Source organism: Mycobacterium sp. E3247, assembly GCF_001667785.1.
Lineage (GTDB): Bacteria > Actinomycetota > Actinomycetes > Mycobacteriales > Mycobacteriaceae > Mycobacterium.
The window spans coordinates 1-42,774 of record NZ_LZJG01000113.1 but is presented as its reverse complement, the minus strand read 5'-3'; the positions used below and the strand labels follow the sequence as shown (position 1 = coordinate 42,774).

General features: G+C 69.8%; 31 protein-coding genes and 1 pseudogene. 15 read left to right on the top strand and 17 right to left on the bottom strand.

Annotation, left to right across the window (positions count from 1 at the left end):
- Window positions 1–1,943 (top strand): AAA family ATPase (locus A9X04_RS05755; protein ID WP_067918571.1); only part of this gene is annotated, 1,943 nt, incomplete at its 5' end.
- 217 nt (window positions 1,944–2,160) lie between these two features.
- On the opposite strand, the gene A9X04_RS30255 is transcribed toward A9X04_RS05755, so the two are convergent.
- Window positions 2,161–2,379 (bottom strand): hypothetical protein, encoded by a 219-nt coding sequence (locus tag A9X04_RS30255; RefSeq protein WP_142393498.1) that lies wholly within the window; start codon window positions 2,377–2,379, stop codon window positions 2,161–2,163.
- Between the two features lie 255 nt (window positions 2,380–2,634).
- Between A9X04_RS30255 and A9X04_RS32215 the strand changes: the two genes are divergently transcribed.
- Window positions 2,635–3,048 carry a DUF4189 domain-containing protein gene (locus A9X04_RS32215; protein WP_082972773.1) on the top strand — a complete coding sequence of 138 codons (414 nt, stop codon included), beginning with the start codon at window positions 2,635–2,637 and terminating at the stop codon, window positions 3,046–3,048.
- Between the two features lie 398 nt (window positions 3,049–3,446).
- Here the strand turns inward: A9X04_RS32215 and dapE are convergent, their stop codons facing one another.
- The gene (dapE, locus tag A9X04_RS05750) at window positions 3,447–4,511 is read right to left on the bottom strand and encodes a succinyl-diaminopimelate desuccinylase (protein WP_067918569.1); all 1,065 of its coding nucleotides are present in this window, start codon (window positions 4,509–4,511) and stop codon (window positions 3,447–3,449) included.
- Window positions 4,512–4,547: 36 nt separating this feature from the next.
- Between dapE and dapD the strand changes: the two genes are divergently transcribed.
- Window positions 4,548–5,501: a 2,3,4,5-tetrahydropyridine-2,6-dicarboxylate N-succinyltransferase gene (dapD, locus tag A9X04_RS05745; protein ID WP_102420148.1), complete on the top strand. Its 954-nt coding sequence runs from the start codon at window positions 4,548–4,550 to the stop codon at window positions 5,499–5,501.
- A gap of 1 nt (window position 5,502) precedes the next feature.
- On the opposite strand, the gene A9X04_RS05740 is transcribed toward dapD, so the two are convergent.
- From A9X04_RS05740 to A9X04_RS05720, 5 genes are all read right to left on the bottom strand, one after another.
- Window positions 5,503–6,786: an MFS transporter gene (locus A9X04_RS05740; protein ID WP_067918584.1), complete on the bottom strand. Its 1,284-nt coding sequence runs from the start codon at window positions 6,784–6,786 to the stop codon at window positions 5,503–5,505.
- Between the two features lie 121 nt (window positions 6,787–6,907).
- Entirely contained in the window at window positions 6,908–8,326 is a 1,419-nt protein-coding gene (locus A9X04_RS05735) for an acyl-CoA synthetase (protein WP_067918565.1), read from the bottom strand.
- Between the two features lie 28 nt (window positions 8,327–8,354).
- Complete coding sequence (locus A9X04_RS05730; protein ID WP_067918563.1) at window positions 8,355–9,263, bottom strand: alpha/beta fold hydrolase; 909 nt, start codon at window positions 9,261–9,263, stop codon at window positions 8,355–8,357.
- A gap of 46 nt (window positions 9,264–9,309) precedes the next feature.
- Window positions 9,310–11,616: a CaiB/BaiF CoA-transferase family protein gene (locus A9X04_RS05725; RefSeq protein WP_067918561.1), complete on the bottom strand. Its 2,307-nt coding sequence runs from the start codon at window positions 11,614–11,616 to the stop codon at window positions 9,310–9,312.
- Window positions 11,613–13,082 (bottom strand): aldehyde dehydrogenase family protein, encoded by a 1,470-nt coding sequence (locus tag A9X04_RS05720; RefSeq protein ID WP_067918582.1) that lies wholly within the window; start codon window positions 13,080–13,082, stop codon window positions 11,613–11,615. Before A9X04_RS05720 ends, A9X04_RS05725 begins: the two co-directional genes overlap by 4 nt.
- A gap of 200 nt (window positions 13,083–13,282) precedes the next feature.
- Here A9X04_RS05720 and A9X04_RS05715 point away from each other — a divergent pair, with 200 nt between their 5' ends.
- From A9X04_RS05715 to A9X04_RS05670, 10 genes are read left to right on the top strand one after another with little or no spacing between them, the layout of a single operon-like run.
- Complete coding sequence (locus A9X04_RS05715; protein WP_067918580.1) at window positions 13,283–14,467, top strand: cytochrome P450; 1,185 nt, start codon at window positions 13,283–13,285, stop codon at window positions 14,465–14,467.
- 4 nt (window positions 14,468–14,471) lie between these two features.
- Complete coding sequence (locus A9X04_RS05710; protein ID WP_067918559.1) at window positions 14,472–15,659, top strand: acyl-CoA dehydrogenase family protein; 1,188 nt, start codon at window positions 14,472–14,474, stop codon at window positions 15,657–15,659.
- 14 nt (window positions 15,660–15,673) lie between these two features.
- A complete protein-coding gene (locus tag A9X04_RS05705; RefSeq protein ID WP_067918557.1) occupies window positions 15,674–16,219 on the top strand; it encodes a MaoC family dehydratase N-terminal domain-containing protein in 546 nt (181 codons plus the stop codon).
- On the top strand, window positions 16,219–16,617 hold the full coding sequence (locus A9X04_RS05700) for a Zn-ribbon domain-containing OB-fold protein (RefSeq protein ID WP_067918555.1): 399 nt from the start codon (window positions 16,219–16,221) through the stop codon (window positions 16,615–16,617). The genes A9X04_RS05705 and A9X04_RS05700 overlap by 1 nt, the downstream gene beginning before the upstream one ends.
- A gap of 9 nt (window positions 16,618–16,626) precedes the next feature.
- Entirely contained in the window at window positions 16,627–17,760 is a 1,134-nt protein-coding gene (locus tag A9X04_RS05695) for an acyl-CoA dehydrogenase family protein (RefSeq protein ID WP_067918553.1), read from the top strand.
- A complete protein-coding gene (locus A9X04_RS05690; protein WP_067918551.1) occupies window positions 17,757–18,224 on the top strand; it encodes a MaoC family dehydratase in 468 nt (155 codons plus the stop codon). The genes A9X04_RS05695 and A9X04_RS05690 overlap by 4 nt, the downstream gene beginning before the upstream one ends.
- A complete protein-coding gene (locus A9X04_RS05685) occupies window positions 18,221–19,390 on the top strand; it encodes a lipid-transfer protein (protein WP_067918549.1) in 1,170 nt (389 codons plus the stop codon). Before A9X04_RS05690 ends, A9X04_RS05685 begins: the two co-directional genes overlap by 4 nt.
- Before the next feature lie 11 nt (window positions 19,391–19,401).
- Window positions 19,402–20,472, top strand: coding sequence for a zinc-binding dehydrogenase (locus A9X04_RS05680; protein WP_067918547.1), 1,071 nt, complete (start codon window positions 19,402–19,404; stop codon window positions 20,470–20,472).
- Window positions 20,472–21,083, top strand: coding sequence for a TetR/AcrR family transcriptional regulator (locus A9X04_RS05675; RefSeq protein ID WP_067918545.1), 612 nt, complete (start codon window positions 20,472–20,474; stop codon window positions 21,081–21,083). Before A9X04_RS05680 ends, A9X04_RS05675 begins: the two co-directional genes overlap by 1 nt.
- 59 nt (window positions 21,084–21,142) lie before the next feature.
- Window positions 21,143–22,177 (top strand): alpha/beta hydrolase, encoded by a 1,035-nt coding sequence (locus A9X04_RS05670; RefSeq protein ID WP_102419834.1) that lies wholly within the window; start codon window positions 21,143–21,145, stop codon window positions 22,175–22,177.
- A gap of 87 nt (window positions 22,178–22,264) precedes the next feature.
- Here the strand turns inward: A9X04_RS05670 and A9X04_RS05665 are convergent, their stop codons facing one another.
- From A9X04_RS05665 to pruA, 3 genes are all read right to left on the bottom strand, one after another.
- On the bottom strand, window positions 22,265–23,509 hold the full coding sequence (locus A9X04_RS05665; RefSeq protein WP_067918543.1) for an HNH endonuclease signature motif containing protein: 1,245 nt from the start codon (window positions 23,507–23,509) through the stop codon (window positions 22,265–22,267).
- Between the two features lie 220 nt (window positions 23,510–23,729).
- A complete protein-coding gene (locus A9X04_RS05660; protein ID WP_067918541.1) occupies window positions 23,730–24,692 on the bottom strand; it encodes a proline dehydrogenase family protein in 963 nt (320 codons plus the stop codon).
- Window positions 24,692–26,323, bottom strand: a complete 1,632-nt coding sequence (gene pruA / locus A9X04_RS05655; protein ID WP_067918539.1) for an L-glutamate gamma-semialdehyde dehydrogenase — start codon at window positions 26,321–26,323, stop codon at window positions 24,692–24,694. Before pruA ends, A9X04_RS05660 begins: the two co-directional genes overlap by 1 nt.
- Window positions 26,324–26,404: 81 nt before the next feature.
- On the opposite strand from pruA, the gene A9X04_RS05650 reads away from it, so the two are divergent.
- Entirely contained in the window at window positions 26,405–28,018 is a 1,614-nt protein-coding gene (locus tag A9X04_RS05650) for a CdaR family transcriptional regulator (RefSeq protein WP_067918538.1), read from the top strand.
- Window positions 28,019–28,023: 5 nt separating this feature from the next.
- A complete protein-coding gene (fadD21, locus tag A9X04_RS05645) occupies window positions 28,024–29,763 on the top strand; it encodes a fatty-acid--AMP ligase FAAL21/FadD21 (RefSeq protein ID WP_067918537.1) in 1,740 nt (579 codons plus the stop codon).
- A gap of 14 nt (window positions 29,764–29,777) precedes the next feature.
- Here fadD21 and A9X04_RS05640 read toward each other — a convergent pair whose 3' ends face one another.
- The 7 genes and pseudogenes from A9X04_RS05640 to A9X04_RS05610 all read right to left on the bottom strand — a co-directional run.
- Window positions 29,778–30,095, bottom strand: coding sequence for a hypothetical protein (locus tag A9X04_RS05640; RefSeq protein ID WP_067918536.1), 318 nt, complete (start codon window positions 30,093–30,095; stop codon window positions 29,778–29,780).
- On the bottom strand, window positions 30,092–31,357 hold the full coding sequence (gene sat / locus A9X04_RS05635) for a sulfate adenylyltransferase (RefSeq protein ID WP_067918535.1): 1,266 nt from the start codon (window positions 31,355–31,357) through the stop codon (window positions 30,092–30,094). The genes A9X04_RS05640 and sat overlap by 4 nt, the downstream gene beginning before the upstream one ends.
- Before the next feature lie 71 nt (window positions 31,358–31,428).
- Window positions 31,429–32,112, bottom strand: coding sequence for an adenylyl-sulfate kinase (cysC, locus tag A9X04_RS05630; protein ID WP_067918575.1), 684 nt, complete (start codon window positions 32,110–32,112; stop codon window positions 31,429–31,431).
- A gap of 289 nt (window positions 32,113–32,401) precedes the next feature.
- Window positions 32,402–38,722, bottom strand: coding sequence for a type I polyketide synthase (gene pks2, locus A9X04_RS05625; RefSeq protein ID WP_067918534.1), 6,321 nt, complete (start codon window positions 38,720–38,722; stop codon window positions 32,402–32,404).
- Window positions 38,723–39,013: 291 nt separating this feature from the next.
- Window positions 39,014–41,371 (bottom strand): APC family permease, encoded by a 2,358-nt coding sequence (locus tag A9X04_RS05620; protein ID WP_067918573.1) that lies wholly within the window; start codon window positions 41,369–41,371, stop codon window positions 39,014–39,016.
- 88 nt (window positions 41,372–41,459) lie between these two features.
- Window positions 41,460–42,572, bottom strand: coding sequence for a succinyldiaminopimelate transaminase (dapC, locus tag A9X04_RS05615; protein ID WP_067918532.1), 1,113 nt, complete (start codon window positions 42,570–42,572; stop codon window positions 41,460–41,462).
- 26 nt (window positions 42,573–42,598) lie between these two features.
- A pseudogene (locus A9X04_RS05610) lies at window positions 42,599–42,774 on the bottom strand (ferredoxin); the annotation flags it as partial.

Below are 42,774 nucleotides of genomic sequence, written 5' to 3'. Positions count from 1 at the left end.
GCACCCCGACCGAGCGCGCCGTTTCGTTCGGCGCCTTCAGCCACCTGGTCGAGATCGCCGACATCGGCAAGCCGGCCGCGCTGTTGCGCGCCGCCCGGGCGTCGCTGGACGGTGACGACCTGCTGCTGGTGGTCGACGACGCCCACGAGCTGGACATCCTGTCCGCCACGCTGGTGTACCAGTTGGCGCTGGCCGGCGTGGCCAGGATGGTCGTCACCGGCCGCGCCGACTCGGCTCCGGAGGCCGTCGCAGCGCTGTGGACCGACGGCCTGCTCACCCGAATCGACATCGAAGCGCCCGGCGGGGCGACCACGCCGGCAGAGGTCGACGCGTTTCTCGGCGAGATGCCCGCCGAGGCCCGGGCGGTGCTGGACTATCTGGCCGTGGCGGAGCCGCTGTCGCTGGCGGATCTGACCGTCCTCGCCGGCGCCGAGGCGGTCGGCGAGGCGGTCGATTGCGGGGCGGTGGAGACTCGGGTGCGCGGCGACGCCTCGGACGACCCGGTGGTGTACACGGCCCACCCGCTGTTCGCCGAGCGGGTGCGCGCAGTGCTGGGCGGCGACGGCGCGCGGCGTCGCCGCACCGACGTGGTGCGGCAGCTGTCGCAGCATCCGCCGGAACACCTCAGCGACCGGCTGCGGCTGGCGTCGGTGGCCCTCGACAGCGACGCCCCCCAGCCGGTGGCCGAGCTGGTCGCCGCCGCGCAGCAGGCGCTGAGATTGGGCGATCTCGCCCTGGGCGAACGGCTGGCCTCCTCGGCCCTGGAGCGGTCCGGCGGGCTGGCGGCGCGGCTGGCGCTGGCGCACGCCCTGGGATGGCAGGGCCGCGGCCGCGAGGCCGACGCGGTGCTGGCCGGCCTGGACCCCAGCGCGTTGACCGAAACCGCACTGATGGACTGGGCGCTGCTGCGCGCGGCCAACCAATTCTGGATGCTCAGCGAACCCGAGCGGGCCACCGCGTTCCTGCGCACCATCCGCGGTCACGTCTCGGATGCGGGCGCGCGCACCACCCTCGACGCGCTGAGCGCCACGTTCGCGATGAACGCCGGCAACGTCGGGCACGCCGTGAAGGTCGCCGACGCGGTGCTGGCCGCCCCGCACGCCGGCGACCAGGCGGTGGCCTGGGCGGCCAGCACGGCGGCGCTGTGCGCGGCCCGGCAGGGGCGTTTCGGCGACGTCGAGCCGCTGGCCCAGCGCGCCCTGGCCGCCGAACACCCGGGGCTGCTGCGCTTCACGATCGGGTTGGGGCAGACCACTTCGCTGTTGATGGCGGGCCGGCTCGACGCGGCCCGCGAACTCGCCCAGCAGTTCACCGATTTCGCCGAGCTGCAGCAGCCTGGCCGTGCGATCGGCGAGGTGCTGCTGGCGCACGTGCTGCTCGCCGACGGCGAATTCGCCGGAGCCGCATCGCTACTCGGCCCGGCCGCCGCCACGTTGGAACGCACCGGGTATTCGTGGGGCCCGCTGTCGTTGACGCTGCTGGCCACCGCGCTGGCGCAGCAGGGCGACATCGCCGCCGCGGGAAAGACATTGGGCCGGGCCGAATCCCGGCACGGGACCAAGTCGGCGCTGTTCGCGCCGGAGCTCGGCGTCGCCCGGGCGTGGCGGCTGGCCTCGATGCGCGACTCGCACGGTGCGGTCACCGCCGCTCGGGATGCCGCCCGGATGGCCGAACGCGGCGGCCAGCGGGCCGTGGCGGTGCGGGTCTGGCACGAGGCGGTGCGGCTCGGCGACACCCGCGCGGCCGATCCGCTGGCCCGCCTTTGCGACGAAATCGACTGCACCGCCGGTAAACTCGCGCTCGCACATGCGCAGGCACTGGCAGCCGGCGACGCCGCGGCGCTGCTGGTGGCGGCCGACGACCTGGCGGCGGTGGGGATGCGCGCGGCGGCGGCCGACGCCGCCGCGCAGGCGCGGCGATGCGGCGGCGGCGAAAGACCCTGACCCACTGAGAGTCACATCAGCGGCGGGGTCCGGTTGTGCGACGGGCGGAGTCGATCCCACCGTGGACCTTGGGCATTGCGATGGTCTGGATCAGCACCAAAAAAGTAGACGCCCCCGGCTCGCGCCGGGGGCGTCTACCTCAGCGATCACACCGAGGGGCATTGCTCTATCGGCCAGCCTCGGTGACCAGTCGGCCGTTTTCGGGCGTCGAGGACGCTCAAGGAAGGGCTGGGTTGTGATCACTTCCCGTATTGGCGGACTCTTTCGTGCCCAGCATGGGGTGCTGCTTCGCCGGGGCCGGCGCTGATGGACCCGACTGCGAAATTTGAACGCCGGGATTTGGCTGCGGTGCAGGATCGGCAGTAGCAGCAGGTGCCAATGCCAGTCCAGCCGCGACTACGAGAGTGCTGGTCACGATGGTCTTCTTGAAACTCATGCGCTCAGTGTACATTGCTGGCCCGGCCAACAACCCGACAATAAGCTTGACAGCGCAATCTACGGCCACCGCACGCCGCCCTCGTCCCCATTTTGTCTGCCAAATGCAATTGGATCGGCACCACTTTGCCCAGCAAAACCGGTGTGAACCATCCGGCGATTCTGGAATCTTTCTATTTAAGCCCTCAGTTATCGGCTGTTTTGTTGCGTTGCCGCCACGGCAAAGGACTTTGGTCCCTATCCGCCGCACACGTGAATGTGGTCGGCTCGAATGAGAGGAGGGGTTATGAACATCAAATTCGTCGCCACCACAGGTCTTATCGCCACGACGGCGTTTGCTCAGTCAGTCCTGGCTGCACCATCGGCGATCGCCGACCAATGCACCGAACCCAACTGTTACGCAGCCATAGCTGCCACGGGCGACCTTGGGTGGGCCTGGTGGGCGCGGAACTACCCGACGCAGGACGCGGCGAACGCGGTGGCGATAAATGGGTGCAATTCAAAAGGCCCCGGTTGTCACATAGTGATTACGACCGGCGGACCCGGCGCCCCCCTCTGCATCGCGCTCGCGAGTGACGGCACCACCGGAGTGGGACCGACAGCAGACGCCGCGAACCAGGACGCGATGAGGGCGGGCGGACTGAAATGGGAATCAGCCTGCAATACGTAAACGGAATCTAGTTAGCCGGCTCCGTACACCCGCGCGACAGTTTCCAACATTGACTATCGCTTAGGAGCAGGCGGGTCGTCATGATTTTCCAAACACCGTATCGGAGGATCAGAAACGAACGCCACGCGAATTCTCGCCTAGCCGTCGCCCTCGGCGCCGCGGCCGTCGCCGCCCCATCGCCCGCGTCCGCTTCCGAAATGAGCGGTCACTACGCCCTGACGCGTACTCCTACGCCGGTCTCGGCAAATTAGCCACAAGGCGCGTAACAGATTTGGGCTAGTCGCGCCGACGCGCAACCAGTACTTGCCGTCATGCCAGAAGTCGATCGACCAGCCCAGACGGGCGCTGAGCTGACGGTGATCCATCGCTCGGCCACGAATCACCTTTGCTGCATCGGACTAACCGGCGAGGTAGCCGCGCAGCATGGCCACCGCGGCGGTGATGTTGGCGACCGGGACGCTCTCGTCGCGCTTGTGTGCCAGGTTCGGGTCGCCCGGCCCGAAGTTGACCGCCGGGATGCCCAGCGCCGCGAACCGCGCGACATCGGTCCACCCGTACTTCGCCCGCACCTGCCCCCCGGCGGCCTCGACCAGGGCCTTGGCCGCGGGCTGGGACAGCCCGGGCATGGCGCCCGCGGCGGCGTCGGTCTGCTCGATGCGCACGTCGAGCCCTTCGAACACCTCGTGCACGTGCTGCAGCGCGGCCGTCACCGAGCGGTCCGGGGCGAAGCGGAAGTTGATGGTGACCCCCGCCGCGTCGGGGATCACGTTGCCCGCGACGCCGCCGTCGATGCGCACCGCGGACAGGCCCTCGCGATATACGCACCCGTCGATGTCCACGCTGCGCGCGGAGTAGGCGGCCAGCCGGTCCAGGACGGCGCCCAGCTTGTGAATCGCGTTGTCGCCCAGCCATGCTCGCGCCGAGTGGGCGCGGGTGCCGGCGGCCGAGATCACGACGCGCAGCGTGCCCTGGCAGCCGGCCTCGATGTAGCCGCCGGTGGGTTCGCCCAGGATGGCCACGTCGGCGGACAGCCAGTCCGGCAGCTCGCGCTCGATGCGGCCCAAACCGTTTGCCGCGGCGTCGATTTCCTCGCAGTCGTAGAACACCAGCGTCAGGTCGTGCACGGGTTCGGCCACGGTGGCGGCCAGATGCAGGAAGACCGCGTCGCCCGATTTCATGTCCGCGGCCCCGCATCCGTACAGGTCGCCGCCCTCGCGGCGGCTGGGCAGGTTGCCGGCGGCCGGGACGGTGTCCAGGTGTCCGGCCAGCAGCACCCGTGACGGCCGCTGGCGGCGGGTGCGCGCCAGGACGGCGTTGCCGTTGCGCACGATCTCGAAGCCGGACGTCTGGGCGCGCAGCGCGGCCTCCACCTCGTCGGCCAGGCGCGCCTCGTCGCGCGATTCGCTGGGGATGTCGACCAACGCCGCGGCCAGCTCGATCGGATCCCCGCGCAAGTCCAGCACGGGTCCCAGGTTATCCGCTGCCGAGCGGCAAGTAACCTGACCGCCGTGACTGGAGCTGTAGGCATCGGGCTGGCGACGCTGGCCGCCGACGGATCGATCCTCGACACGTGGTTTCCCGCACCGGAACTGACCGAATCGGGCACCGGCGGCACGTCACGCCTGGCCCCGTCGGATGCGCCCCCGGAGCTGGCCGCGCTCGTCGGCCGGGACGACGACCGCGGCACCGAGAGCGTCGCCGTGCGCACGGTCATCGGCTCGCTCGACGACGTGGCCGCCGACGCCTACGACGCCTACCTGCGGCTGCATCTGCTGTCGCATCGTTTGGTGGCGCCGCATGGGCTGAACGCCGGCGGCCTGTTCGGAGTATTGACCAATGTCGTGTGGACCAACCGCGGGCCGTGCGCGATCGACGGGTTCGAGGCGGTGCGGGCGCGGCTGCGCCGGCACGGCCCGGTGACCGTCTACGGCATCGACAAGTTCCCGCGCATGGTCGACTACGTCGTGCCCACCGGCGTGCGCATCGCCGACGCCGACCGGGTGCGGCTGGGCGCGCACCTGGCGCCGGGGACGACGGTGATGCACGAGGGCTTCGTCAACTACAACGCCGGCACGCTGGGCGCGTCGATGGTCGAGGGCCGCATCTCCGCCGGCGTGGTGGTGGGCGACGGGTCGGACATCGGCGGCGGCGCGTCCATCATGGGCACGCTGTCCGGCGGGGGCACCGAGGTCATATCGATCGGCAAGCGGTGCCTGCTCGGCGCCAACGCGGGGCTGGGCATCTCCCTGGGCGACGACTGCGTCGTCGAAGCCGGCCTGTACGTGACCGCGGGCACCAAGGTCGCCACGCCCGACGGTCAGGTGCTCAAGGCGTCCGAGCTGTCCGGCGGCAACAACCTGCTGTTCCGCCGCAATTCGGTCACCGGAGCCGTCGAGGTCGTGGCCCGCGGCGGTCAGGGCATCGCCCTCAACGAGGACCTGCACGCCAACTGAGCTACCGGGGCACCTCTTCGAAGCGCGACCCGAGCGTCGTGCCGTTGGTTTCCGGCAGCAGGTAGGTGCAGACCAGCCCGACCGACGTCAGCGCGGCCAGCATCGCGCCAATCGCCCAGCTGCCATACGTCGCCAGGAGCGTCCCGGCGAGCAGCGGCGGCAGAGCCCCGCCGACGACTCCGGCGAGGTTGAGGGCCAGCGCCGATCCGCTGTAGCGGTAACGGGTGGCGAACAGCTCCGGAATGAAGGCGGCGGTGGGTCCGGAGCCGATCGCCCCACCGACCGCCATGCCGACGACGGCAACCACGTACAGCGCCGGGTTGCGGGTGTTCAGCAGCGGCATCACCACGAACGCCCAGAGCAACAGGAGCGACCAGCCCAGCAGCATCAGGCGGCGGCGTCCGACCAGGTCGGACAGCGTGGCCGAGGCCGCGACCGTCGCGATGCTGACCAGCCCGGTCAGCGCGCCCACCGACCAGATGAAGCCCCGCGTGTACCCGAGGTGCGAATTGGCGTAGATGAGCAGATAGGTGTGACCCAGGTAGCCGAAACCGAATCCGCCCAGCAGGCTGCCGCCGGCCAGCACGATCTCGCGGCGCTGCAGGCGCCACACCTCCCCAAGCGGCGCCTTGGGGACCAGGTCGCGCGCCTTTTCCTCGGCGAACACCGGGGTCTCGTCGATGTTGACCCGCACGTACAGCGCGATCCCGATCAGCGCCGCGCTGAACAGGAACGGCAGCCGCCATCCCCACTGCATGAACGCGGCGCTGTTTTCCCCGATGCTGAAGTTGACGCCCAAGAAGGTCACGCTGGCGAGCACGGAGGCGGTGCCGGCGCCGAGCAGGGTGAACATGCCGTAGCGGCCCCGCTTGCCGGCGGGCGCGTATTCGGCGCTCAGCAGCGCCGACCCCGCCCATTCGCCGCCGACGGCGAACCCCTGCAGCAGCCGCAACACGATCAGGATCAAGGGGGCGGCCCCACCGATGGCGGCCGTGCTGGGCACCAGCCCGACGCTGACGGTCGAGACCGCCATGATCAGCAGCGTGGCGATCAGCGTCTTCTTGCGGCCCAGCCGGTCGCCGAAGTATCCGAACACGGCGGCACCCAGCGGCCGGGACAGGAACGCCGTCGCGAACGTCGCCATCGAAGCGACGATGCCCAGCGTCGAACCGAGTCGCGGAAAGAACACCGTCGGGAACACCAGCGCCGCCGCGGTGCCGTAGATGAGGAAGTCGTAGTACTCGATCGCCGAGCCGACCAGGCAGGCGGCCGCGACCCGCCGCATGGGCGTGCGGCCGGGTCCGGCCACAACCGTCGGCAGTTCCGTCACGACTACGACGGTAGGTGAAGGTTCGCCGTCACGCTCGACGGAAAAGCTGGCAAAACGCTGCGTGTCGCCTAAGCGCTCAGCCCTCGGTCAACAGCTGCTTCTTGAGCACCTTGCCCATCGCGTTGCGGGGCAGCGCCTCGACGAGGCGGACCTCGCGCGGCCGCTTGTGCACCGACAGCTCGTTGGCGACGAAGTCGATCAGGTCGTCGGGATTCAGGTCGGCCGCACCGACGACGAACGCGACGATGCGCTGGCCCAGGTCCGCGTCCGGCATCCCCACGACGGCCGCCTCCCGCACGCCGGGGTGTCCGAGCAACGCCGTTTCGATCTCGCCGGCGCCGATCCGGTAGCCACCGGACTTGATCAGGTCGACCGACTCGCGGCCCACGATGCGATGCATGCCCCCGCCGTCGATGACCGCGACGTCGCCGGTGCGATACCAGCCGCCGGCATCGAACGACTCGGCGGTGGCGTCGGGTCGGTTGAGGTAACCGTCGAACATCATCGGGCCCCGAACCTCAAGCTTGCCAACGGTTTCCCCGTCGTGGGGCACCTCCGCGCCGGTGTCGTCGAGCAGCCTGGTCTGCACGCCGGTCAGCGGGAGGCCCACCCATCCGGGGCGTCGCTCGCCGTCCGCGCGGGTCGACAGGGTGATCAGCGATTCGGAGGCGCCGTACCGTTCGACCGGCTCGTGGCCGGTGAGCTCGACCAGCCGCCGGAACACCGGCACCGGCAGCGGCGCGCTGCCCGAGACCAGCAGCCGCGCCGGGCGCAGCGCCGTCGCGGCCGCCTCGTCGGCCGCCACCCGCGACCACACCGTGGGGACGCCGAAGAACAGCGTGCCGCCGGCCTCGGCCGCCTGGGCGTAGCCCGCGGGCGTCGGTTTGCCGGTGTGCACGAAGCGATTTCCCACCCGCAGCGACCCGAGCAATCCCAGCACCAGCCCGTGCACGTGAAACAGCGGCAGCCCGTGCACCAGCACGTCGTCAGCCGTCCATTGCCAGGCCTCCGCCAGGGCGTCGAGGTCGGCCGCGATCGCGCGGCGGCTCAGCACCACACCCTTGGGCAGGCCGGTGGTGCCGGAGGTGTAGATGATCATCGCGGTGGCGTCGGGCGACGGCTCGGGGTAGCGGTGCCAGGACCGGGCGTGTAAACGCACCGGGATGTGCGGCAGGCCCTCCGACTCGTCCGGCACGGGACCGAGCCAGGCCTGCGCCGCCGAATCGGTCAGCATGTGCCGGCGTTCGCCGACTCCGACGTCGGCGGGCACCGGAACGAACGGGACGCCGGCGATCAGGCACCCGGTCACCGCGAGCACCGTCGCCGCGGTGGGCGTGGCCAAGATCGCGACCCGGTCCGCGCCGCCCACCCGCTCGGCGACCGACGTGACGGCGCCCACGAGGTCGCTGCGACTGAGCACGACGCCGTCGATGCGTACCGCGTCGGCGATGTCGGTGGCGGTGACCGCCGCGGGATTCAGGGACGCCAGCAGCACGTCAGCAGGCTACCCGGCGCCGGGAACGTCAGTCCTGCTCGTCCCAGATCTTCGTCAGCGTGGACAGGATCTCCTCGCCGCGGCCCAGCCCGCCGAGGTGGCTCTCGCCGTGCAACACGAACAACTCGGCGTCGGGCAGCAACGACACGACGTGCTCACCGTGGGCGAACGGGACGATGTGGTCGCTGTCGCCGTGCCACCACCGGACGGGGACCTTGACCTCGTCGAGCCGAAATCCCCAGTCCTGGGTGAACAGGATGATGTCGTTGAACGGGGCCGCCAGTTGCTTGCGGCTGCCGTTGAGCAGGTCGTCGAGGAACATGGCGCCGAACTCGGGCCGCGTCAGCAGGCGCCGGTCGCCCTCGGGCGATATCGCGGCGTACAGATACAGCGCGGGATTCGCGACCGGACGGACCATCCGGACCACCAGGCTCGCGCCGATCCGCAGCGGGTCGCCGCCCAGCCGCAGCAGCGGCGCCACCCGCTTGCCCAGGTTCATCAGCCCGCTGGTGATCCCCTCTTCGCCGAGGAACGGCGCGACGCCGCCGAGGACGCCGAGAGCGACCACCCGGTCGGGCAGCACCGCGGCGGACGCGAGCGCGTACGGGCCGCCGCCGGACAGGCCGATGACGGCCATCTTGTCGATGCCCAGCGTGTCCGCGATCGTCCGCAGGTCTTCGCCGAATGCCCGGATGTTCTCGTACCGGTGCGGAGTCGACGAGCCGATGCCGGGCCGGTCCAGGCCGATCAGGCGGATATTGTGCTGCTCGGCGTAGACCCGGGCCTCGATCGGGATCTGGCGGCGGGCGCCGGGGGTGCCGTGTAGCCAGAACATCGCACGCCCCTGCGGGTCACCGAATTCGGCGAAGCCGATCTGGCGGTCCGCGCCGACGGCGACGTTTCCTTCGAGCTTGGGGCGGGCGATCTCGATGGCCATGTCAGCAGCCTTGCATGTGACGGGCCGTTTACCAAAGGCTCACGGGTCAGGCGCCCAGCGGCCGCTCCCCGATGACCCGCTCGCTTCGCAGGCTCGCGACCTCGCCCGCCGACAGGCCCAGACCGTGCAGGACTTCGTCGTTGTGCTGGCCCAGCGTCGGCGGGGCGGCGCGGTGGTGGCGGACCGGCCCCGGTGTGATGCGAAACGGCCAGCCGGGATAGCGGTGCGCCCCGGTGATCGGATGCGTGAACTCCTCGTAGTAGCCGCGCGCGTCGAGCTGGCCGCCGATCAGGCCGCGGTCGTACATCCGGTCACCGGTGATCACTTGTTCGGCCGGGATACCCTGTGTTTGAAGGGTTTTCACGACCGCCTCAGCGGCCTGAGTGCGGGTCCACGCGGAGACCAGCTCGTCGAACGCGTCGTGGTCGAGCCGACCGTCGTCGGGCAGTGACAGCGCGACCCAGACGCCGTCGTCGGCGGTCGGGTACACGCCTTGCAGGTGGCCGCGCCGCCGGTTGCCCTCCCGCGGGCGCACGGCGCCGGTCATCGAGTACTCGATCACCGGTTCGGCGGCCAGGCAGGCGGCGACCTCGATCTGCGCGACCTCGATCAGCTGGCCCTCCCCCGTGCGGAGTCGATGCTCGAGGGCCGCCAGCAGCCCCGCCGCCGCGTGCACGCCGACGATCGGATCGGCGGGGCCCTGCGGGTTGCACGGCGGACCGTCGGGGTAGCCGGTGACCGCCGACATTCCCGAGGTCTGCTCGAAGTTCAGCGCCCAGCCGACGTAGTCGCGCCACGGTCCCTGCAGGCCGTATCCGGGCATCCGCACGGCGATCACGTCGGGGTTCAGGGACACCAGCGCGTCGTAGTCCAGGCCGAACTGCTCGACCACCCGCGGTGAGAAGTTCTCCACCACCACGTCGGCCTCCGCGGCCAGCCGCCGGGCGATGTCGAGGCCCCGCGGCGACGTCAGGTCGAGGGTGAGGTCCCGCTTGTTGAGGTTGGTGCCCTGCCAGATGGGGCTGCGTTCGTACCAGTCGTCGCCCTCGTAGGCGAAGGCGCCGGAGTAGCGGTGCCCGTCCGGCCGCTGGATCGACTCGACCTTGACGATGTCGGCGCCGAACGCGCCCAGGTAGCAGGTCAGGTAGGCCCCGGCCCAGAACGTGGTCAGGTCGAGGACGTGCAAGCCGGAGAACGGCAGCGGCCCTTCGGTTGTGGACAGCGGCCGGGCATCGGCTGCCCACGGCCCGGGGCGCGTGCCCAGCCGGGGCGGTGTGCCCGGTTGCGCCACAGGCGTTTTCGAGAGGCGAAACGCCGGGCCGGGCCGCTGGAACGACCATCCCGGCCCGACGGATTGCTCAAAAAACCCGCGCTCGGTGTACTGCGGACATTCCAACACGGTGGCCCCGTCGTTGACCGGTGCTGCGGGGATGCGCAGCGCCTGGGCGAGTTCCACGATGTCGGCGACAGTCTGCTGGGCGAGCAGCGGCTCGGCCTTGCCGAAGAACTCGTCGCGCTCCGGGCCGCCCAGCATGATCGCGATCTGCTGCTCGCCGTACTCGGGCAGCCCGAGCATCGCGCACACGTCCAGCCAGTGCTGGCCCGTCAGGCAGTTGATGCCCACCCAGCCGTCGGCGGCGCGGACGACGCCCAGCATGGGGGCCGAGCGCAGGTCCGCCGGCAGGCCAAGGCCTTTCATGCGCTGTGCCATCAGCATCGGGTAGGGCAGCGTCGACAGCAGCGCCTCCGCCTGGGAGACGTCGACCTGCCGGACTAGGCCGGCCGGTGGCAGTCGCAGCGCGGTCAGCGCGCCCAGCGCGCCGTAGCCGCCCGCGACGTACTCGCAGATGCGCGCGCCGACCTGTACGGGCGGCCGGCCCAGGTCCCGGACGCTGACCCAGCCCGACGCCGCCTGCACGGTCAGGGGCGTGGCCGGCCGATGCCGCCAGGGCCCGCATTGACCGAACCCGGAGATGCGCAGCAGCACCAGGTTCGGGTTCAGCCGGCCCAAGTCGCCCGGGCCCATCCCCCAGCGTTCCAGCGTTCCGGCCGCGAAGTCCTCGATGAGCACGTGCGCCCCCGCGACCAGCTCGCGGGCGGCCGCCAGGTCGCGCGGCCGTTCCAAATCCAGTGTGGCGCCGCGCTTCCCGGCGTTGAGGTAGTGGAACAGGCCGGAACGCTCGGGGTCGGCGACCGCGCCGGGAAGCGGGCCCCACCGGCGCAGCGGATCCCCGGCGGGCGGTTCGACCTTGGTGACCTCGGCGCCGAGGTCTGCCAAAAGCTTTGCGGCGTAAGGGCCTGAGATCTCGCTGGCGAGTTCGACGACGTGGAGCCCGGCAAGGGGTCCCGTCATGCCGGGATCCCGATGGCCTTCACCTCCATGTACTGGTGCAGCCCGCTGACTCCGCCGCTCTCCCGCCCGAACCCACTCAGCTTGAACCCGCCGAACGGCGCATCGCCCGGACCGATCCCGTTGACGGCGACCTGGCCCGTGCGCATGCGCCGGGCGATCGCGAGGGCCCGGTCCACGTCGGTGCCCCAGACGGCGCCGGAGAGCCCGTAGCACGAGTTGTTGGCGATCGCGACGGCGTCGTCGTCGTCGCGGTAGCGCAACACCGAGAGCACCGGCCCGAACACTTCCTCCTGCGCGATCGTCGAATCCGGTTGCACGCCGGTGAGAATCGTCGGTTCGACGTAGTAACCGACGTCCAGCCCGGCGGGGCGACCGCCACCGGTGGCCAGCTTCGCCCCGTCGCGGACCGCGCCGTCGACGTGCGCCTGCACCCGCTCGCGTTGCGCCGCGCTGATGAGCGGGCCCATCTGCACCGTCGGGTCGGTGGGGTCGCCGACCTTGACGTCGCGGGCCAGTGCGACGAGCCGGTCGACGACGTCGTCGTGCAACGAATCGGGCAGCAGCAGCCGGCTGTGCAGGATGCAGGCCTGCCCGGCGTGCAGCGAGCAGCAATCGAACAGCATCTGCCGCAGCATCTCGTCGGTCAGCTGCGTGTCGTCGAGGACGATGCTCGCCGACTTGCCGCCGCACTCCAGCAACAGCCGCTTCATGGCATCGCCCGCGGCCCGCATGACCTCGCAGCCCACGGCGGAGCTGCCGGTGAAGCTGATCATGTCGATGCGCGGATCAGTCGTGAGCAGCTTGGCGGCCTCGAGGCCCGACGGCGTGACGACGTTGACGACACCCGGCGGGATGTCGGTCTCCTCGTCGATGATGCGCGCGAGCGCGAGCCCGGCCAGCGGCGTCAGCGGTGAGGGCTTGAGCACGACGGTGTTGCCGGCGGCCAGCGCGTTGTTCACCTTCATGACGTTGAGGCAGTGCGGGAAGTTCCAGGGCGTCAGGATCGATACGACACCGAGCGGCTCGCGGCGCAGCAACGTCGTTCCCGCGCCGATCCCGGTGACCGGCTCGTCGACCAGCTGCGTGGCGAGCTGGGCGGCGTGCATGGACATGTAGCCGGCGCCGTCGATCTGCATCATCCGCTCGTTGGTCACGCAGCCCCATTCGAGCTGGGACAGCGCGAAGATCTCGTCGGCGTGCCTGAGCAGGGCCTCGCCCAGCTGGTTGAGGCAGCCGGCCCGCTCGTCGGGGCCCATGCGCCCCCAGGGCCCGGCATCGAAGGCCCGGCGCGCGGCGCCGATCGCCGCGCCGACCTGGGTGACGCTCGCATCGGGCGCGGTGCCGATGGACTCTTCGGTGGCCGGGTTGACGTCGTCGTAGCGACCGTCCTCCGGCTCAACCCATCTGCCGTCGATGTAGAGCTGATAGGTGTCGACAAGAGCTCCCGGAGTGTGCAGCTCGGTCATGCGCTTCCTCACCCGAACGTCGGTCATCTAACCACTTGGTGTACACCCATGCCCCCGTACCGTCAATCACCAATCACGCGAATTGCGCGGTATTTTGCCGTTTCACAGCGGTATTGACACGGGTGGGCGGCACGGGGTAGACACAAGGCCGCAAGACACATCGCGTCAATGTGTCGGATCGCCTGATCAGGGAGGCCGCCGTGCGGACCACTTTTCCCGCTGCTCTATTGCACTCCCCCGACTTCTACGCCGGCGATCCGTACCCGGCGTACCGCGAGCTGCGAGCGACGGCGCCGGTCTGCTGGAACGACGTCACCAACTTCTGGGCCCTGCTCAAGTACGAGGACATCCGCTTCGTGTCGACCAACCCGGCCACGTTCACCTCGACCCGTGGCATCACCATCCCGGATCCGCAGATGGGCAACGCGGTGCAGGAGGGCAACCTCATCTTCACCGACCCGCCGCGGCACCGACAGTTGCGCAAGCTGATCAACTCCGGGTTCACCCGGCGGCGGGTGGCCGTGCTGGAGCCCAAGATCCGCGAGATCGTGCGGGGCATCCTCGATGGCGTCCAACCGGATTCCGTCCACGAGTTCGCCGATGAAATCGCCGCCCCGCTGCCCACCCGGATGATCGCCGAGCTGATCGGCGCCCCGCCCGATGACTGGGAGCAGTTCCGGGCGTGGTCGGACGCGGCCACCGGGACGGCCGACCCGGAGATCGAGTTGGACCCGTTGGTCGCCATGGGTCAGTTGTACGAGTACTTCCAGAAGTTGATCGCCGCCCGGCGCGTGGACGCGCGCGACGACCTGCTGTCGGTGCTGGCCGGCGCGGAGATCGACGGTGTCCGGCTGACCGACGAGGACCTGCTCAATTTCGCCTACCTGCTGCTGGTGGCCGGCAACGAGACCACCCGCAACCTGATCGCGCTGGGCACGCTGGCGCTGATCGCCCACCCCGACCAATGCCGCCTGCTGGTCGACGATCCGGCGCTGATCCCCGGCGCCGTCGAGGAGATGCTGCGGTGGACCAGCCCCGTCGTGCACATGGCGCGCACCGCGACCGCCGACGTCGAGATCCGCGGCCAGCGGATCGCCGAGGGCGACGTGGTGGTGATGCTCTACGGGTCCGCCAACCGGGACGAGGACATCTTCGGCGCCGACTCCGAGGAGTTCAAGGTGACCCGGCATCCGAATCCGCACATCGCGTTCGGGTGTGGCGAACATTCCTGTGTCGGTGCGCAATTGGCCAGGCTGGAGGCGTGCGTGATGTTCGACGAGCTGCTGCGCCGCTTCCCGAAGCTCGAGCTGGTGGGCCCGGTGGACCGGATGCGCGCCACCATGGTGCCCGGGGTCAAGCGCATGCCGGTGCGGCTGGGGGCCTGAGCCGATGGATCTGGAGTACTCCCCCGAGCAGCAGCGGCTGCGCGCCGAGATCCGCGCCGCGCTGGAACGCGTCATGACGCCCGAACGCAGCCTTGCCCTCAGCGCACGCATGGAGGGCGGCCCCGAAGTGCGGGAATGTATCCGCGCCCTGGCCGCGGCCGACCTGCTCGGCGTCGGGTGGCCCAAAGAGTATGGCGGACGCGGGTTCTCGGCGATCGAGCAGTTCATCTTCTCCGAGGAGGCACAGCGGGTGAACGCCCCGATCCCGCTGGTGACGCTCAACACGGTGGGGCCGACGCTCATGCAGTGCGGCACCGAGGAACAGAAGCAGCGGTTCCTGCCCGCGATCCTGGACGGCAGTGTCGAGTTCGCGATCGGCTACTCCGAGCCGGGAGCCGGAAGCGACCTGGCATCGTTGCGCACCACCGCGGTCCGGGACGGCGACGAGTACGTCATCAACGGGCAGAAGATGTTCACCAGCGGCGCGGCGTATGCCGACTACATCTGGCTGGCCGCCCGCACCGATCCGAATGCCAAGAAACACAAGGGCATTTCCATCCTGATCGTGCCCACCTCGTCGCCCGGGTTCTCCTGGCAGCCGCTGCACACCATGCCGGGCATCTCCACCTTCTACACGTTCTACGACGACGTGCGGGTCCCGGCCAGCGCGCTGGTGGGTGGCGAGAACCAGGGCTGGCAGCTGATCACCACCCAGTTGAACTTCGAGCGGGCGGCCCTGGGCAACCTCGGGGCGCTCGAGCCGCTGTTCGAGAAGACCCTGGAGTGGGCCGCCGCCACCGAGCTCGATGGTGGGCGCGTCATCGACCAGCCGTGGGTGCAACTCGCCCTGGCGCGGGTTGAGGCCCAGGTCGCCGCCTACAAACTGGTCAACCTGAGGGTCAATGCCGCGATGACCAAAGGCGTGCTCAGCATGGGGGAAGCCTCCGCGGTCAAGGTGTTCGGCACCGAGCTGACCCAGCAGGTCGCCCGCCAGCTGCTGGAGGTGCTCGACCACAACGGGGTACGCCGGGGCACCGATGCACCGCTACGCGGCGCGCTGGAAACCGCCTACCGATGGGCCGTCATCAATACCTTCGGCGGCGGCGCCAACGAGATTCAGCGTGACATCATCGCCATGGCGGGATTGGGCATGCCACGCGCTCCCCGAGACCTTCGCGCCACCGCACAATAGGAGGACACCCGTAAGTGACCGACTCAGAAACCGTCAGCGCCAAGGTGAAAGCCCTCGTCGGCCGGCCGACCGGCGGCACCGGAAAGCCCTCACTGGCCCCGGACCCGGTCAACCAGCCCATGATCCGGCACTGGGCGTACGCGATGGCCGACATGAACCCCGTCTACCTCGACCCGGAGTTCGCCGAGAAATCGCGGTTCGGCGGCATCGTGTCGCCGCCGGTGATGCTGCAGACCTGGACCATGCCCTCGCCGATCCTGGAGGGCATCGGCGAGCGCGGTGGCGCGCCGGTCGTCATCGAAAGCAACCCAACGGCGTTCCTCGACGAGGCCGGCTACACCAGCACGGTGGCGACCAACTCCGAATTCGAGATCGAACGCTACCCGCGCCTCGGCGACGTCATCAGCGCGACGACCGTGTACGAATCGGTCTCCGAGGAGAAGAAGACGGCGCTGGGCACCGGCTTCTTTTTGACCTGGCTGACCACCTACACCGACCAGAACGGCGAAGTTCTGGGGCGGCAACGATTCCGCGTGCTGCGATTCTCACCGGAGCGCTGATGACCACCCGACTGGCGCCCGCCATCACCAAGGACACCGAGTTCTTCTGGAACGGGTTGCGGGACAACACGCTTCTGATCCAGCGCTGCGGCGGATGCGGACGGCTGCGCCACCCACCCCGCCCGATGTGCCCGCACTGCCGTTCCCTGGACTGGGACACCGTCGAGTCGTCGGGCCGCGGCACCGTCTACAGCTATGTGATGCCGCACGAACCGAAGTTTCCGTTCTTCGAGTATCCCTACGTCGTCGCGCTGGTGGAACTCGAGGAGGGCGTAAGGCTGGTGTCCAACCTGACCGGCATCGACCCGGCGGACGTGAGAACGGGGATGCCGGTCGAGGTGTACTACCAGGGTTTCGATAACGACCTGGTGCTGCACCAGTTTCGGCCGGCGGACTAGGCGGGGGCCATGGACTTCACGTTCACCGAAGAGCAGGAGGCCATCTCCAAGCTCGCCCGCGCCCTCTTCGAACGCCGGGCGGCACCCGGGCGCCTGGCCGAGTTGGAAGCCGGTGACGTCCGCTTCGACGACGGCCTGTGGAGGGAGCTGGCGGCCGCCGACCTGCTGGGCACCGCGCTGCCGGAGTCGGTCGGCGGTAACGGCGGCGGCTTCGTCGAGCTCGGGGTGCTGCTGGCCGAGGTGGGCTGGGCGGTGGCTCCGGTGCCCGCGTACGCGACGCTGGTGCTGGGCGCCGACCCGATCGCTCGGCACGGCAATTCCGAACAGCGGCAACGCTTCCTGCCGGGCGTCGTCGCCGGGCACCGCATCCTGACCGCGGGGCTGGCCGAGCCGGGCCGCTCCGACGCGGCGGCACCCGCCACCACCGCGCGGCGCGATGGCGGCGACTGGCGGCTCGACGGCGCCAAGGAGCTGGTTCCGGCCGCCCAGTTCGCCGACACGGTGCTGATCCCGGCGTCGATGGAGGACGGGCAGGTCGGGCTGTTCCTGGTGGCGGCCGACGGCCGCGGCGTCGAGATCCGGCCGGTGGAGACCACCAACCACGAACCGCACGCCGACGTATACCTCGACGGCGCAACGGTGTCCGACGCCGACCGGCTGGCCGGGGCGGACCTGATCGAGTCGCTGTACGCCCGCGCGCTGGTCGCCCTCTGCGCGGTCCAGCTGGGCGTCGCGGAGCGGGCCCTGCGGATCGCGGCCGAATACACCACGGGCCGGGAGCAATTCGGCCGGCCCATCGGCAGCTTCCAGGCCGTGCAGCAGCGGATGGCCGACGCGTTCATCGATGTCGAGGCGATCCGGTGGACCACGTGGCACGCGGCGTGGCTGATCGTGCACGGCCGGACCTTGAAAGAGACCCGCCGCGCCGCCCGCATCGCCAAGTTCTGGGCCGCGGAGGCCGGCGCCCGCGTCGCCGCCACCGCCCAGCACGTCCACGGCGGCATCGGGATCGACATCACCTATCCCCTGCACCGCTACTTCCTGTGGGCCAAGCACAACGAGCTGACGCTCGGCCCCGCCGCGGCGCAGCTGGCCCACTTGGGCGCAACGTTGGGCGCCACGTATTCGGAAGGACTCTCATGACGACCACCGCGAGCCGCACCACCACCCTGCGCTGGGCGGACATCTCCGTCGGCGACGAGGTGACTCCGCTCGAAGTCCCCATCACCACAACGATGATCGTCGCCGGGGCGATCGCCACCCGCGACTTCATGCCCGTGCACCACGACCGCGACTACGCGAACAAGCAGGGTTCGCCCAACCTGTTCATGAACATCCTCACCACCAACGGCTATTGCGTGCGGTTCCTCACCGACTGGGCCGGGCCCGAAGCGATGGTCAAGAACCTGTCGATCCGCCTCGGCGTGCCGTGCTTTCCCGACGACCCGCTGCGCTTCACCGGCAGCGTCACCGGAAAGACCGAGGGCAGCGGGGATGAGAACTTCGTCGAGGTGACGTTCAAGGGCTCCAACAGCTTGGGCGACCACGTCGCGGGTACGGCGGTCCTCAGCCTGCTCGACGGGGCGTGCGAAACGAGTCAAGCGTGAGCTCCTCGCTGCCCGGCAGCTGCGCCATCGTCGGCATCGGCCAGACCGAGTTCTCCAAGGAGTCGGGGCGCAGCGAGCTCCAATTGGCCTGTGAGGCAGTCAGTGCCGCGCTCGACGACGCCGGCCTGACACCCGGAGACGTCGACGGCATGGTCACCTTCACGATGGATTCCAGCGACGAGATCGAGATCGCCCGCAACGTGGGCATCGGCGACCTGAGCTTCTTTTCCCGCGTGCACCACGGCGGCGGGGCCGCCGCCGGCACCGTCGTGCACGCCGCCATGGCCGTCGTGACGGGCGTCGCCGACGTGGTGGTGTGCTGGCGTGCCTTCAACGAACGCTCCGGCATGCGGTTCGGCGGCAGCGGGCGCACCGACCTGGGGACCCCGCTGTTCATGGCGCACTACGCGCCGTTCGGACTGCTCACCCCCGCGGCGTGGGTCGCGATGCACGCCCAGCGCTACATGTCGACGTATGGCGTCACCAACGAAGACTTCGGCCGCATCGCGGTCGTGGACCGCGCGCACGCGGCCCGCAACCCCGATGCCTGGTTCTACCAGCGTCCGATCACGCTGGAAGATCACCAGAAATCGCGGTGGATCGTCGAACCGGTACTGCGGCTGCTGGATTGCTGCCAGGAGAGCGACGGCGGGGTCGCGCTCGTGGTCACCAGCGCCGAACGCGCGCGCGACCTCCGGCAGCCGCCGGCGATCATCACGGCGGCCGCCCAGGGCGCGGCCGCCGACGGCGAGATGATGACCAGCTACTACCGCGACGACATCACCGGGCTGCCCGAGATGGGCGTGGTCGCCAAGAGGCTGTGGCGCGACTCGGGCCTCAAGCCGCAGGACATCCAAACCGCCTTCATCTACGACCATTTCACGCCGTTCGTGTTAGCCCAGCTCGAGGAGCTCGGGTTCTGCGGACGCGGCGAGGCGAAGGACTTCGCCACCGTCGAGCGGCTCTCACTGGGTGGGGAGTTCCCGATCAACACCAACGGCGGGCTGCTCGGCGAGGCCTACATCCACGGCATGAACGGCATCACCGAGGGAGTGCGCCAGGTCCGCGGGACGTCCTACAACCAGGTCGACAACGTCGAGCACGTGCTCGTCACGTCGGGAACCGGCGTGCCCACCAGCGGGCTGATCCTGGCGCCCGCCAACTGAGGGGGATCATCATGCCGAAGCTCGCGCTGCTGACCGCCCACGGCGGTCCCATCGAGCTGGCCGAGTTTCCGTTGACCACACCGGCGCCCGGCACCGCGGCGCTGCGGCTGCGGATGGCCGGCATCTGCGGATCTGACCTGCACATCTTCCGCGGCGAACTGCCGTTGCCGTGCCCGTTCGCCATGGGCCACGAAATGGTGGGCGAGATCGCCGAACTGGGCGACGGCCTGACCACCGATGCGACCGGGAAGCCGCTGGCGGTTGGGGATCGCGTGGTCACGCCGTATTTCTGGTTCTGCGGCCAGTGCCACGCCTGCGCGCGGGGCCGCTCCCACGCGTGCCAGAACCTGATGGCCGGCGAATACCGGACGCACGATCAGGCGCCGCACTTCGTCGCCGCCTACGGCGAGTACTACTACACCAGCCGGCGACAGCCGCTGTACAGGGTGCCCGAGGGCCTGCCGGACGAAGCCGTCGCCCCGCTGAACTGCGCGCTGGCACAGGTGCTGTTCGCGCTGCGCGAGGTGCGCCTCGGCGACACGGTGGTCATCCAGGGTGCGGGCGGGCTGGGCATCAACGCCGCGGCCGTGGCCCGCACCGCCGGTGCCGCGGAGGTCATCGTCATCGACAAGATCCCCGAACGGCTCGACGTCGCCGCCGATTTCGGTGCCACACATTGCATCGACGCGAGCGCCCTGTCGGCCGCGGAGGTCGCCCAACAGGTCCGCGCGCGCACCGGCGGCGTCGGCGCCGACTGGGTGCTCGAGGTCGTCGGCGTGCCGGGCGTCATTCCCGAGGGGATCGGCTTCCTGAACAACGGGGGAACGCTCCTCGAGGTCGGCAACGTCGGCATGGGACGAACCTTCGAGCTGGATCCGAGCGTGCTGGTCTACGGCAACAAGTCGGTGCGCGGCGTCATGTTCTACGAACCCGTCACGCTGGCGATCGGCCTGAACTTCCTGCAGCACACCAGGTTCCCGTTCGACCGGTTGATGCCCGAACCGTTCCACCTGACCGACGTCAACGCCGCTTTTGCGTCGGCCGACGCCGGGTTGGTTCCGCGGGGTGCGTTGGTGCCGTGATGACCCAAGCGGCCGCCCAGGCCATCGACACCCGCGAGTTGATCGTGGAATCCGCATACGCCTGCTTCCGCAAGCAGGGGTTGCAGAAGGCGACGATCGTCGACATCGCCAGGACGGCCGGGGTGTCGCGCAGCACCATCTACGAGTACTTCGGCGACAAGGGCGCCATCATCGAAGCCTGCGCCGAACACGCTTCCGAGCGGTTCTACCGCGAGATGTCCAAAGCCATGGCGCGCGGCGCTTCCCTTGAGGAAAAGCTCAGCGAGGCAGCCGTTTTCGTAACCCAGGCCCGGCGATCCATCGCATCCGAGAAGTATTTCGACGAGGACGCCATCAGCCTGCTGCTGACCAAGGACGCCGCCGTGCTGCTGCGCGAGTGCGTCGACTTCGTCGCGCCCTACCTGTCGGCCGCCAGGCTCACCGGGGAGGTGCGCAAGGACCTCGACGTCCAGACCGCCGGCGAATGGTTCGCGCGCATCCTGTTCTCGCTCTTCAGCACGCCGTCCTCGACGCTGGACATGGACGATCCCGAGGCGGTGGCCGAGTTCGTGCGCGCCTACGCGGTGCGCGGGTTCGCCGGCGAACGCGCACGGCCCAGACGCGCCCCCTGAGTCGCTCGAATCGGCCGATCGCGGCCGGTGCGACGGTTAGCATCCAGGGTGTGCGACGCATGCTGGCGCTCACCGCGATCGTGGTGGCCACGACGTCGATGCTGCTGGGGTGCGGCCGGTCCGACCAGAAGCGCGCGGCGTCGCAGGCGGTCGTCATCGTCTCCGGCGGGGATGCGACGAGCCCGTTCACCACACCCGACCAGGCGTGCTCGACCGGGCTGGCGGCGGGCAACACCGACACCGCGATCCGCGAATACCTGCTCAAGCAGGGCTACAAGGTGTTCACGTCACCGGCGATGGCCGGCCGGGGGCAGGTGGTGGACCAGACCGGCTTCGGCCCGTTCGGGGTCTGCCCAATCACGCTGCCGGAGAACATGACCGTGAACTCCACCGGGAGCATCGACACCGCCGGCGAACACCTGGCGCGGTTTTTGACCTACCTGCACACCGACAAGGGCATAAACGAGGTCGACCTGGTCGGCCACTCGATGGGCGGCCTGTACTCGCGGGCGGCGATCCGGGTACTGACCACCACGAACTCGGCGGTGCACGTCCGCTCGCTGACCACGATCGGCACGCCGTGGCAGGGCTCGTACCTGTCGGATTACGCCAACGACGTCCTCCCGCTGACCGACTGCGCGGGCGACCAGTTCTGCGAGAACGCGATGAAGGGTTTCAAGACCGAAGTGCTGCGGCTGGTGTCGGGTTCCGGCCGCGAGGTGAATCAGGCTTACCTGATGGGCAAGGACGGCTGGAACCAGTTCCAGGCCGGGGTGTTGGACAAGATCCCCGTGGTGCTGATCGGGGGCAAGAAGTTCACCAAGGCCGGGCAGGTCAACCCCATGGTGTGGCCCAACGACGGCATCGTGGCGTTGCGTAGCGCGCTGGCGGTCGACCTGCCCGATTCCGTGCTGCCGCACCGGCGCTGCTACGCGTTCGACGACACGCACAGCATTTTCGTCTCCAACCAGGCCGGGCTGGACTGGAAGACGGCGCTGACGTGGGACCCGCAGGTCTTCGAGTCGCTGCACTCCGCCCTCGAGGGCGCGCCGAAGGCGCTTGACACCGCGAACCGTGAGGGCTGCCCCGGATGACTCGGGTAGCCGATGTAACAGTTGAGGATCCAGCGCGAAACCCGTGACGCCGAGATCGGGAATCTCGTCGACGACCGCGCTGCCGGCCTAGTTGGAGGGCGGTGGTTGCGGCTGGAAGGGGTCGTACCACCACCAGTCGGCGCGTTCGCCGGTGGGTCCGGGGCACGGCGCGACGGCGGGTGGGGCCAGGGTGGGTGGGCGCGCGAGTGATGCTGCGCTGAGCGGGCGGCCGGAGCTGTCGGTGACGGTCAGGTCGGCGGCGGGTCCGGTGAGGGTGATCAGGCCGCGGTGGTGCAGCCGGTGGTGATAGGGGCAGACCAGTACCAGGTTGGCCAATTCGGTGGGGCCGCCGTCTTCCCAGTGCCGGAGGTGATGCGCGTGCAGCCCACGGGTGGCGCCACAGCCGGGCACCGCGCACATGCGGTGGCGATGCTCCAGCGCCCGGCGCAGCCGCCGGCTGATCGTGCGCGTCGTTCGGCCGGCGCCGATGACCTCGCCGGCACGTTCGAACCACACCTCGCAGGTGGCATCACAGGTCAGGTAGCGGCGGTCATCCTCGGTGAGCAGCGGACCCAGATGCAGCGCGGCGGCGGGCTGCTCGACGTCGAGATGCACCACCACCGTGGTGTGCTGCCCGTGCGGCCGGCGGGCCGCCTCGGCATCCCACCCGGCTTCGACCAGGCGCATGAACGCCTCGAGCGTGCCCGGCAGTGGCGGTGCGATCTCCGCTGGGATGTCGCCGTTGCCGCGGTCGTGTTTCCACTCGGCGATCAGCGCATCACGATGAGAGGCCAAGGCGGCGTCGAACTTCGCCGCGTCCACGTGCGGCAGCCTGATGCGCCAGCAGGTGAACTCCTCATCGGCGGTCTTGGTGATCGCCGGCTGCGATCGCGGCCGAGTCTGAGGTTCGGGTCGCGGTTCCAGCTTGACCGCGGTACGCAGCTGGTTGACCGTAGCGACCCGCGCCAACTCGGCGTAATGCTCATCAGACCCCTCACCCGCTTGCGCGGCGATGACCCCGACCTGATCCAGCGACAGCCGACCCTCCCGCAGGCCCTGGGCACACCGCGGAAACTCCTGCAGCCGGTGTGCCACGGTGCTAATCGTGTGGGCATTCGCCGACGACAAGCCCAGCTTCCAGGCCACCAACGCCGCCACCGACCGCGCACCCGTGACACCGCACAGCTCGTCGCGATCCAACTCAGCGACGATCTCCACGATCCGCCCATCAATCGCATTACGCTGACCCGCCAACTCCGCCAACTCCTCAAACAACCCATCCAGGCGCTCGGCAGGGGTAACTGCAGCCGGAGGCGAGGCGGTCAAAGACATAACCACATCATCGCAGCGGCCACCGACAAGTTTCGGCTGTCTCCGGGGCGACGGTCGTCAGCCACCAAGCCAGGCAGCCTGATTGGCCACCAGACGCCCCACCGTCGCTATGGCTCAACGCCCGCGCCTCGAGTGTGCGCCAGGGCTTTGACTGTGGGACAGGGCGGTGATCGTCGGCGTGTCGCCGCCCTGACGGCACACGCAAGCCGTGAGCTCCCACTCAGTGCCCGCGCTGCGCCAGCGCCCGCAGGAAGAACGTCAGGTTCGCGGGCCGCTCGGCCAGGCGGCGCATGAAGTAGCCGTACCACTGGGTGCCGAACGGCACGTAAACGCGGACCCGGTTGCCGGAGTCGGCGAGCCGTCGCTGCTCCCCATCGCGGATGCCGTACAGCATCTGATACTCGAAATCCGTTGTATCCCGACCCACTTCGCGGGCCAGCGCGGGCACCTCCTCGATGATCGCCGAGTCGTGGGAAGCCACCATGGGGTAGCCCGAACCGGCCATCAACACCCGCAGGCAACGCAGGTAGGAATCGGTCACCGCGGCGGGGTCGCGATAGGCTACCGCCGCCGGTTCGTCGTAGGCCCCCTTGCACAACCGGATTCGCGCCCCGGCGTCGGCGAATTCCCGGCAATCGCCCAACGTGCGCCGCAGGTAGGCCTGCAACGCCACGCCCAGCCAAGAGAAGTCGTTCCGCAGATCGCGCACGATCGCCAGCGTGGAGTCCGTCGTCGTGTGGTCCTCGGCGTCCACCGTCACCCACACGCCGGCGCGCTGCGCCGCTTCGCAGATCGCGAAGGCGTTCTCCCGGGCGATCTTCTCGCCGTCGCGACCCAGCGCCTGCCCCAGGGCCGACAGCTTCAGCGACACCTCGAGCGGCCGGTCGGCCGCGTCATCGCCGAACCTGGCCAGCCGGTCGATCAGGTCCCGATACACCGCCACCGCCGAGTTGGCGGCGCCGGCGTCGGTCACGTCTTCACCGAGGTAGTCGAGGCTGACGCACCGGCCCGAACCGCGAAGCGCCGCAACGCTGCCCAGCGCGCTGTCGATGGTCTCGCCGGGAACGAAGCGGTGCACCACCCGACGGGCGATGGGCAGCCCTTCGGCGGCCCGGCGCAATCCCGGTCGCCGGCTGGCGGCCATGATCGCCGGGCGCAGCGTGCTGGCGAACACGCCGGTCATCACTCGGCCGCCATGTGCGGGTAGGTATGGTGGGTCGCCGGGACGAACGTCTCCTTGATGGTGCGGGCCGACGTCCAGCGCAACAGGTTCAGCACCGAGCCCGCCTTGTCGTTGGTGCCCGAGCCACGCGAACCACCGAACGGCTGGCGCCCGACGACCGCGCCCGTGGGTTTGTCGTTGACGTAGAAGTTCCCGGCGGCGAAGCGCAGGCGCTCCTGCGCGGCCAGCACCGCCCCGCGATCATCGGCGATGACCGCGCCCGTCAGCGCGTACCGCGAGCCACCGTCGATCACGCCGAGGATGCGTTGGTAGTCGTCGTCGGGGTACACGTGCACCGAAAGCAGCGGACCGAAATACTCGGTGGCGAACGACTCGTCGGCCGGGTCGTCGGACAGCAGCACCGTGGGACGTACGAAATAGCCGACGCTGTCGTCGTATTCGCCGCCCACCGCGATGGTGACGTGGGCGGCGCTCTTCGCCCGCTCGATCGCCTCGACGTTCTTGGCGAACGCCCGCTCGTCGATCAGCGCCCCGCCGTAGTTGGTCAGGTCGGTGACGTCGCCGTAGCGCAGCGCGGCGGTCTGGCCCAGGAAGTCGTCGCCGATGCGCCGCCACACCGAGTGCGGGATGAACGCCCGCGACGCCGCCGAGCATTTCTGGCCCTGGTAGTCGAACGCACCGCGAATCAGCGCGGTGCGCAGCACATCCGGCCGCGCCGAACGGTGCGCCACCACGAAGTCCTTGCCGCCGGTCTCGCCGACCAGCCGCGGATAGCTGTGGTAGCGACCGATATTGGCGCCCACCTGCTGCCACAGGCGCTGGAAGGTGCCGGTGGACCCGGTGAAGTGGATGCCGGCCAGCCGCGGGTCGGCCAGCGCAACGTCGGACACCGCGAACCCGTCGCCGGTGACGAGGTTGATGACGCCGGGCGGCAGCCCCGCGGCCTCCAGCAGCCGCATGGTCAGGTAGGCCGACAGGGTCTGCGTGATCGACGGCTTCCACACGACGGTGTTGCCCATCAGCGCCGGCGCGGTCGGCAGGTTGGCCGCTATGGAGGTGAAGTTGAACGGCGTGATGGCGTAGACGAATCCGTCGAGCGGACGATAGTCACTGCGATTCCATTCGCCGGGCCCGCTGATCGGCTGCTGCGCCAGGATCTGGCGCGCGAACTCCACGTTGAAGCGCCAGAAGTCGACCTGCTCGCAGGGCGAGTCGATCTCGGCCTGGTAGACGGATTTCGATTGGCCCAGCATGGTCGCGGCGGCGATCTTCTCCCGCCAGGGCCCGGCCAGCAGGTCCGCGGCCCGCAGGAACACCGTCGCACGCTCGTCGAAAGGCATTGCCGCCCAGGCGGGTTTCGCTGCCATGGCGGCGTCGATCGCCGCCGCCGCGTCGGCGTGCACGGCGTTGGTCAGGGTGCCCAGCGTGGCGGCGTGCCGGTGCGGTTGGACGACCTCGATGCGATCACCGTCGCCCATCCGGTGTCTGCCGCCGATGACGTGCGGGAGGTCGATCGGGTGGTCGGCCAGCGCGGCCAGCTCGGCACGCAGCCGGTCGCGTTCCGGGGATTGCGGCGCGTAGTCGTGGACCGGCTCGTTGGCCGGCAGCGGCACCTGGGTTATCGCGTCCATGCCGCCAGGATCCTCGCCACGGCGCCCCACGGAATTAGCCGATCGGACAGCATGGGCGCCCTTTGATAGTACGATCGGACAATGGCTGGTGTGGGGCTGGGTCAGCTGTTGTTGGCGCTGGACGCGACGCTGGTCAGCCTGGTCGAAGCGCCGCGGGGCCTGGATCTTCCGGTGACTTCCGCCGCGCTGATCGACGGCGACGACGTGCGGCTCGGACTCGCGGCGGCCGTGGGGTCGTCCGACGCGTTCTTCCTGCTGGGGGTCGCCGACGACGAGGCGCTGCGCTGGGTGAGCAAGCAGGCCCGCGAGCGGGTGCCGGTGGCGCTCTTCGCCAAGGAACCCTCGAACGCCTTGGTGAATGCGGCGGTGGGGGCCGGCTCGGCGGTGGTCGCCGTCGAGCCGCGGGCCCGCTGGGAACGGCTCTACCAGTTGGTCAGTCACGTGCTCGAGCATCACGGCGACCGCGCCGACGAGACCGAGGACTCGGGCACCGACCTGTTCGGCTTGGCGCAGTCGCTGGCCGACCGCATCCACGGCATGGTCAGCATCGAGAATGCCCAGTCGCACGTGTTGGCGTATTCGGCCTCCAACGACGAAGCCGACGAGCTGCGCCGCCTGTCCATCCTGGGCCGGGCGGGGCCGCCCGCGCATCTCGAATGGATCGGCCAGTGGGGCATTTTCGATGCGCTGCGGGCCGGCGATCAGGTGGTGCGCGTGGCCGAACGTCCCGAGTTGGGCCTGCGGCCGCGCCTGGCCGTCGGGATCCACCAGCCCGCGTTGGACGCGCGGCGACCGCCGACGTTCGCCGGCACCATCTGGGTGCAGCAGGGCTCGCAGCCGTTGGCCGATGACGCCGAGCAGATGCTGCGCGGTGCGGCGGTGCTCGCCGCGCGGATCATGGCGCGGTTGGCGGCGCGGCCGTCCACGCACGCGCGGCGGGTGCAGCAGCTGCTGGGCCTGATCGACGGCGAACCCGACCCGGTCGCCGTCGCGCGCGAACTCGGCGTCACCCCCGACGGCGACGCGGCGCTGATCGGCTGGGACACCGCCGACGCCGCGGCCGACGGCACGCCCCGCCAGGCGCGGTTGGCCGACGTGATGGCGTTGAGCGCCAGCGCCTTTCGGAGCGATGCCCAGGTGGCCTCGCGCGGATCGCGGATCTATGTGCTGCTGCCCCAGACGCAGACCCGTTCGGTCAACTCGTGGGTGCGCGGCACCGTCGCGGCGATGCGCGCCGAGCTCGGGGTGCAGTTGCGGGCCGCGGTCGCCGCTCCCGTCACCGGCCTGGCCGGGATCGCCGCGGCGCGCGCCGAACTGGACCGCGTGCTGGACAGCGCTGCGCGCCATCCGGTTTCGATGCCACAGGTGACGTCGCTGGCCGAGGCGCGCACCACCGTCCTGCTCGACGAGATCCTGGCCCTGGTCGGCCGCGAAGACCGGCTGGTCGATCCGCGCATCGCCGAGCTGCGCGCCCGGGAACCGGTGCTGGCCGAGACCCTGCGGGTGTATCTGGACGACTTCGGCGACGTCGCGGCCGCCGCGCGGTCGCTGCACGTGCATCCCAACACCGTCCGCTACCGCGTGCGCCGCATCGAGAGGTTGTTGTCGACGTCGTTGGCCGATCCCGAGGTGCGGCTGCTGTTTTCGGTGGGCTTGCGACTGCCGGGTGGGCCCCGGGGCGAGGCGGTAACCTAACGCGCATGCAGAACGCGTCCGTGGTCGCCCTGCTGCGTGAACGCGCCGGGCTGCAGCCCGACGACGTGGCGTTCCGCTACACCGACTACGAGCAGGATTGGGCGGGCGTCACCGAGGCGTTGACGTGGGCGCAGCTGTACCGGCGGACGCTGAACGTCGCGCACGCGGTCAGGCGGCATGGGGCCGTGGGCGACCGCGCCGTGATCCTCGCTCCCCAAGGGCTGGCCTACATCGTGGCGTTCCTGGGCGCGATGCAGGCCGGGCTGATCGCGGTCCCGCTGTCGGTACCCGCGGCCGGCTCGCACGACGAACGGGTGAGCGCCGTCCTGGCCGACACCACACCCACCGTCGTCCTCACCACGTCCGCGGCCGCCGGAGCCGTCTCCGACCACCTCCGGCAACCGGGCTCGACGGCCACGCCGGCCGTCGTCGAGGTCGACGCGCTCGATTTGGACGATGCGGGCGCTCCGAGCATCCGGGTGAGCGGCGCCCCAGGCACGGCGTACCTGCAGTACACCTCCGGCTCCACTCGGCTGCCCGCCGGGGTGGTGATCTCGCACCGCAACCTTCAGGTGAACTTCCAGCAGCTGATGGCCGACTATTTCGTCGAGGCCAACGGCGTCCCGCCGCGCGACACGACCGTGGTGTCGTGGCTGCCCTTCTATCACGACATGGGTTTCGTGCTCGGCGTGATCGCGCCGATCCTGGGTGGCTACCGCGGTGACCTGACGAGCCCGGTGGCCTTCCTGCAGCGCCCGGCGCGGTGGATCCACGCGATGGCCAACGGCGCACCGGTGATGTCGGCGGCGCCCAACTTCGCCTTCGAGCTGGCCACCCGCAAGACGTCGGATGCCGACCTGGACGGCGTCGACCTGGGCAACGTGCTGGGCATCATCAGCGGCGCCGAGCGCATCCATCCCGCCACGCTGGACCGATTCTGTAAACGGTTCGCCCCGTACAACTTCCGCGATCACATGATGCGCCCCTCCTACGGCCTCGCGGAGGCGACCGTCTACGTCGCCAGCCGCACCCGGGGCGGCGCCCCGGAGGTCGTTCACTTCGAATCCGAGCGGTTGTCGGAGGGGGCGGCGCAACGGTGTTCGGCGCAAACCGGCTCACCGCTACTCAGCTATGGCACGCCGAGGTCGCCGGCGGTGCGGATCGTCGACCCGGACACCGGCAGGGAACGCCCGCCGGGGGCGGTCGGCGAAATCTGGGTGCACGGCGAGAACGTGGCCGGCGGCTATTGGCGGAAGCCGGAGGAAACCGAGCGCACCTTCGGCGGCACCGTGACCGACCCGTCACCGGGCACGCCCGCGGGACCGTGGCTGCGCACCGGTGATCTCGGCTTCGTCTCCGAGGGCGAGATGTTCATCGTGGGCCGGATGAAGGATCTACTGATCGTGTACGGGCGCAACCACTATCCCGAGGACATCGAGTCGACGGTCCAACAGATCACCGGGGGCCGGGTCGCGGCGATCTCCGTCGCGGTGGACGAGTCCGAAAAGCTGGTGACCATCATCGAATGGAAGAAGCGCGGCGATTCCGCCGAGGACGCGTTGCGCCGGCTCGACACCGTCAAAAACGATGTCACCGCGGCGATTTCGAGCTCGCACGGCCTCAATGTCGCCGATCTCGTGCTGGTGCCCCCGGGTTCCATCCCCACCACGACGAGCGGCAAGATCCGGCGCGCCGCCTGCGTCGAGCAGTACCGCCGCCAGCAGTTCACCCGGTTGGACGCCTGAGCGGACGCGCCCCGCTAGGGTTGCGATTCGGCAAGGAAGCTGTCCATCACGTCAGGGCCCGTGGAGTGCAGCGCGATGGACAACTGCAACAGCCTGTCCTTGACCTTCTTGGGTAGCAACTCGATGGACTTGGTGGTGGCGGAGTCGTATTTTGCCCCCGGAAAGCGTTGCAGGACAACGTCTTTCTGCTCTTCGGTGGTGTGGATCTCCAGAAGCTTCATGCCTGCGAACGCTTCCTTCGCCGAGTCGGCCATTCCGGCCTTCGCCAGCGCCTCGAGCCGCTCCTCGTTGATCCACACGTTGACCTTGATCTTGTTCTCCTCGCCGCTCACGAGTCGGCCCCCTTCAACTGGTTCAGGGTGAACACGGGCAGCCGGTCCCTCAGGTACTCCTCGGTGACGAACGGCGAGCCCTGGCCGTACTCGGCGGCGGCCTGAAGCACCACCTCGAACACCTCGTGCCGCATGACCTGCTGCGTCGGCTTCACCTCGTCGGTGAGGATGCTTCGGATCAGGCTTCCGCTGAAGCTCTGCGCCTTGGCGTCGTGGCCGCACAGCGCCGAGTTGGTCACTTCGCGGCATTCAGGGCAGTACCAATTCTCCCGCAGGAACACCGGTTTGATGTCCAGCTCCGAGCGGTGGTCCTGAAGGAGGTTCTGCGAGTCGTAGGGATGGTAGAAGTCGCCGACGCCGGCGTGGTCGCGCCCGAACATGTGGTGCGTGCAGCCGAGGTTGGTCCGCAGGATGGCGTGGAAGATCGCCTCCCTCGGTCCGGCGTAGCGCATGTCCCACAACGTGAAGGTCACCTTGTGGACGTCTTCCCGGAAGTAGCCGCTGGTCCTCAGCGCGTCCTGGGTCAACAGGATCGCCTCGTCGATGTAGTCGCCCACCCGCTTCTGCCCGATGATGGCGTTGACGAGCACTCCGGTGTTCAATTCGTCGACGGGCTGGTCCTCATTGGCGGCCAGCCACGCCTGCTTCATCAGCGCCTCGTGGCCGGTGTGTGGGACGTTGCGGGTCTGATGGGCCACGACGTGGTTCCAATTCTTCTCCGCGAGCGCGTCGTGGTGCTGCTTGGGCGTGAGCCAAAAGCTCTTGAAGGGCTCGTTGAACACCGGCTCGTTGATGAGCGTGATGTCTCCGGCCACGAACCGGTTCTCGTACGCCAGCGTCTTCTTCACGCCCGGGTGCCGTGGGTCCGTTGTGCCGTAAGTCTTCTCGGCCAGGCGCTGCAGGTCGTACTCGTAGATCTCGGTGACGTCGAGGATGGCGAGGGGGACGTCGAGGTATTCCAGCACCACGCCGGAGCCCTCGTCGACGCCCAGCCTCTCGATGTCGTCCGCCGACAGGTCGAAGACGATCGGGATGCTCCACAGCGTGCCGTCGGGCAGCGCCAACTTGTCCAGCGTGGTATCGACCTCTTGCCGCCCCATGAACCCGGTGAGCGGCGTGAAGAACCCGTAGGACAGGCTGATGACCTCGTGCGCGGTCGCCTTCGATATGGGCACTCGCGCCAGGCCCTGGATCCGGCCGGCCGCGTTTTCGGTGGATACCCGCTCCACGATCGGCTTGCCGTTGTGACCCGTGTAGCTCATCTGATGCCCCTCGTTTCGCCGCCCAACACTTTCTTCGAACAGTCCGGCGCCTGTTCCGATTCCTAGACCCGCTAGACCTCGAGGGCACCGTCGCGGCTGCGCGCGAGGGCCGGGACGACGCCGACCTTCTCGAGGTGGGCAATCACCTCCTCGGCCAGTGTGTCCGCGTCCTTCTGACCGCCCGCGAGTCGCAGTTCCGGTTGCACCGGGGCCTCGTAGGGATCGTCGATCCCGGTGAATCCCTTGATCTCCCCCGCCCGGGCCTTCTTGTACAGCCCCTTGGGGTCGCGCCTTTCGCAGATCTCGAGCGGGGTATCGATGAAGATCTCCTGGAAGTCGCCTTCGACGAGCGTTTCCCGCACCGCGTCGCGATCGCGCCGGTAGGGACTGATGAAAGCCGTCAAAGCGATGACACCGGCCTCACAGAACAGCTTCGAGACGGCCCCGATGCGGCGAATGTTCTCTTCGCGATCTTCCGCGGAGAAGCCCAGCCCGAACCTCTTGGCGAACTCGACCCCATGCCGTGGTTCGAGGGTGTCCGGTCCGGCGTTGAGCCCATAACGGACGTTGTCCCCGTCGAGGAGATAGCTTCGGACACCCCGCTCGTAGAGCTTCTGCTCGACGGTGTTGGCCACCGTGCTCTTACCGCTGCCGCTGAGACCGGTGAACCACAGGACGCAACCCCGATGCCCGTTGAGTTTCTCGCGGCTGCTGCGACTGATGTGGTGTTCATGCCAGGTGATGTTGTTCGACATGCTCAGCTCCACGCTCTCGGGAAACTCTCCTGACGACCCTCACCGGGTCGCCCGCCGGTCAAACCGGGCTGTCGCCGGTCTTCTACCTAAGATGGCCAATTTACAGGAGATTTCCACTGCACCGCCACCGCGCCGCCGTCCCGGTCGGCCTCCACGACCTGCCGGTGGCCGTCGCCTCAGGTGCCGGCCTGCCTTGCCCATCGGGGCCGGTTGTAACCACGATGAGTTGAATGCCGCCGTCGTGACCGTTGGGCTCACGCGCTTCCTCCGCAGAGGCCGGCCGCTTGGGTCAGGGCGCCGACGACGCGGTCTCGGCAGCGGCCAACTCGTCGCACAAGTGCTCGGCCAAGTCACGCACCGTCGTGATCTTGGTGGGGCTGACGCGCACACCCGTTTCGGTTTCGATCCGGGTTCGCAGCTCCAGGTTGCCGAGCGAGTCCAGGCCGTAATCGGACAGCGGGCGGTCGGGATCGATCGTGCGCCGCAGCAACAGGCTGATCTGGCCGGAGACCAGTCGGCGGAGGGCGGAGGGCCACTCCTCGCGGGGCAGCGCCTTGAGTTCGGCCAGGAATTTGCCCGTGTCCGGTCTGCCCTGGGCCACCGATCCGAACTCCTCGGCGAAGCGGCTGCGCTGCGCGAACGACGTCAGCCACGGCGTCCCCATGATAGGCGCGTAGCCCGAGTAGGGCCGGTCGTAGCGCAGCAGGGTTTCGAACGCGCGGTAGCCCTCGTCCGGCGTGATCGCGATGCCGGCGTCTTCCGCCAGGGCCGTGGCGCGCCCGACCTCGGACCACGCGCCCCACGCGATGGTGGTGCCCGGCAGGCCCTGGGCGCGGCGCCAGTGCGCGAACGCGTCCAGCCAGCTGTTGGCCGCCGCATAGGCGCCCTGCCCCGGGGAGCCGACCAGGGCGGCGGCCGAGGAGAACGCGCAGAACCAGTCCAGTGGCTCGCGGGCTTGCCCTTCCTGCAAGGCCAGCTGCAGATGCCGGGCACCGTAAACCTTCGGCGCCCAGCACCGGTCGATCAGTTCGTCGGTGACGTTGGTCAACGTCGCGTCCTCCACGACCGCGGCCGCGTGCAGCACCCCGCGTACCGGCAGCCCGGTCGCACCCGCGGACGTGACCAGGCGTTCGGCCGTGCCCGGCTCGGCGATGTCGCCGCACTCCACCACGATGTCGGCCCCGCCGGCGCGCAGCCGCTCGATGGCTTGGCGCGCGCGCTCGTCGGGTGCCGAGCGCGAATTGAGCACGATGCGCCCGGCGCCGCCGGCGGCCATCTCGGCGGCCAGGAACAGGCCCAGGCCGCCCAGGCCGCCGGTGACGATGTAGGCGCCGTCGGTGCGGAACGGCCGCACCTGCTCCGGGGGGACCGCCGCCACGGTGCGCCCCGCGCGCGGCACGTCGAGCACCACCTTGCCCGTATGTCCGGCGGCGGCGACCAGGCGGACCGCGGTGGCCGCATCGTGGATCGGGTAGTGCGTCGTCCGCGGCGGCGGCAGCTCGCCGTCGGCCGTGCGTTGGTACACGGTGGTCAGCAGGCGACGGACCGTCTCGGGGTGGCTGAACGTCAGCAGTGCCAGATCGACCGCGAACAACGACAGGTTCCGGCGGAACGGGAACAGCCCCAGGCGGGTGTCGCCGTAGATGTCGCGCTTGCCCAGCTCGACGAACCGCCCGCCGAGGGCCAGCAGCTCGATGCCCGCGCGCTGCGCGGCGCCCGGCAGCGAGTTGAGCACCACGTCGACGCCGTACCCGCCGGTGTCGCGGCGGATCTCGTCGGCGAACGCCGTGCTGCGCGAATCGTAGACATGCTCAATCCCCATGTCGTGCAGCAGTTGCCGGCGCTGCGGGCTGCCCGCCGTCGCGAACACCTCGCAACCCGCGGCCCTGGCGATCGCGATGGCGGCCTGCCCGACTCCCCCGGTGCCGGAGTGGATCAGCACCTTGTCGGTAGGCGCGATGCGGGCCAGGTCGTGCAGGCCGTACCACGCGGTTGCCGCCGCGGTCGGCACCGCCGCCGCGTCGTCCAGCTGCATGCCGTCCGGCAGCGTGACCGCGTGCCGGGCGTCGGCGAGGACGAAGGTGCCCCAGCATCCGTTCCGGGACAGCCCGCCGACCCGGTCGCCGACCTTGTGCTCGGTGACGCCCGGGCCGACGGCGGTCACCACACCGGCGAAGTCCCCACCCAGCTGCTGCCGGTAGCCCTCGAAGGTGGGATAGCGGCCGAAGGCCACCAGCACGTCGGCGAAGTTGATGGTGGACGCGGCCACCGCGACCTCGATCTCCCCGGGCCCCGGCGGCACGCGGTCGACCGCGGTGAACTCCAGCGATTCGAGGTCGCCCGGGATGCGGATCTGCAGGCGCATGCCGTCGCGCCCGTGATCGACGACCGTGCTGCGCCGTTCGGCCGGGCGCAGCGGCCCGGGCCGCAGCCGCGCGGTGTACCACTCGCCGTCGCGCCACGCGGTCTCGTCCTCTTCTGATCCGCTCTTGCACTGCAGCGCAACGTGTTTGGGTTCGGTCGCCGCGTCGATGTCGATCTGGGTGACGCTCAGGTGCGGATGCTCGGAATCGATCACCCGCAGCAGTCCGCGCAGCCCGGCCTGCTCGAGGTTTGCCACGTCGCCGGCGGCCACGGTCGCGGCGTTGCGGGTCAGCACGAAAAGCCGGGGCGCCTCGCCGGGCAGCTCGGAGAGCTCACGGGCGACGGCCGCCAGGTGCGAAACGTAGTCGCGGCCGCGACGGCTCTCGTCGGTGCGGCCGGCACCCGGCGCGGTCACCACGACGACACCGGTGAGGCCCTTCAGCGGCGCGTGCCCATTCGAGGGCAGCTCGCCTGCCCCGGACAGCAGCGCGCGCAACCGAGCGGGTTCCACCGAGCCGAGCGGCAAAGACACCGTGGTGCATTGGGCGCCATCGCAATTCAACGCCTCGCCCAGTCGGGCCGTCACCGGGTCCGCCACGTCGCAGGCGCTGAGCAGCAGCCACGAACCCGGCTCGCCGCCGGGCGGGTCCGGGAGTTGCGAGGCCTCCCATTCGATGGTCAGCAACCGCTCGTTGAGCAGCCGGTGTGACCGCTCCTCTTCGGAGACCCCTCCGGCCAGCCGCAGTCCCTCGATCCTGCACAGCACGGTTCCGGCCGGGTCCAGCACGTCGAGGTCGGCCTCGCACTCGCCGGGGCGCGACGACGTCACCCGGGCGAGGCAGTATTGCGCATTGCGCGTCGAGGCATAGCTGCGCAACCTGCGCACACCGACCGGCAACAGCAGGCCGCCCGCGCCCGCCTCCTGCACCCGGGGATGCACGACGACCGACTGGAAGCACGCGTCCAGCAGGGCGGGGTGAACGGCGTAGCCCGACTGCTGCGAACGGATCGCACCGGGAAGGGCCACCTCGGCGAGCACCGTGCCGGCGTCCGGGTCGCCCACGAGCGCCGCGGCCAGACCCGAGAAGGCCGTGCCGTATTGAATCCCGATGGCGTCGAAGGCCTTTCGCAATTCGGCGCCGTCCATGCCGGACGGGTGACCGGCGATCAGGGTGGCCATGTCATGGGCGCCCGGCTGCCCGTCCGCTTCCTCGAGGGCATGCAGGACCGCGCCCGCCCGGCGCACGCGTTCGCCCTCGTCGTGGGTGTCCACCGTGAACTCGAGGACCGCGGGCGCGACCACCGTCGCCGCCGAGAATGCCCGCGTCCGGTCGTCCAGCAACAGCGTCTGCTCGAACGTGACGTCGCGCACCTCGGAGCGTTCGCCGAAAACCGCGCGCGCGGCGGCCAGCGCCATCTCGCAGTAGGCGGCGCCGGGCAGCGCGGCCACGTGGTGGATTCGGTGGTCGCCGAGCCAGGGGTGCGCCTCGGTGCCGAGGTCCCCCTGCCAGACGTGGCGCTCGGGTTCCTCGGGCAGGTGCACGTGCGCGCCCAGCAGCGGATGGACGGCCTGGACGGCGGCGCCCTGCGCCTGCTCGGTGGCCTCGCGGCTGAGCATCAGCCTGCGATGCGTCCAGGTCGGCAGCGGGGCGTCCACCAGACGCCCGGTGGGGTACTGCACGGAGAAATCCACCGCGGCGCCGGCGCTGTGCACGTCGGCGACGAAGCCGCGCAACCCGGCCGGCAGCTCCTGCTCGCGGCGCATGGCGGCGAGCGCCGCGATGGGCATGTCCAGGCCGCCGGCGTTCTGCTCGACGGCGTGGGTGAGCAGCGGATGCGGCGCCAGTTCCCCGAAGACCCGGTAGCCGTCCTTCAGGGCGGCCTGCACGGCCGCCGCGAATCGCACTGTGTAGCGCAGGTTTTCGGCCCAATAGTCGCCGGTGAACGACGGCCGTTCGCGCGGGTTCCACAGCGTCGCCGAGTAGTAGGGAACCTGCGGTTCGACGGGCTCGAGCCCGTCGAGCGCCTCGAGGAGCTCGTCGAGGATCGGTTCCACCTGCGGCGAGTGCGAGGCCACGTCCACCGCCACCTCGCGCGCCATGATGTCCTGCTCCTGCCAAGTCGCGACCAGGTCGCGGATTTCCCGCGCGTCGCCGCCGACGACAGTCGACGTCGGCGAGGCGACCACGGACAGCACGACGTCGGAGATCCCGCGAATGGACAGTTCCGACAACACCTGCTGGCCGGGCAGTTCCACCGACGCCATGGCGCCGCTACCCGCGATCCGCGCCATCAGTTTCGAGCGGCGGCAGATGACGCGGACCCCGTCGTGCAGCGTCAGCCCGCCGGCGACCACCGCGGCCGCCGATTCACCCAGGGAATGCCCGATGACGGCGCCGGGGCGCACGCCGTAGGACGTCATCGTCTCGGCCAGCGCGACCTGCATCGCGAAGATCGTCGGCTGTACCCGGTCGATGCCGGTCACCACCTCGGGCGCCGACATGGCCGCGGTGACCGAGAACCCCGATTCCGCGGCGATCAGCGGTTCCAGCTCGGCGATGGTCGCGGCGAAGACCGGCTCCCTGGCCAGCAGTTCGGCACCCATCGCCGGCCACTGCGACCCCTGCCCGGAGAACACCCACACCGGCCCGAGGTCGTCCTGCCCGACGGCGTGTTCGTAGGGGATGTCACTGCCGGCGACATCGCGCAGGGCCGCGCTCAGCTCGCCGAAGCTGCCGGCCGAGACCACCGTCCGCACCGGCCGGTGCGCGCGGCGGCGCGCCAGGGTGTAGCCCAGATCCCGCAGGCCGGCGCTCCCGGCCGCGCCGGCGTGCTCGTCCACCCAGTCCGCGATCCGGGCGGCCGTGACCCGCAGTTGCTCCGCGGACGTGGCCGACACCGGGAACAGCAGCGGGCCGTCGTCGTTCGGCGCGGTGCCGCGTTCCGGCGCCTGCGCCGGTGCTTCTTCCAGGACGGCGTGCACGTTGGTGCCCGACATGCCGTAGGACGACACCGCGGCGCGGCGCGGGTGCCGGCCGTCGGTGGGCCAGGGCGCGTCGGCCTGCGGCACGAACAGTTCGGTCTTGACCTGCGCCATCTCGTCGGGCAGGCGGGTGAAGTGCAGGTTGCGCGGGACGATGCCGTGCTGCAGCGCGAGGATCGCCTTCATCAGGCCCAACGGCCCGGAGGTCGACTGCAGATGCCCGAAGTTCGTCTTCACCGAACCCAGCGCGCAGGGCCCCTCGGTGCCGTACACGGCGGCCAGGCTCGAGTATTCGATCGGATCCCCGACCGGGGTCCCGGTCCCGTGCGCCTCGACGAAGCCGACGGTCGCCGCGTCGATCCCGGCGGTATCCAAGGCCTTCCGGTAGACGGCCACCTGGGCGGTTTCCGAGGGCGCCGCGATGTTCACGGTGCGGCCGTCCTGGTTGGCGGCGGTGCCGCGCACCACCGCCAGGATGCGATCGCCGTCGCGTTGCGCGTCGTCGAGCCGCTTGAGCAGCAGCATGGCGCAGCCCTCGCCGGACACGAATCCGTCCGCGTCGGCGTCGAAGGCGTGGCAGCGGCCGGTCGGCGACAGCATGCCCTGCAGGGAGCCGGAGACGGATTTGCGTGGTTCCAGCGTCACGACGACGCCACCGGCCAGAGCGAAGTCGCTCTCACCGCCGTTCAGGCTGCCGCACGCCTGGTGGACGGCCATCAGGCCCGACGAGCACGCGGTGTCCACGGTGACCGCCGGGCCGTGCAGACCCAGCGTGTAGGCGACGCGGCCCGACGCGAAGGCGTTGCTGGTGCCGGTGAATCCGTACGGCCCCTCGGCGGCACCGCAGTCGGCGGACAACAGCTCGTAGTCGCCGTGCGTCAGCCCGACGAAGACCCCGGTCTGCGAGTGCGACAGCCGCGCGGGGTCGAGCCCCGCGTGCTCGATGGCGTCCCAGGACGTCTCCAGCAGTAGGCGGTGTTGCGGGTCGATCGCGGTGGCTTCCCGCTCGGTCATACCGAAGAAATCGCAGTCGAAGCCACCGACGTCATCCAGGAAGGCGCCCCACCGGGTTACCGAGCGGCCGGGCACCCCGGGTTCGGGGTCGTAGTACAGGTCGGCGTCCCACCGGTCGGCGGGGATCTCGCCCACGAAATCGGCGCCGCGCAACAATGCGTCCCACAGCCGTTGTGGAGAATCGATCCCACCGGGAAGCCGGCAGGCCATGCCGATGACAGCAATGGGTGCGGCGGTTGCGGCACGCAATGTGCAGTCCCCTGTTCTCCCCCAACGGCGTTGCGCAGTCGTGCGGCTGCCAGCTTACCGACCCGAATTTCATCGACGCCCGGCTCACCGCCCCGATTGCCGTTTCCGGCCGCATCGGGTGCGCGGCCCGGCCCTTTCACCCGGAACCCCGGGCGCGACCTGCACGCGGCGAAACCCCCTGCTTTCCAGAGCAATTCGCGAGGTAGGGGAAAGATCTCTGCGGTACGGCGCTCGTCAGCGCGGGCATTTGCCCGCGGTGCGGCTAATCCGTTGCTTCGCGCAGCATTACGTTTAGCTGCCCTCTTCGGATTCGCCGGAGCCGACGGCCTTCGCGGGGTCCTCGATCACGCAATACACCGGATCCACCATCGAGATGGGGCGGTTGCCGGTCTGGCGGGCCTTCCCGGTGAGGCGCAATAGCTGGCCGGGCTGAATGTCGGCGCCCCCATGGCCGGGGCGGAAGGTGACCGTCATTTCCCCGCTGTTGTCCCCGACGACGACCTGGCGGAGGGTCCGGCCGCGGTCGGTGACGTCTTCGACCTGGTTGACCCGGCCTTCGACGGTGGCGCGCTGCCCCGAGATCAGCCCGGCCACCAGGATCACCGACGCCGGCCGCTCGGGATGCTCGTAGGAGTCGACCTTCTCGTCCTCCCCCTTGGACACCCAGGCTTCGAGCTTGTCGATCTCCTGCGCGAGCCGCTGCTCGAAGGTGTCCGGGTAGGCCTCCTTGATGCGCGATTCGACGTCGTAGGGCACGATCGTCGCCGCCGCGTCCGGGACCAGGCTCACGGCGCGGGCGATCTTGTCGGCGGTGCGGTCATGCAGTAGCCGGCCCAGCAGCCGCGCGAACGTTCGACGCGGCAGCAGCACGGTCACGTTGGTGTGCGGTTGTTCGTCGCGCGCCTTGGCAACCAGCAGTTGCGCGGCGCGGCTGATGCGCCGGTCCGGGCAGTCCACCACCCGCAGCGGCGTGTCGAGCCCGAAGTGATCCCAGCGCTTCCGCAGCTGGGCGGCGTGGGCCGGGTCGACCATGAAGTGCACCGCGGTCAGCTCGTCGGCCCGTAATCCCCTGCCGTACCGCAGCGCTTCGATCACCGCCAGGTCGACGGAGTCGACGAGGACGAACACCCGGTGCCGCGCGTACTTCACCAACTCCGGGCGGTCGGTGCGGAACATCTCGAGAATGGCCGCCTCGGCGCGGTATTCGCGGTTGAGCCGCATCAGCATGAACACCAGCAGCGGGAAGACGACGACCACCAGCCACGCGCCCTCGGTGAATTTCGCCACCGCGAAGATGCCCACCACGATCGTCGACAGGACCGCTGCGGACAGGTTGATCGCCAGGCGGCGTCGCCATCCCGGTTCGCGGTGCGTCAGATGGTGTTTGGTCATTCCGTAGCCGGCCATCGAGAAACCGGTGAACACACCGATCGCATAGAAGGGCACCAGCGCGTTGACCGAGCCGCCGGTCACCACCAGCAACACCACCGACAGCGCCGTCAGGGTGATGATGCCGTTCGAGAAGACCAGCCGGTGACCGCGTTTGGTGAGTTGGCGCGGCAGGAAGCGGTCCTCGGCAACGAAACTGGCCAGCGCCGGGAAGCCGTTGAAGCTGGTGTTCGCGCCGGTGAACAGGATCGCGGCCGTCGAAGCCTGCACCAGAATGTAGAAGACGTCGCCGAGGATGCCGTTGCCGAAGACGGCGCGGCCGATCTGCGACAGCACCGACGGGTACTCGGTGAGGTACGGCGTGGCGTGCGTGACGTGGGCGAGGTAGGCGACGCCGGCCAGCAGCAGGCCGAGAATGGTGGCCATGGCGGTCAGGACGAGTCGCGCGTTGCGGCCCTGGGGCTTTCGGAAGTAGTCGACCGTGTTGGAGATGGCCTCCACACCCGTCAGCGACGAACCCCCGTTGGCGAACGCGCGCAGCAACACCAGGATCGTGGCGCCCAGCACCAACCCGTTGCCCTGGTGGACCGGCACGGTTCCGGCCATGTGGGCGGGATCGTAGACCGGCAGGTTCCCGGTGGCCGCGCGAATCACGCCGACCACGATCGTCAGGCCGACCATCGCGATGAAGGAGTAGGTCGCCACCGCGAACGGCAGGCCCGCCTCCTTCAACCCGCGCAGGTTCGCGTAACAGATGACAAGCACCACAGCCACGGTCAATTCGAGGCTGTAGGGGCCCAGCGCGGGGACCGCCGACACCACCGCAACCGTCCCGGCCGCCGACTGGACCGCGACGGTGACCACGTAGTCGATCAACAGCGCCGCGGCGGCGATCTGCGCCACCCGGGGTCCGAAGTTGTCGCGCGCGACGATGTAGGAGCCGCCCGCCCGGGTGTAGGCCATCACCACCTGCCGGTACGAGGCGGCCACCAGCACCAGGATGAGCAGGATGACACCGGTGATGGGGAGCAGCAAGAGGAAGGCGGCCAACCCGGCGTGCGGCAGCAGTTCGATCAGGATCTGCTCCGGACCGTAGGCGACTGAGGAGACCGCGTCCGGCGAAAGGGCGCCCAGGGCAACCGGATTCGACAACTTCTCGGAAGCGATGTCCTCGGTGATCAGCGGCTTGCCCAGGAACACGCGCTTGACGATGTCCCCGACCGAAAGGGGGATGCGGAGCTTGCCGGCCGAAGTCGTCACCACCACCGTCCTTAACCTGAGCGGACGAAACACCTCCGCTGCATTGTGCACGTTCGCCGCCGCCGCGGCGGCATCCGGTCGGCCTCGGCTAGGCGAGCCGCCGCACGGCGGCGGCTATCCGCTCGTCGGTGGCGGTCAACGCGACGCGCACGTGCTGCGCGCCGCGCGGACCGTAGAAATGCCCGGGAGCCACCAGGATGCCGCGGTCGGCCAGCCACGCGACGCTGTCCGCGCACGGCTCGCCACGGGTGGCCCACAGATAGAGGCCCGCTTCGGAATGGTCGACGGTGAATCCGGCCGAGCGCAGCGCCGGCAGCAGGGCCGCCCGCCGCCGCTCGTACCGTTCCCGCTGCGCCCGCTCGTGGGCGTCGTCGTCCAGCGCGGCGACCATCGCCGCCTGCACCGGTGTGGGCACCATCATCCCGGCGTGCTTGCGCACCGCCAGCAGCTCGGCCACCAGCTCGTGGTCGCCCGTCACGAATCCGGCCCGGTAGCCGGCCAGCGACGAGCTCTTCGACAGCGAGTGGATCGCGAGCAGCGCGCTATGGTCGCCGTCGCAGACCGAGGGATGCAGGATCGACAGCGGTTCGGCCTCCCAGCCCAGGCCCAGGTAGCACTCGTCGGAGGCCACCACGCTGCCCCGCTCGCGCGCCCAGCCGACCACTTTGCGCAGGTGGTCGACGCCCAGCACGCGTCCGGTCGGGTTGCTCGGGGAGTTCAGGTAGACCAGCGCCGGCGATCGCGGACCCACCTGTGTCAACGAATCCGCGCGCAGCACCGGCGCGCCGGCCAGCCGGGCCCCGACGTCATAGGTGGGGTACGCCAGCTCGGGCACCACGATCAGGTCGGCGGGCCCCAGCCCCAGCAGGGTCGGCAGCCAGGCGATGAGCTCCTTGCTGCCGATCACCGGCAGCACGGCGGCCTCGCTCAGCCCGGTGATGCCGAAGCGGCGGGCCAGCGCTGCGACCGCCGCTTCGCGCAGCCGCGGAGTGCCGGCGGTGGCCGGATACCCGGACGCGGACCCGGCGGCGGCGAGCGCGTCGGAGATCACCGGCGCGACCGGGTCGACCGGGGTGCCGACCGACAGGTCGACGATCCCGTCGGGATGGGCACCGGCCCGCGCCTTCGCGTCGGCCAGGGTGTCCCAGGGGAACTCGGGCAGGGTCGCCGAGACCCGCCCGTGGGGGGCGCGCGGCCTCACCGCGGGCTCATGCAGCCCCGGCCCGCTCAGTCGCCCTCACCCTGCGGCGGCAGGTCCTTGACTGCCTGCGGGTCGTTCTCGGTCATGCCGACCTTGGCCGCACCGCCCGGCGAGCCCAGCTCGGTGAAGAAGTCGGCGTTGATCTGCGTGTACTGGCTCCACTGCTCGGGCACGTCGTCTTCGTAGTAGATCGCTTCGACGG

Excerpts from the sequence above, each read along its gene's own strand:
- A9X04_RS05675 (WP_067918545.1), top strand. The coding sequence starts at position 20,472 with ATGACCCAAGCGGCCGCCCAGGCCATCGACACCCGCGAGTTGATCGTG.
- A9X04_RS05650 (WP_067918538.1), top strand. The coding sequence starts at position 26,405 with ATGGCTGGTGTGGGGCTGGGTCAGCTGTTGTTGGCGCTGGACGCGACG.
- A9X04_RS05665 (WP_067918543.1), bottom strand. The coding sequence starts at position 23,509 with ATGTCTTTGACCGCCTCGCCTCCGGCTGCAGTTACCCCTGCCGAGCGC.
- A9X04_RS05690 (WP_067918551.1), top strand. The coding sequence starts at position 17,757 with ATGACGACCACCGCGAGCCGCACCACCACCCTGCGCTGGGCGGACATC.
- A9X04_RS05680 (WP_067918547.1), top strand. The coding sequence starts at position 19,402 with ATGCCGAAGCTCGCGCTGCTGACCGCCCACGGCGGTCCCATCGAGCTG.
- A9X04_RS05725 (WP_067918561.1), bottom strand. The coding sequence starts at position 11,616 with ATGACGGGACCCCTTGCCGGGCTCCACGTCGTCGAACTCGCCAGCGAG.
- A9X04_RS05660 (WP_067918541.1), bottom strand. The coding sequence starts at position 24,692 with ATGACCGGCGTGTTCGCCAGCACGCTGCGCCCGGCGATCATGGCCGCC.
- A9X04_RS05700 (WP_067918555.1), top strand. The coding sequence starts at position 16,219 with ATGACCACCCGACTGGCGCCCGCCATCACCAAGGACACCGAGTTCTTC.
- sat (WP_067918535.1), bottom strand. The coding sequence starts at position 31,357 with ATGAGCTACACGGGTCACAACGGCAAGCCGATCGTGGAGCGGGTATCC.
- A9X04_RS05730 (WP_067918563.1), bottom strand. The coding sequence starts at position 9,263 with ATGGCCATCGAGATCGCCCGCCCCAAGCTCGAAGGAAACGTCGCCGTC.
- A9X04_RS32215 (WP_082972773.1), top strand. The coding sequence starts at position 2,635 with ATGTGGTCGGCTCGAATGAGAGGAGGGGTTATGAACATCAAATTCGTC.
- A9X04_RS05720 (WP_067918582.1), bottom strand. The coding sequence starts at position 13,082 with ATGACCGAGCTGCACACTCCGGGAGCTCTTGTCGACACCTATCAGCTC.
- fadD21 (WP_067918537.1), top strand. The coding sequence starts at position 28,024 with ATGCAGAACGCGTCCGTGGTCGCCCTGCTGCGTGAACGCGCCGGGCTG.
- A9X04_RS30255 (WP_142393498.1), bottom strand. The coding sequence starts at position 2,379 with ATGAGTTTCAAGAAGACCATCGTGACCAGCACTCTCGTAGTCGCGGCT.
- A9X04_RS05695 (WP_067918553.1), top strand. The coding sequence starts at position 16,627 with ATGGACTTCACGTTCACCGAAGAGCAGGAGGCCATCTCCAAGCTCGCC.
- A9X04_RS05670 (WP_102419834.1), top strand. The coding sequence starts at position 21,143 with ATGCTGGCGCTCACCGCGATCGTGGTGGCCACGACGTCGATGCTGCTG.
- pruA (WP_067918539.1), bottom strand. The coding sequence starts at position 26,323 with ATGGACGCGATAACCCAGGTGCCGCTGCCGGCCAACGAGCCGGTCCAC.
- cysC (WP_067918575.1), bottom strand. The coding sequence starts at position 32,112 with ATGTCGAACAACATCACCTGGCATGAACACCACATCAGTCGCAGCAGC.
- A9X04_RS05740 (WP_067918584.1), bottom strand. The coding sequence starts at position 6,786 with ATGCGGCGGGTCGCGGCCGCCTGCCTGGTCGGCTCGGCGATCGAGTAC.
- A9X04_RS05710 (WP_067918559.1), top strand. The coding sequence starts at position 14,472 with ATGGATCTGGAGTACTCCCCCGAGCAGCAGCGGCTGCGCGCCGAGATC.